Annotated in this window: 50 protein-coding genes and 2 rRNA genes (2 of these 52 running past the window's edge); 5 read left to right on the top strand and 47 right to left on the bottom strand. The window is 62.1% G+C overall.

Translation table 11 applies throughout. The features are described 5' to 3' along the window. The 40 genes from ptsP to LPW11_RS11960 form a co-directional block, all read right to left on the bottom strand. Positions 1-1,667: the 5' portion of a phosphoenolpyruvate--protein phosphotransferase gene (gene ptsP / locus LPW11_RS12155; RefSeq protein ID WP_230994153.1), read on the bottom strand. 94 nt of this gene lie to the left of the window's left edge; 1,667 of the gene's 1,761 nt are visible here — the first part of the coding sequence; the start codon lies at positions 1,665-1,667; its stop codon lies beyond the left edge, outside the window. Beyond that, complete coding sequence (locus LPW11_RS12150; protein WP_230998284.1) at positions 1,648-1,914, bottom strand: HPr family phosphocarrier protein; 267 nt, start codon at positions 1,912-1,914, stop codon at positions 1,648-1,650. Before LPW11_RS12150 ends, ptsP begins: the two co-directional genes overlap by 20 nt. A gap of 37 nt (positions 1,915-1,951) precedes the next feature. Then, positions 1,952-2,347 carry a PTS sugar transporter subunit IIA gene (locus LPW11_RS12145; RefSeq protein ID WP_230994152.1) on the bottom strand — a complete coding sequence of 132 codons (396 nt, stop codon included), beginning with the start codon at positions 2,345-2,347 and terminating at the stop codon, positions 1,952-1,954. Next, entirely contained in the window at positions 2,344-3,207 is an 864-nt protein-coding gene (gene rapZ / locus LPW11_RS12140) for an RNase adapter RapZ (protein ID WP_230994151.1), read from the bottom strand. The genes LPW11_RS12145 and rapZ overlap by 4 nt, the downstream gene beginning before the upstream one ends. Then, positions 3,207-4,166, bottom strand: coding sequence for an HPr(Ser) kinase/phosphatase (gene hprK / locus LPW11_RS12135; RefSeq protein WP_230994150.1), 960 nt, complete (start codon positions 4,164-4,166; stop codon positions 3,207-3,209). The genes rapZ and hprK overlap by 1 nt, the downstream gene beginning before the upstream one ends. A gap of 76 nt (positions 4,167-4,242) precedes the next feature. Then, a complete protein-coding gene (gene hpf, locus LPW11_RS12130; protein ID WP_230994149.1) occupies positions 4,243-4,788 on the bottom strand; it encodes a ribosome hibernation-promoting factor, HPF/YfiA family in 546 nt (181 codons plus the stop codon). Positions 4,789-4,848: 60 nt separating this feature from the next. After that, the gene (gene rpoN, locus LPW11_RS12125) at positions 4,849-6,285 is read right to left on the bottom strand and encodes an RNA polymerase factor sigma-54 (protein ID WP_230994148.1); all 1,437 of its coding nucleotides are present in this window, start codon (positions 6,283-6,285) and stop codon (positions 4,849-4,851) included. Positions 6,286-6,401: 116 nt separating this feature from the next. Continuing rightward, a complete protein-coding gene (gene lptB, locus LPW11_RS12120) occupies positions 6,402-7,139 on the bottom strand; it encodes an LPS export ABC transporter ATP-binding protein (RefSeq protein WP_230994147.1) in 738 nt (245 codons plus the stop codon). Next, on the bottom strand, positions 7,120-7,611 hold the full coding sequence (gene lptA, locus LPW11_RS12115; RefSeq protein ID WP_230994146.1) for a lipopolysaccharide transport periplasmic protein LptA: 492 nt from the start codon (positions 7,609-7,611) through the stop codon (positions 7,120-7,122). Before lptA ends, lptB begins: the two co-directional genes overlap by 20 nt. After that, on the bottom strand, positions 7,608-8,141 hold the full coding sequence (gene lptC, locus LPW11_RS12110) for an LPS export ABC transporter periplasmic protein LptC (protein WP_230994145.1): 534 nt from the start codon (positions 8,139-8,141) through the stop codon (positions 7,608-7,610). Before lptC ends, lptA begins: the two co-directional genes overlap by 4 nt. A gap of 131 nt (positions 8,142-8,272) precedes the next feature. Next, entirely contained in the window at positions 8,273-9,202 is a 930-nt protein-coding gene (gene fcl / locus LPW11_RS12105) for a GDP-L-fucose synthase (RefSeq protein ID WP_230994144.1), read from the bottom strand. Next, positions 9,195-10,244 carry a GDP-mannose 4,6-dehydratase gene (gene gmd / locus LPW11_RS12100; RefSeq protein WP_230994143.1) on the bottom strand — a complete coding sequence of 350 codons (1,050 nt, stop codon included), beginning with the start codon at positions 10,242-10,244 and terminating at the stop codon, positions 9,195-9,197. The genes fcl and gmd overlap by 8 nt, the downstream gene beginning before the upstream one ends. Positions 10,245-10,381: 137 nt before the next feature. Continuing rightward, complete coding sequence (gene hldE / locus LPW11_RS12095; RefSeq protein ID WP_230994142.1) at positions 10,382-11,848, bottom strand: bifunctional D-glycero-beta-D-manno-heptose-7-phosphate kinase/D-glycero-beta-D-manno-heptose 1-phosphate adenylyltransferase HldE; 1,467 nt, start codon at positions 11,846-11,848, stop codon at positions 10,382-10,384. A gap of 70 nt (positions 11,849-11,918) precedes the next feature. After that, positions 11,919-12,290 carry a GxxExxY protein gene (locus LPW11_RS12090; RefSeq protein WP_230994141.1) on the bottom strand — a complete coding sequence of 124 codons (372 nt, stop codon included), beginning with the start codon at positions 12,288-12,290 and terminating at the stop codon, positions 11,919-11,921. Between the two features lie 91 nt (positions 12,291-12,381). Next, entirely contained in the window at positions 12,382-13,326 is a 945-nt protein-coding gene (locus LPW11_RS12085; protein WP_230994140.1) for a hypothetical protein, read from the bottom strand. A gap of 160 nt (positions 13,327-13,486) precedes the next feature. After that, on the bottom strand, positions 13,487-14,497 hold the full coding sequence (locus LPW11_RS12080) for an NAD-dependent epimerase (RefSeq protein WP_230994139.1): 1,011 nt from the start codon (positions 14,495-14,497) through the stop codon (positions 13,487-13,489). Between the two features lie 66 nt (positions 14,498-14,563). Continuing rightward, the gene (gene waaC, locus LPW11_RS12075; protein WP_230994138.1) at positions 14,564-15,562 is read right to left on the bottom strand and encodes a lipopolysaccharide heptosyltransferase I; all 999 of its coding nucleotides are present in this window, start codon (positions 15,560-15,562) and stop codon (positions 14,564-14,566) included. 58 nt (positions 15,563-15,620) lie between these two features. Continuing rightward, entirely contained in the window at positions 15,621-16,910 is a 1,290-nt protein-coding gene (locus LPW11_RS12070) for a nucleotide sugar dehydrogenase (protein WP_230994137.1), read from the bottom strand. Positions 16,911-16,939: 29 nt separating this feature from the next. Beyond that, the gene (locus tag LPW11_RS12065) at positions 16,940-18,094 is read right to left on the bottom strand and encodes a glycosyltransferase family 4 protein (protein WP_230994136.1); all 1,155 of its coding nucleotides are present in this window, start codon (positions 18,092-18,094) and stop codon (positions 16,940-16,942) included. 17 nt (positions 18,095-18,111) lie between these two features. Then, the gene (locus LPW11_RS12060) at positions 18,112-19,233 is read right to left on the bottom strand and encodes a glycosyltransferase (RefSeq protein ID WP_230994135.1); all 1,122 of its coding nucleotides are present in this window, start codon (positions 19,231-19,233) and stop codon (positions 18,112-18,114) included. Beyond that, entirely contained in the window at positions 19,230-20,351 is a 1,122-nt protein-coding gene (locus LPW11_RS12055; RefSeq protein ID WP_230994134.1) for a glycosyltransferase WbsX family protein, read from the bottom strand. Before LPW11_RS12055 ends, LPW11_RS12060 begins: the two co-directional genes overlap by 4 nt. A gap of 40 nt (positions 20,352-20,391) precedes the next feature. Next, the gene (locus tag LPW11_RS12050; RefSeq protein ID WP_230994133.1) at positions 20,392-21,378 is read right to left on the bottom strand and encodes a glycosyltransferase family 4 protein; all 987 of its coding nucleotides are present in this window, start codon (positions 21,376-21,378) and stop codon (positions 20,392-20,394) included. Then, positions 21,375-22,493, bottom strand: coding sequence for a putative lipopolysaccharide heptosyltransferase III (gene rfaQ, locus LPW11_RS12045; RefSeq protein ID WP_230994132.1), 1,119 nt, complete (start codon positions 22,491-22,493; stop codon positions 21,375-21,377). The genes LPW11_RS12050 and rfaQ overlap by 4 nt, the downstream gene beginning before the upstream one ends. Continuing rightward, positions 22,486-23,241 (bottom strand): glycosyltransferase family 2 protein, encoded by a 756-nt coding sequence (locus tag LPW11_RS12040; protein ID WP_230994131.1) that lies wholly within the window; start codon positions 23,239-23,241, stop codon positions 22,486-22,488. The genes rfaQ and LPW11_RS12040 overlap by 8 nt, the downstream gene beginning before the upstream one ends. A 130-nt stretch (positions 23,242-23,371) precedes the next feature. Next, positions 23,372-24,418 (bottom strand): lipopolysaccharide heptosyltransferase I, encoded by a 1,047-nt coding sequence (gene waaC, locus LPW11_RS12035; protein WP_230994130.1) that lies wholly within the window; start codon positions 24,416-24,418, stop codon positions 23,372-23,374. A gap of 184 nt (positions 24,419-24,602) precedes the next feature. Continuing rightward, entirely contained in the window at positions 24,603-25,649 is a 1,047-nt protein-coding gene (gene waaF / locus LPW11_RS12030) for a lipopolysaccharide heptosyltransferase II (protein WP_230994129.1), read from the bottom strand. A gap of 792 nt (positions 25,650-26,441) precedes the next feature. Then, positions 26,442-27,512, bottom strand: a complete 1,071-nt coding sequence (lpxK, locus tag LPW11_RS12025) for a tetraacyldisaccharide 4'-kinase (RefSeq protein WP_230994128.1) — start codon at positions 27,510-27,512, stop codon at positions 26,442-26,444. Between the two features lie 58 nt (positions 27,513-27,570). Beyond that, positions 27,571-28,863 (bottom strand): 3-deoxy-D-manno-octulosonic acid transferase, encoded by a 1,293-nt coding sequence (locus LPW11_RS12020; RefSeq protein WP_230994127.1) that lies wholly within the window; start codon positions 28,861-28,863, stop codon positions 27,571-27,573. A 40-nt stretch (positions 28,864-28,903) separates the two neighbouring features. Then, positions 28,904-29,794: a lysophospholipid acyltransferase family protein gene (locus LPW11_RS12015; RefSeq protein WP_230994126.1), complete on the bottom strand. Its 891-nt coding sequence runs from the start codon at positions 29,792-29,794 to the stop codon at positions 28,904-28,906. Between the two features lie 15 nt (positions 29,795-29,809). After that, the gene (msbA, locus tag LPW11_RS12010; RefSeq protein ID WP_230994125.1) at positions 29,810-31,555 is read right to left on the bottom strand and encodes a lipid A export permease/ATP-binding protein MsbA; all 1,746 of its coding nucleotides are present in this window, start codon (positions 31,553-31,555) and stop codon (positions 29,810-29,812) included. Then, on the bottom strand, positions 31,556-32,701 hold the full coding sequence (gene lpxB, locus LPW11_RS12005) for a lipid-A-disaccharide synthase (protein ID WP_442899823.1): 1,146 nt from the start codon (positions 32,699-32,701) through the stop codon (positions 31,556-31,558). It abuts the gene before it with no gap. Between the two features lie 205 nt (positions 32,702-32,906). Beyond that, positions 32,907-33,683 carry an acyl-ACP--UDP-N-acetylglucosamine O-acyltransferase gene (lpxA, locus tag LPW11_RS12000; protein WP_230994124.1) on the bottom strand — a complete coding sequence of 259 codons (777 nt, stop codon included), beginning with the start codon at positions 33,681-33,683 and terminating at the stop codon, positions 32,907-32,909. A 111-nt stretch (positions 33,684-33,794) separates the two neighbouring features. Further along, the gene (gene fabZ / locus LPW11_RS11995) at positions 33,795-34,229 is read right to left on the bottom strand and encodes a 3-hydroxyacyl-ACP dehydratase FabZ (RefSeq protein WP_230994123.1); all 435 of its coding nucleotides are present in this window, start codon (positions 34,227-34,229) and stop codon (positions 33,795-33,797) included. A gap of 72 nt (positions 34,230-34,301) precedes the next feature. Next, the gene (gene lpxD, locus LPW11_RS11990) at positions 34,302-35,339 is read right to left on the bottom strand and encodes a UDP-3-O-(3-hydroxymyristoyl)glucosamine N-acyltransferase (RefSeq protein WP_230994122.1); all 1,038 of its coding nucleotides are present in this window, start codon (positions 35,337-35,339) and stop codon (positions 34,302-34,304) included. A gap of 64 nt (positions 35,340-35,403) precedes the next feature. Continuing rightward, on the bottom strand, positions 35,404-35,919 hold the full coding sequence (locus LPW11_RS11985; RefSeq protein WP_230994121.1) for an OmpH family outer membrane protein: 516 nt from the start codon (positions 35,917-35,919) through the stop codon (positions 35,404-35,406). A 24-nt stretch (positions 35,920-35,943) separates the two neighbouring features. After that, positions 35,944-38,220: an outer membrane protein assembly factor BamA gene (gene bamA / locus LPW11_RS11980; RefSeq protein ID WP_230994120.1), complete on the bottom strand. Its 2,277-nt coding sequence runs from the start codon at positions 38,218-38,220 to the stop codon at positions 35,944-35,946. An 80-nt stretch (positions 38,221-38,300) separates the two neighbouring features. After that, positions 38,301-38,990 carry an ABC transporter ATP-binding protein gene (locus tag LPW11_RS11975; RefSeq protein WP_230994119.1) on the bottom strand — a complete coding sequence of 230 codons (690 nt, stop codon included), beginning with the start codon at positions 38,988-38,990 and terminating at the stop codon, positions 38,301-38,303. After that, positions 38,983-40,233: a lipoprotein-releasing ABC transporter permease subunit gene (locus LPW11_RS11970; RefSeq protein ID WP_230994118.1), complete on the bottom strand. Its 1,251-nt coding sequence runs from the start codon at positions 40,231-40,233 to the stop codon at positions 38,983-38,985. Before LPW11_RS11970 ends, LPW11_RS11975 begins: the two co-directional genes overlap by 8 nt. Continuing rightward, positions 40,234-41,712, bottom strand: coding sequence for a lysine--tRNA ligase (gene lysS, locus LPW11_RS11965; protein ID WP_230994117.1), 1,479 nt, complete (start codon positions 41,710-41,712; stop codon positions 40,234-40,236). 226 nt (positions 41,713-41,938) lie between these two features. Further along, positions 41,939-43,237 carry an RCC1 domain-containing protein gene (locus LPW11_RS11960; RefSeq protein ID WP_230994116.1) on the bottom strand — a complete coding sequence of 433 codons (1,299 nt, stop codon included), beginning with the start codon at positions 43,235-43,237 and terminating at the stop codon, positions 41,939-41,941. Positions 43,238-43,479: 242 nt separating this feature from the next. Here LPW11_RS11960 and ettA point away from each other — a divergent pair, with 242 nt between their 5' ends. Next, positions 43,480-45,165: an energy-dependent translational throttle protein EttA gene (gene ettA, locus LPW11_RS11955; protein WP_230994115.1), complete on the top strand. Its 1,686-nt coding sequence runs from the start codon at positions 43,480-43,482 to the stop codon at positions 45,163-45,165. Positions 45,166-45,345: 180 nt separating this feature from the next. Here the strand turns inward: ettA and bioC are convergent, their stop codons facing one another. The 4 genes from bioC to LPW11_RS11935 form a co-directional block, all read right to left on the bottom strand. Beyond that, positions 45,346-46,131: a malonyl-ACP O-methyltransferase BioC gene (bioC, locus tag LPW11_RS11950; protein WP_230994114.1), complete on the bottom strand. Its 786-nt coding sequence runs from the start codon at positions 46,129-46,131 to the stop codon at positions 45,346-45,348. Positions 46,132-46,297: 166 nt separating this feature from the next. Further along, a complete protein-coding gene (locus LPW11_RS11945) occupies positions 46,298-47,107 on the bottom strand; it encodes an alpha/beta fold hydrolase (protein ID WP_230994113.1) in 810 nt (269 codons plus the stop codon). A 2-nt stretch (positions 47,108-47,109) separates the two neighbouring features. Continuing rightward, positions 47,110-48,300 (bottom strand): 8-amino-7-oxononanoate synthase, encoded by a 1,191-nt coding sequence (gene bioF, locus LPW11_RS11940; protein ID WP_230994112.1) that lies wholly within the window; start codon positions 48,298-48,300, stop codon positions 47,110-47,112. Positions 48,301-48,408: 108 nt separating this feature from the next. Continuing rightward, entirely contained in the window at positions 48,409-49,527 is a 1,119-nt protein-coding gene (locus tag LPW11_RS11935; protein ID WP_230994111.1) for a metallophosphoesterase, read from the bottom strand. Positions 49,528-49,785: 258 nt separating this feature from the next. Between LPW11_RS11935 and LPW11_RS11930 the strand changes: the two genes are divergently transcribed. Then, the gene (locus tag LPW11_RS11930) at positions 49,786-50,250 is read left to right on the top strand and encodes an FKBP-type peptidyl-prolyl cis-trans isomerase (protein ID WP_230994110.1); all 465 of its coding nucleotides are present in this window, start codon (positions 49,786-49,788) and stop codon (positions 50,248-50,250) included. Here LPW11_RS11930 and LPW11_RS11925 read toward each other — a convergent pair. Then, positions 50,189-51,511: an NAD(P)/FAD-dependent oxidoreductase gene (locus LPW11_RS11925; protein ID WP_230994109.1), complete on the bottom strand. Its 1,323-nt coding sequence runs from the start codon at positions 51,509-51,511 to the stop codon at positions 50,189-50,191. The genes LPW11_RS11930 and LPW11_RS11925 overlap by 62 nt on opposite strands. A 357-nt stretch (positions 51,512-51,868) precedes the next feature. On the opposite strand from LPW11_RS11925, the gene LPW11_RS11920 reads away from it, so the two are divergent. From LPW11_RS11920 to LPW11_RS11910, 3 genes are all read left to right on the top strand, one after another. Continuing rightward, the gene (locus tag LPW11_RS11920; protein WP_230994108.1) at positions 51,869-52,249 is read left to right on the top strand and encodes a hypothetical protein; all 381 of its coding nucleotides are present in this window, start codon (positions 51,869-51,871) and stop codon (positions 52,247-52,249) included. A gap of 83 nt (positions 52,250-52,332) precedes the next feature. After that, on the top strand, positions 52,333-53,868 hold the full coding sequence (locus LPW11_RS11915; RefSeq protein ID WP_230994107.1) for a radical SAM/SPASM domain-containing protein: 1,536 nt from the start codon (positions 52,333-52,335) through the stop codon (positions 53,866-53,868). An 18-nt stretch (positions 53,869-53,886) separates the two neighbouring features. Continuing rightward, on the top strand, positions 53,887-54,783 hold the full coding sequence (locus tag LPW11_RS11910) for an NAD(P)/FAD-dependent oxidoreductase (RefSeq protein WP_230994106.1): 897 nt from the start codon (positions 53,887-53,889) through the stop codon (positions 54,781-54,783). A 172-nt stretch (positions 54,784-54,955) separates the two neighbouring features. Here the strand turns inward: LPW11_RS11910 and rrf are convergent. Together rrf and LPW11_RS11900 are read right to left on the bottom strand one after the other, a co-directional pair. Then, positions 54,956-55,072 (bottom strand): 5S ribosomal RNA (gene rrf, locus LPW11_RS11905). 126 nt (positions 55,073-55,198) lie between these two features. Next, positions 55,199-57,671: ribosomal RNA gene (locus LPW11_RS11900) — 23S ribosomal RNA — on the bottom strand (it continues 487 nt past the right edge of the window).

Raw genomic sequence — 57,671 nt, 5'->3', positions numbered from 1 at the left:
ACCTCGGCTGCCTCTTCCATGGTGCAACGCCGCAGGATCTTCTTCACCCGCGGGATGCTCACCGCATTCATGGAGAGTTCGTCGAACCCCAGCCCCAGGAGGATCGGGAGGTATTCCGGCTCCCCCGCCATCTCGCCGCAGATGCACACCTCGATGCCGTTTCGGTGTGCGGCGTCGACGACCTGCTTCAGGGAGCGGAGCACCGCCGGGTGCAGCGGCTCGTACAGCGTGGAGAGGTGCTCGTTCGTGCGGTCGATCGCCAGGAGGTACTGGATGAGATCGTTTGTGCCGACGCTGAAAAAATCGACCTCGCGCGCCAGAAGATCTGCGATGAGGACGGCGGAGGGGATCTCGATCATGACCCCCACCTCAAGCTCCTCGTCAAAGGGGTGCTTGCCGCGCAATTCCTCCTTCGCCTCCGCGATGAGGGCCTTCGCCGCCCGCACCTCGGCAACGCCCGAGACCATGGGGAAGAAGACCTTCACCTTTCCAAAGGCGCTCGCCCTCAGGATCGCCCGCAGCTGCGACTTGAAGATGTCGGGATGTCGCAGCGACACCCGTATCGCCCGCACCCCCAGCGCCGGATTCATCTCGTCGGTGAGGCACAGCCCGTTGACGCACTTGTCCCCACCCACGTCGAGCGTCCTGATGGTCACCGGGTGCGGTGCCATCCGCTTCACGATCTCCACGTAGTGGCGAAACTGCTCCTCTTCGTCGGGGAGCGCGGTCCTGTTGAAAAAGAGGGTCTCGGTGCGGTACAGCCCGATCCCCTCCCCGCCGTGCTTGTTGATCGAGGCGACTTCTTCCGGGAACTCCACGTTCCCCTTCAGCCGCATGCGGTGCCCGTCCACCGTCTGAGCCGGCAGATCCTTCAGCTTCAAAAGCCCGAGCTCGACATACTCGTAGCGCTGCTTGCGCTCCAGGTATTGCCGGAACGCTTCGCTGTCCGGATTGACGATGACGACGCCGCTCGCTCCGTCGATGATGACGGTGCTGCCGTCCTCGATCCTGGAGGTGACGTTCTCCAGCCCCACCACCGCCGGAATCTCCAGCGCGCGCGCCAGAATGGCGGAGTGGGAGGTTTTCCCCCCGAGATCGGTGAGAAAGCCGATGACCTTCGACTTGTCGATCTGGAGAATGTCGGCCGGGGAGAGATCGTGGGCGGCCACGATGACCTTCCCCTCGGAGAAGGTGATCGGCTCCTGCTTCTGCCCGAGTAGGGTCGCCAGCACCCGCTCCACCACCAGCTCGACGTCGCCGCACCGCTCCCGCAGGTACTCGTCCTCGATCTCGTCAAACGCCGCCTTCACCTTCTGGAGCGTCTTTTTGAGCGCCGCCTCGGCGTTTCTCCCTTCCGCCTCGATCTGCCTGATCGTCTCGGTGAGGAGCATGGTATCCTCGAGGAGGAGCAGGTGGGCGTCGATGACGCACAGGTGCTCGGCGCCGTGGCTCTCCGAGAGCTGGTGGCGCAAGGTGGAGAACTCCCCCTTCACCCGCTCCAGCGCCTGCCGGAAGCGCTGCACCTCGGCAGGGATCTGCCGCGCAGGGATCTCGTACTCCGGCACGCTCACCCGGCGCCGGTCCGTGATGCGGACCCGCCCTATGGCGATCCCGGCGGAGGCGCCGATCCCCTGCAGCGAGAACCTTTCACTCTTCTCCGAAACCATTCCTGATGAGCTCCCCGAGCGCCGCGAAGGCCTCCACCTCGTCCTCTCCGGACACCTTCAGAGTGATGCAGCTCCCCTTCGCCGCCGCGAGCATCATGATCCCCATGATGCTCTTGCCGTTCACCTCTACCCCTTCACGCTCGATCTTTATCTCCGAGACGAAGCGGCTCGCGGTCTTCACCAGGAGCGCGCTCGCCCTGGCGTGCAGCCCAAGCTTGTTGGGGATTATGAAGTCCTGTTCTATCATATGCATGTCACTTCCGGGCCCGGGGCCCGACTCCCCCCTACTTCCTCAGATACTCGCCGGCGACAGAAATCCCCTCGATTCCGCCGTCCTTCAGGCGCTGGGCCAACTCCGCCACCCCGAACTTCTCGCGCTCCGCCACGAAGCGGATCAGCATCGGAAGGTTGACGCCGGTCAGGACCTCGACGTGCCCTTCCTGCAGAAAGGAGAGGCTCATGTTGGAGGGTGTGCCGCCGAACATGTCGGTCATGATAATGGCGCCGTCCGCGGAGACCCGCGCAGCCGCCTCCTTTATGGCGGACATCACCGCATCCGCGGAGCACTCCGGGGTAATCCCCACCGTCTCCACCAGCTCCAGTTTCCCGACGATCATCTCGGCGGCCTTCAAAAGCTCGGCGGCCACTCCGGCGTGAGCCACCAATAGTAGTCCTATCATCCCTGCCCCTTCTCTATGTCGCGATGATTGATCTTGATGTTGATCCCTTTCTGCCTGAAATACTGGTACAGCGACTCGGCTATCGCCACGGAGCGGTGCCGCCCGCCGGTGCAGCCGATTGAAACCGAAAGGTACGATTTCCCCTCGCGACGGTAACTCGGGAGGAGGAACTCCAGCAGCGAGCGGTACCGCTCCAGGAACTCCTGCGTCTCGTTCTGCCCGAGGACGAAGTCGCGCACCTTCTCGTTGAGCCCGGAAAAGGGCTTCAGCGTCGGAACGAAGTAGGGGTTCGGGAGGAAGCGCACGTCCATCACCAGGTCGCTCTCCAGCGGGAGCCCGTAGCGGAAGCCGAAGGACTGCAGGTTCACCTGCATCTCCAGGGCACCCTCCTGCCCCTTCACGCTGGCGATCACCACCTCCTTCAGCTGGTGCACGTTCATCTCGCTCGTGTCGATGACGCGCGTGGCGATGCGGCGCAGCCCAGCCAGGTGGTCCCGCTCGAAGCGGATCCCCTCCGGCACCGACGCGCTCTCCAGTGCGGGGTGGCGACGCCTCGTCTCCGAGAAGCGCCTGATCAGCACCTCGTCGGTAGCGTCGAAGAAGAGGATGCTGACGGTGTGCCCCGCGGCGGTGATCGCCTGGAACGCCTCGTTGTACCCCTTCATGAAGTCGCGGCTGCGGATGTCCATCACCAGTGCCACGTCGTGCACGTCCTCGCGCGACTGCTGTACGAGCTCGATGAAGGTGCCGACAAGGGAGACCGGGAGGTTGTCGAGGCAGAAGAACCCCTCGTCCTCGAGCGCGCGCACAGCGGTGGACTTGCCGGAGCCGGAGAGGCCGGTGATGATGACTATGCGCACTATTCCACCTCTTCCCCGAGAGAGCGCACTTCCATGCGGGCCAGCAGCTTCTCGTGAAACTCGCGCGCCGAATGGTACCCCATCCCCTTCAGGAGGAAGTTCCTGGCGGCGACCTCGATGATGGAGGTCAGGTTGCGCCCGGGGCGCACCGGGATCTTCAGGTGCGGCAGGTCGACTCCGAGGATCGTCTGGAAACGCTCGTCTATCCCCAGGCGGTCGTATTCCTGGTCGGCGTCCCACTCCTGGAGCTCGAGGACCAGGTCGATGATCTTCTTCTCCCTGATGGAGGATACCCCGAAGAGGTCCTTTACGTTGATGATCCCCAGCCCGCGGATCTCCATGTGGTGCTGGATGGTGTCACCCGCCTGCCCCACGAGAGAGCCAGGCATCTTCTTCTTGATGTGGATGACATCGTCCGCGACGAGCCGGTGCCCGCGGATCACCAGGTCGAGGGCGCACTCGCTCTTCCCGATGCCGCTTTTTCCCAAAAGGAGCACGCCGACGCCGAGAACGTCCACCAGAACGCCGTGGATGTGGGTCGTGGGAAGGAGGCTCTCCTCCAGAAACTTGGTGATGAGGGAGATGAAAGTGGAGGACTGGTGTGCCGTGAGGAGAAGCGGGATCCCTGCCCGCTCCGCGGCTTCCCTCAGGAAATCGGGGGGATCGAGCCCTTTGGTGACGATGAAGCAGGCCATGGGGTAGGAGCACAGAAGCTCCGTATGCTTCCTCCCCAGTTCCTCGGGGAGCTGCCTCAGGTAGGAAATCTCCGTGTTGCCGAGGACCTGGACACGGTCCGCGTGGAGGTGCTCCATGTACCCGGTAAGGGCCAGCCCCGGCTTCTGGATCCGGGAGCTGTACAGGCGGTTCATCAGCCCCGCCTCTCCGGCGATGAGGCGAAGGTCGAGGCCGTACGCCTTGTCATTGAGGAGGTCTTTGATAGTAAGACTTATGCTTTTCAATGCGTACTACCTTTCCGCCGCAGAAATCTCTCTCGGGGAAAAAAGGGCGCCGGCTTTCAGCCGGCGCCCCTCTCCCTTATACCCTCTCGGGTGCAATCAGGCCGTAGTTCCCGTCCTTGCGGCGGTACACCACGTTGATGTTCTCCGTCTCCGCCTCGGTGTACACGAGGAAGTCCTTGTGCAGGAGCTCCATCTGCATCACCGCCTCCTCCACGCTCATCGGCTTCATGGAGAAGCTCTTCGTCTTGATGACGACCGGTCCGGTCTCCTCGTCGAGGCTCGCCGCCTCCACGATCATCTTCTGCACCTGGCGCTCGCGGGCGTCGGCGGTCGGCTTGTGCGCCTTGATCCGCTCCTTGAAACGCCTGAGCTGACGCTCGATCTTGTCCACGACCGCGTCGACGGAAGCGTACATGTCGTTCGATTCCTCGGCGGCCTTGATGGTGATACCCTTGGCTGCGATGGTGACCTCGGCGCTGTGCCGAATCTTCTCAACGGTCAGAAACAGCTGGACGACAACCGGCTCGTCTATGTATTTCTTCACCCGCTCGAGTTTCTCCTCTGCGTAGCTTTTGAGGGCTTCGCTGGGCTCCATGTGCCTGAACGTTGTCGTGATCTGCATGACTCTACCTCCTTTATTGTATGCACGTCAAAAGGCCCCCGGTGGGGCACCTCAAGCCGCTTAGAAATGCTTCTTCCTCTCGCTGGAACTGCCGATACGCATCATCTCCCGGTACTTCGTGACGGTCCTGCGGGCGATGACGATGGAGTGGGTGGAGAGAAGCTCCGCCAGGCGCTGGTCGCTGTACGGGCGCTTGGGGTCCTCCGCGTCCACGAGCTCCTTGATCTTGCTCTTTACACTCTCCGAGGCGATGAAGTCACCCTCGCCCGTGGAGATGCCGCTGTTGAAGAAGTACTTCAGCTCAAAAAGACCCTGCGGAGTCTGCATGTACTTGTTGGTGGTGACCCGGCTGATGGTCGACTCGTGCATGCCGATGTCCTCGGCGATGTCGCGCAGGACCAGGGGACGCAGGTGCTCGATGCCGCGGTCCAGGAAGTCGCGCTGGAACTTCACGAGGCTTTTGGCGACCTTGTAGATGGTGCGCTGCCGCTGCTGGATGCTCTTTATGAGCCACATCGCCGAGCGGGTCTTCTCCCCTATGTACTCCTCCGCCTTCTTGTCCACCCCCTTCGTCTCCGTGGCGTAGACCGGGTTGATGCGCAGGTTCGGCATACCCTCGTCGTTCAGGAGCACGACGTAGTCGTCCCCCACCTTGTGCACGAAGATGTCCGCGGAGATGTAGTGCACGTCCTCCTGGCCAAAAAGACGCCCCGGCTTCGGGTCGAGTTCCGCGATGATCCTCGCGGCCTCCAGGACCTCGTTCACGTCGATGCCGAGGACCTTCGCCGCCTGCTTGTAGCGGCGCCCTTCCAGGTCTTTCAGGTGCTCCTTCAGGAGCGCCTCCACAATGCTCCCCCCCATGCCGAGCCCGGCCACCTGCAAAAGGAGACATTCCCTCAGATCGCGCGCCCCCACCCCGATCGGGTCGAACTCCTGCACCCTCTTCAGGACCGCCGCGCACAGCTCCTCGTCCACCCCGCAGGCGCCAGCGATGTCGGCAAGGGTCGCCCTCAGGTAGCCGTCCTCGTCGATGTTGCCGAGGATCTCGGCGCCGACCATCATTTCCTGGTCCGTCAGGCGGGTAAGGGAGAGCTGCCACATGAGGTGGTCGTTGAGGGTCGATTTCTTGGTGAGGAGGTTTTCAAAGGAGGGGCGGTCTTCGTCGTCGTAGTACTGTTCGCCGGAGGAGTAGTTGTAGCCGTCGAGGTAGGAGTCCCAGTCCGTGTCGCGGGTCTCTTCACCGGCGCGCACCTCCTGGAAGTCGGTCGTGGTGGTCTGCGGCTCCGGCTCCTTCTCCACAAGCTCGAGCTGACCCGGTTCGCGCACCTCCTCCACCTCGGTCACCTCGTCGAGGACCGGATTTTCCTCCAACTCCTGACGTACCACGTCCTGCAGCTCGAGCCTGGACAGTTGCAGGAGCTTAATGGCCTGTTGCAACTGGGGTGTCATCACCAGCTGCTGGCTCATCTTCATCTGTTGACGCATTTCAATAGCCATAAAACCTCTCGTCGTCGTTGAACGAGTGCCCCCTACTCCTTTCCGCTGTGGGGGTGGTGTCGCCCTGTGCTATTTCTTCGTATCCCGCCCCTGCGCTCGAGCCGCCGGGACGGGGGTCACAGCCTGAATTTCTCCCCGAGGTAGATCTCCCGGGCCTTCTTGCTCTGCGAAATCTGTATCGGGTCGCCGTACTCCAGCACTTCCCCCGCGCTCATTATGTAGGCCGTGTCGCATACACCGAGCGTCTCCCGGACGTTGTGGTCCGAGATCAGGACACCGAGCCCCTTTTCCTTCAGGGCGGTGATGATGTTCTGGATGTCGATGACCGCTATCGGGTCGATCCCCGCGAACGGCTCGTCCAGGAGGATGAAGGACGGATCGGTGGCGAGCGCCCGGGCGATCTCCACGCGGCGCCTTTCCCCCCCCGAGAGGGCGTAGCCGCGGCTCGACGCTATGTGCTCGATCCGGAACTCCCCCAGGAGCTCCTCCACCCGCTCCCGGCGCCGCTGCCCCGAGATGGGGAGGGTCTCCAGGACCGCCAGGAGGTTCTCCCGCACGGTAAGTTTCCGGAAGACGGAGGGCTCCTGCGGCAGGTAGCTGATCCCGCGCCGCGCCCGCTGGTACATGGGGAGCTTCGTGATCGCCTCGCCGTCCAGGAAGACCGAGCCGCCGTCGGGGCGGGTCAGCCCCACCACCATGTAGAAGGTCGTCGTCTTCCCGGCGCCGTTGGGCCCGAGAAGCCCCACGACCTCCCCGGAGGAGACCTTCAGGTCGACCCCCTTCACCACCTTGCGCTGGTTGAATTCCTTTGCCAGCCCCTCTGTATAAAGGGTACTACGGTTTTGCGCCTGCATCTTTCTCCCCGGGGTAGATCGTCGCCTCAACCCGCCCGCCGGTCACCACGGAACGCTGCTCGTCGACGTAGTAGGTGATCTCCTTCCCGGTAATGAGGTTCTTCCCCTGCATGACCCGCGGGGAGCCGTCCAGCACGATGCGCCCCCCCTTGTTGTCGTAGACCGCATGGGCACCGACCGCCTCGCGGTCACCCTGCACGATGCGCACGTGCCCGAACGCCTCCACCTTGGAGAGGTCCTTCCCGCTCTCGCCGTAGCTGATGACCAGCTTGTCGGTGTACAGCGTGAGGTCCCCCTGACGGGCGACGACGCTCCCCTCGAAGGTCGCCGTCTTCTTCTCGTTATCGGCGTGCAGCTCGTTCGACTTGATCTTCAAAGGCTCCTTCCCGTGGGTCGGCGCCGCGGCAAGACCGGACTGCGCCAGGAGGGTGAGGAGAGCCGTGACCGCCGCCATCCTTTTCATCGCCTTCATCGCCGCGCTCCCTCCGGCTGCACTTCGGCCTCCACCTTCGAGAGCTTCAGCTTGTGCGACTTCGTATGCCACTCCATCCCTACCCCTTCCATCGTCAGCCCCTCCCCCCTGAAGTTCACCTTTTCGGGGCTCTCCAGGGTCGACCGCGCCGCCACGTACCTGACTTGCGGGGCGGTGAAGTGCAGCCCCGAAGCGCTCTTCCCCTGGACGTTCCCGGAGAGGGAGACGTTCTTCGAGGCATGGTCATAGTCGGCACGGTCAGCGGTGACCCTGATCTCACCCGCAGAGCTGTTCAGGATGGTCAGGTTCACCCGCGCAAGCGAGGTGCGTCCTTTGTTCTTGTCGTATTCTGCCCGGTCCGCCGTCAGGTCCCACTGCTTGACCCCGTGGCGGCTCTCGGTAAAGCGGATTGCCTGGAGGGAGACGTCGATCTGCACCGGCAGCTTCTGGATCGCCAGTCGTGGCGACTTCGTGCGCTGCATCCGTATCAGGATGGTGGCAGTGACGAGAATAGCCCCGGCAACTGCCATGAAAGCTACGAATCGCCTGATATTGTTACGTTTAAGCATAATTTCGTAGCGGAGTATACCATCTTGGAAAATGGGTGTAAAGCTCGTTCTGGCAAAATGGGCGCTTTTGGCACAAAGATTGAAAAGGAGTATTACGCCCTATTGGCCAGGTACCATTGGTACACGTTCTTGAGCCCCTCGTTAAGGGGGATCCGGTGCCTCCAGCCGAGCCCGTGAATGCGGTTCACGTCGGAGAGCTTGCGCGGCGTGCCGTCGGGCTTGGAGCTGTCGAAGACGAGCTCCCCGTCAAACCCTACCGTCTCCTTAATGAGCCGTGCCAGATCCCCTATGGTCAGCTCCTCCCCCGACCCCACATTCACCGGGTCCCACCCCTCGTAGCGCTCCATGAGGTAGAGGGAGGCGTCCGCGACGTCGTCCACGTGGACGAACTCCCGGAACGGGGTGCCGCTCCCCCAGATGCTCACCGTCGGCGAGGCGGAGACCTTCGCCTCGTGGAACTTCCGGATCAAGGCGGGAAGGACGTGGGAGGTGGTGAGGTCGAAGTTGTCGTTCGGGCCGTACAGGTTCGTAGGCATGGCGCTTATGTAGCGGGTGCCGTGCTGCCGGTTGTACGCCTGGCACATCTTGATCCCGGCGATCTTCGCGATGGCGTACGCCTCGTTTGTCGGCTCCAGCGGCCCGGTGAGAAGCGCGTCCTCCCGGATCGGCTGGGGCGCCATGCGCGGGTAGATGCAGGTGCTGCCGAGGAAGAGGAGCTTTTTCACGCCGGTAAGAAAGGAGCTGTGAATGGTGTTGCTCTGGATCATCAGGTTGTCGTAGATGAAATCGGCCGGCTTCGTGTTGTTCGCCACGATCCCCCCGACCCGCGCCGCGGCGAGGAAGACGTAATCCGGGCGCTCCGCGGTGAAAAAGGAGAGGGTCTTTTCCTGGTCGCGCAGGTCGAGCTCCTGGCTCGTGCGCAGTAGGAGGTTCGTGAAACCCTCCTCCTCGAGGCGGCGTACGATCGCGGAGCCCACCAGTCCCCGGTGCCCCGCCACAAAGATCTTGGAAGATTTATCCATTGGCTTTCCGCTCCCTTTCCGCCAACTCCAGGTCGGCGTCGGTCATCATCTCCACCAATGCCTTGAAGCTTGTCTTCGGCTCCCACCCCAGCTCGCGGCGCGCCTTTGCGGCGTCACCGAGCAGGAGGTCGACCTCCGCGGGGCGGAAGTAGCGCGGGTCGATCTCCAGCGCCACCTTCCCGGTGGAGGCGATGATCCCCTTTTCGTGCACCCCTTCCCCCTGCCACACGAGCGGCATGTCGAGGCGCGCGAAGACGAGCTCGGCGAACTCGCGCACGCTGTGCGTTTCGCCGGTCGCCACCACGTAGTCGGAGGGCTCCGGTGCCTGCAGCATGCGCCACATCGCCTCCACGTAGTCCCCCGCAAAGCCCCAGTCCCTCTTCGCCTCCAGATTCCCGAGATAGAGGCGGTCCTGCAGGCCGAGCTTGATGCGCGCGGCCGCACGGGTGATCTTCCTCGTCACGAAGGTCTCGCCGCGGCGCGGGGACTCGTGGTTGAAGAGGATGCCGTTGCAGGCGAACATCCCGTAGCTTTCGCGGTAGTTCAGCGTTATGTAGAAGGAATACGCCTTCGCGCAGGCGTAGGGGGAACGGGGGTAAAAAGGGGTCGTCTCCTTCTGCGGGGTCTCCAGGACCTTCCCGTACAGTTCCGAGGAGGATGCCTGGTAGAAACGGGTATTGATCTCCGTCTCCCGGATCCCCTCGAGGATGCGGGTCGTGCCGAGGGCGTCGACCTCGCCGGTGTACTCCGGGATGTCGAAGGAGACGCGGACGTGGCTCTGGGCACCGAGATTGTAGATCTCGTCCGGGCGGATCTCCCGCAGGAGGCGGTTTATGGAGCTTGCGTCGTTCAGGTCGCCGTAGTGCAGAAGGAGGCGGTTCTCCGACTCGTGGGGGTCACGGTAGACATGGTCGATGCGGCCGGTATTGAAGGACGAGGAGCGGCGGATCATGCCGTGCACCTGGTACCCTTTTTTGAGGAGCAGCTCCGCCAGATACGAGCCGTCCTGCCCTGTTATGCCAGTTATAAGAGCCTTCTTCACGGGTCCTCCACGAAAATTGCAGCATGCAGAAGGGGACAAAATACATGAGGGCTTGCGCCTGTGCAAGATTTAATCCGAATCTTTAAAGGGGGCAGGCACCTTTCAACAAAGGAGCCACTCCCCGGAACACCGCTTCGTTAGCTGTAATTCTTCATGATTTTTTCGATGATGCGGGTGGTGGAGCGACCGGCAACGAACTGCACGAGCTCGATGCGCCCGCCGTACCCCTCGACGATCTCGTGTCCCACCACCCCTTCGCGGGTGTAGTCCCCCCCCTTCACCAGCACCATCGGTCGTATCGTCTCGATGAGCCGGATCGGGGTGTCTTCGTCGAAGATTACCACGAAGTCGACGCAGTCCAATGCTGCCAGTATGTGCGCGCGCTCCGCCTGGTCGATGAGGGGGCGGCTCTCCCCCTTAAGGCGACGCACGGAGTCGTCGCTGTTCAGTCCGACGATAAGCATATCTCCGAACTCGCGCGCTTTCTGCAGGTATTTTACATGACCCACGTGCAGGAGGTCGAAACAGCCGTTGGTGAAGACGATTCTCTTGCCGCGCGTTCTCTCCTGCGCCGCGATGCGGGCGACGACGTCGAGGTTCTTGATCTTCGAGTCGCTGTCCTTCTGGCCGTGGCCGACCTCCGCCACGATCTCGTCCGGGGAGACGGTGGAGGTGCCGAGTTTTCCGACGGCGATTCCCGCCGCCACGTTCGCCACCCAGGCCGCCTTCGCCAGCGGGAGACCGCAGGCGAGCCCGAGGGAGAGGACCGAAAGGACCGTATCGCCGGCGCCGGTGACGTCGAAGACCTCGCGGGCAACGGTCGGAATGTGGGTGGCGGCGCCGTCGTTGAAGAAGAGGGACATCCCCTGTTCGCTGCGGGTAATGAGGAGCGCGTCGAGCTCGAGCTCGGAGAGGAGGGTATCCGCCGCCGCCTCCAGCGAGGGGAGGTCGGTGATGGCGGTCCCGGAGGCAGCCTCCGCCTCCTTCCGGTTCGGCGTGAGGATGGTGGCGCCGCGGTACTTGCCGTAGTCCTTCCCCTTCGGGTCGACCACCACCGGGATGGAGAGCTCGCGGCCGGTCTGGCAGAGCGCGGCGAGGAGCGCGGGGGTGAGGACCCCCTTCAGGTAGTCGGAAACGAGGATCACGTTGAAGTGCTCAGCGTTTTCGGAGAGGTACTGGAGGAGGGCCGATTCGCAGGATGAAGAGATCGGCGCAGTCGTCTCGCGGTCGATGCGCACGATCTGCTGGTTGGCGGCGATGACGCGCGTCTTCTTGCTGGTGCGGCGCCCCGGCTCCTCCACGACGCCGGAGAGGTCGGCACCGATCTTTTCGAAGGCGCGGCGCAGGAGCGCGCCGTTGTCGTCGTCGCCGATGACGCTGCACACGGTGACGGAGCACCCGAGTGCCACAAGGTTGTTGACCACGTTACCCGCGCCGCCGAGACGCAGGTCTTCGCGGGAGACCTCCACGACCTGGACCGGGGCCTCCGGGGAGATGCGCTCCGTGCGCCCCCAGAGGTACTCGTCCAGCATGAGGTCGCCGATAACGAGCGCACGGACACCGGTAGCCTTCGCGAAAAACGATTCGACTTCTCTTCTTTCCAACAAAAACCTCCAAAGCGTTTTTTGTCCGCAGATTACGCAGATTTACGCAGATTTAAAACCGAAACCGAAACTACAAATCCAGAACAAAGCGGTCATGTTCCAGGCTTCTTGCTCCAAAGTTGAGAAGGAGGGCGCGTTTTGACCTCGTTGCCTTCAGGTAGTTGATCACCTGCCCGTGATCTTTGCCTGTCAACATTTCCAGCGCCTTAAGTTCCACGATGATGCTCTCATAGCAGATAAAGTCTGCTTTGTACGAAGTGCCGAGGCGAATGTCCTTGTAGAAGACCGGAAGCTCCACCTCGCGACAGAAGGGAATTCCCCTCGACGTCAGCTCATGTGCCAGAGCCTCCTGATACACCGCCTCCAGAAAGCCATGACCGAGAACTCTGTGCACCTCCATGGCAGCGCCGATAATAGCGTACGTCTCCTGATCCCGATTCATGCAGCCCCCCTATCAAAAAAACATGTCTGGAATGCCTTTGATTCAGGTTTTAAATCTGCGTAAATCTGCGTAATCTGCGGAGAAAAAGCCTCTAGATTTTACTCAGGATCCCCGCAGCCAGCAGGGGGATCATGATCTCGTGGTGCCCGGTCAGGGTGTACCCGTGGCTCTTCCCGGAGGTCGGGCGCTTCACCACGTTTTGCAGCGGACGGTAGTGCTGCTGCATGTCGAAGTTTGCGGTGGTGAAGTGGTCGACATGGTGCCCGAGGTTCTGCGCGATGGAGAGCGCCTTCAGGAATACCTCCGGCAGCAGTACCGCGCTCCCCACGTTGAGGTACACCCCCCCGTCCCCAAGCTGCGAGACGACGGAGGTGAAGGTCCTGAAGTCGGTATAGCTTGCGGCACCGATGACGGCGCCATCTGCGGTGGGGTGCTGATGGGTGATGTCGGTCCCTACCGCCACATGCACGGTGATGGGGATCCCCTTCGCCACGCACGTCGCAAGAAGGCTGTGCTCCCGGTACGGTAGCTCGTTGTCGAGGATGGCACGCCCGATCGACTCGCCGTGCCCGCGCCCTTCGGCTACACCTTTTTTCAGCGCGGCGTTGATGTGCGCGCCGGTCTCCTCAGCCATCCCGAAGGTGCCGGCGTGCAGCACCGCACCGACGTCTTCACTGGTGGCGCCGATGAGCGCGATTTCGTAGTCGTGGATCGAGCCGGAGCCGTTCAGCGCGACGGCGGTGATGATGTCCGCTTCGATGAGGGATTTCAGCACCGGCTGCAGCCCGCACTTGATCACGTGCCCCCCCATGGCGACCACGACCGGCTTCCCTTTCTGCCGGGCGACCACCACCGCGTCGATCACCGCGTTCAGAGACTGCGCTCCGAGTTGCGCCGGCATCGCCGCGAGGAGCTGCGACACGCTCATTCCGGGGGTAACCGGTGCAGCGAGATCCTTCTCCACGGTCATCTTGTTCTTGCGCTCTTTGATCGGATAGGTCTGTACCCCGGAAAAATCGAGTGGTGCGTGCTTCATCGGCTACTCCTGTCTGTTTGAATATATCTTGTACATCTGCCGGAAACGTTACATCTGCCGGAAACGCTGCGCTTATTCCGGCCTACATTGAGCCGTTCGCACCGCGTCCCCTCCCTTTCAAGGGGAGGGACAGGGTGGGGATGGGGTCCGGCGGCGGCCGCTACACCCCGTAATACTCCCGGTACCAGCCCACGAAGCGGCCGATCCCTTCCTCGATGGAGGTGGCGGGCTTGAAGCCGACGTCCGCCATCAGGTCGTCCACGTTCGCGTACGTCGCGGGGACGTCCCCCGCCTGGATCGGCAGGAGGTTCTTCTGGGCGGTCTTTCCGAGCGCCTTTTCCAGCACCTCGATGAAGTGCATGAGCTCGACCGGGTTGTGGTTACCGATGTTGTAGATCCGGTACGGAGCGTAACTCGTCCCGGGGTCCGGGTTGTCGCCGCTCCAGGCCGCATTCGGCTCCGGGATCTTCGCGGTCACCCGCAGCACCCCTTCCACGATGTCGTCGATGAAGGTGAAGTCCCGGCGCATCTTCCCGAAGTTGAAGACGTCGATCGGCTTCCCCTCAAGAATCGCTTTCGTGAAGAGAAAGAGCGCCATGTCCGGCCTCCCCCACGGTCCGTACACGGTGAAGAAGCGAAGCCCCGTGGTGGGGAGGTTGTACAGGCTCGAATAGGTGTGCGCCATGAGCTCGTTCGCCTTCTTCGTCGCGGCGTACAGGGAGACCGGGTGGTCGACGTTGTCGTGCACCGAGAAGGGCATCGCGGTGTTCGCGCCGTAGACGGAGCTGGAGGAAGCGTAGACGAGGTGCTTCACCCCGTTGTGGCGGCACCCCTCGAGAATGTTGATGAACCCCTGGATATTGCTGTCGATGTAGGCGTACGGATTGACGAGGGAGTAGCGCACCCCGGCCTGTGCGGCGAGGTTCACCACCCGCTCGAACTGCTCCGCCTCGAAGAGGCGGGCGATCCCCTCACGGTCGGCGAGATCCATCGTCACGAGGCGGAACCCGGGCCGCCCCTCCAGCTGCTTCAGTCGCGCCTGCTTCAGCGTCACATCGTAGTAGTCGTTCATGTTGTCGAGGCCAACCACCTCGACGCCGCTGTCGAGCAGCCTCTTGCTCAGGTGAAAACCGATAAAGCCGGCCGCGCCGGTCACCAGGATTTTTGCCACGGGTTGCCTCCTCTATTGGTAAATGGGGGAATGGAATGACACGCGCAGTGACCTCTCCCTTCTCCCTCAGCCTTCTCGCTGCGTCCGAGTCTGCTGCTGGAGCAATTCTTCGGCGTGCCTCACGATCGTCTCTTCCTCGATCTCCTGCATGGGGCGCCCGATCCCTCGCGGCGGCACGACGATCCTGCTGATCTCCGACGGGTAGGTGCACACCGGTGTCGGACCAAAGAGGGCGATGACCGGCACGTTATTGGCCCACGCGATGTGGGTCGGTCCCGTGTCGCCGCCGATGACGAGATCGGCGCGGCTTACCGCCGCCTTCAGCTGGTTCAGGTTCAGCCGGGGGAGTATCCGGGCCGAGGGGCAGCGCTTCTCGATGTAGCGCGCCGTTTCCAGCTCCTGATCCCCTCCGTGACAGATGAGGATGTTCGCCTGCAGCCGGTTGCAGATCGAGGCGAACCTGTCGGCCGGGTAATTCTTCAGCCCGAGGCTCGTCCCCGGAACGAGGAGCACGTTCTTCCCCTCCCCCTGGAAAAATCCCGCGGACGCCTCGGCGTCCCCCGCGCCATGGAAGAGGTAGGGAGACTTCTTCAGAAGCTCCTCCTCCGCAAAGGGAATCCCCAGCGACTGCGCCGCGAGAGTCGTATAGCGGGCGACCGGAGTTATCGACATCGGCGGCGCGAAGGTCCTGTCGTACAAGAAGGTCGCCAGCGGCTCCTTTGCCACGGTGCGGTGGAAGCCGCAACGGACCTCCCCCGCCTTCCTGGCGATGACCGCCGATTTTAGCATGCCGTGCAGATCGATGGCGACATCGAACTTTCCCGCTTCGACGACGCGACGGTACTCCCCCCTCACCTTTTCGAGGGAAAGATTCTTCTTCAGCCCCTTGAGCTTCACCTTCACCACCGCGTCGAGGTCGGGGTTGTGATCGAGGATGTCGGCGAACTTCGCATCGGCAAACCAGGTGATGGAGCTCTCCGGGAGGTGGCGCTTGATGAACTGCAAGGCGGCCATGCAGAAAATTATGTCACCGAGGGAGGTGAGCCTGACTATGGCGATCCTCAAGAGCAAGCCTCCTCACCCGGACGGTTATTCACAGTACGCATTCCGTCAAATCCTTTCACTACAGCCGCCACACCGCCAGCCCTGCATCGGCAAGGAGAGAAGGGTCGAAAATACCTTTGACGTCCGCCAGAACAGCACCCTCCTCCGCCAGCGCGCACAGGTCGGACGGAGCGAGGGCCCGGTACTCCTTGTGGGCAACGCCGACGATGAGCGCTGCGGCAGGTTCGAGACGGTCCAGTGGAGTGAGCTCCACGCCGTACTCGTGGAGCGCTTCTGCACGGTCGGCGAGCGGGTCGTGAACCTGCACCCGCAGGCCGTAGTCATTCAGCTCGGCGATGATATCCACCACCTTGGAGTTGCGGATGTCCGGGCAGTCCTCCTTGAAGGTGAGCCCGAGGACCGTCACAGTGGCGCCGACGACGCTGCGCCCCCCACGGATCATCTCCTTGATGGTGCGCTGGGCGATGAAGCGCCCCATTCCGTCGTTGATCCGCCTCCCCGCCAGGATGACCTGCGGGTGGTATCCCAGCTTCTCCGCCTTGTGGGTCAGGTAGTACGGGTCCACTCCGATGCAGTGCCCCCCGACCAGTCCGGGGGTGAATCTCAGGAAGTTCCACTTCGTCCCGGCGGCCTCGAGCACCTCTGCCGTGTCGATACCCATCCGGTCGAAGATGAGGGAAAGCTCGTTCATGAAGGCGATGTTTATATCTCGCTGGGTATTTTCGATGACCTTGGCCGCCTCGGCGACCTTTATGCTGGAGGCGCGGTGCACCCCCGCGGTCACGACCGACTCGTACACCGACGCGACGATCTCGAGGGTGGCGGCATCCTGCCCCGCGACGACCTTCTTGATCTTCGTGAAGGTGTGCTCCTTGTCCCCCGGGTTGATGCGCTCGGGGCTGTAGCCGACGGTGAAGTCCCTGCCGCACAGAAGCCCCGACTCCTGCTCCAGGATCGGCACGCACTCCTCTTCGGTGACACCGGGGTAGACGGTGGACTCGTACACCACAATCGCCCCCGGCTTCAGCGCCTTCCCGACCGTGCGCGACGCGCGCAGCACCGGGGTCAGATCCGGCTGGTTCGCACTGTCCACCGGAGTAGGGACAGCGACGATGTGGAAATCCGCGGCGCGCAGGTCCTCGACACTGTCGGTGAAGAGGATATCCGCCGCGGCGAGGTCGTCCGCCGTCACCTCCGCGGTGCGATCCTTGCCGGCTTTCAGCTCCGCGATGCGTGCGGCGTTGATGTCGAAGCCGACGGTCCTGCGCACCTTGCCGAACGCCACCGCCACAGGAAGTCCCACGTACCCCAACCCCACCACCGATACGATACGCTCTCTTGCACTCATAACATCTTCTGACCTTTCCTCAAACTGCATCACTTTCTTCCTGCACCCCCGGCCGTGCAATGCGGCATGACCTTCTCGATCACCGCCAGAGTCTGCCGGGTGTTCTCCTGCATGGTCAGCGCGGCAGCAGTGCGCGCGGCGGCAGCGGACATGCGCCTGCGGGTCTCACGGTCGGCGAGGCGGCGGATCGCCGAGGCAAGTTCCTCCGCATCGAGCGGATCCCGGACCACGACTCCCTCCTCACCGTCGCGGATGAGCTCGGAGACGCCGTTGTGAGGCGTCGTTACCACAGGAAGACCGCACACCATCGCCTCCAGCGTCGCGTTGCTGAAGGGGTCGTAGCGGGTCGGAAAGACGAAGAGGTCGCATCCGAGGTAAAAACGCTCGGGATCGCGCACCGGACCGGTGAAAACCACCCGCTCGGCAATCCCCAGGCTCTGGGCGCGCCGCTTAAGCTTTGCAGTGTGCCCCTTCCCCACCACGAAGATCTTGAAGGGGAAGTCCAGCTTCGCCGCAGCCTCCACGAGAGCTGGGACCCCTTTGCGGCTGAATCCGGAGCCGACGTAGAGGATGCGCACCTCGTCGCGCAGCCCGTATTCCTCCGCAAGCCGCTGCCGCAAAGTTTCCCGCTCCGAAAGGGGGAAGGCGGCTCCATCTATCCCGTTGTAGACCACGTGGATCTTCTCCGGGGGGACGCCGTAGAGGGAGACGATCTCCTCCTTGCCGATATGCGAATTGGCGATGATGGCGCGCAGCCGGGGATCGGTGAAGAGCTTGCGCTCCAGGCGCAGGTAGGTGAGCTGGAACGGGTTCAGATAGGTGCCAAGCCACCCCCACACGCCGCGGTCGAGGTTTTTCTGGCGCAGCCACATCCGGTGACACCCGTCCCCCGCACGGTACACATCCTGGCGCAGGGTGCGCTCCAGGCTGAACACCACGTCGAAGCGCTCGCGATCGATGATCCTGCGGCACCCGAGGGAAAAGGTGAGCGCCTTCAGCCATCCCGGAAACTTCACCACGGGGACCCGATGCACCGTCACCGCCGCCGAGCCCCCCGCCTCCCACTTCGCGGCGAGGACGTGCACCTCGTGCCCCGCGGCGCACAGACCATCCACGAGGCGCGCCATGTACCGCTCGGCGCCGCCGAAGGGGGTATATTTCTGCCTGATCAGGGCAATTTTCACCTACATCTCCACATGCTTCAGCGCTTCCCCTTCCGCTCCAGGAGATACTCGTAAAACTCCACCGTTTTCTGCGCCATGATGTCGTCGGTGTAGCCGCTCATGATATGCGCCTGCGCGGCCTTCCCCATCTTCCGGCGCAGCTCGTCATCGCGAAGGAGCGCCCCGATGCCACTGGCAAAGGATGCGGCATTGCCGGTCTCCGCCATGATCCCGGTGACGCCGTCCACCACGAGCTCCGGTATGCTCCCCACCGGCGCTGCCACGACAGGGCGCCCCATCGCCATCGCCTGGCTTATCGACTGCGGCACCCCCTCGAACTTATCGGAAGTGAGGACCGCTATGTCGGAGATAGAGAGGAGTTCCGGGACGTCGCTGCGATACCCTGTGAGGATGAAGAGATCCTCCACCCCCGCCTCCCGAATCAGCCCCTCTACCCAGCCGCGCCCCGGCCCCTCCCCTACGACGAGGAAGCGCAGGTCGGGAAAGGAGGGGCGCAGCAGCCGAGCCGCCTCCACCAGCAGGTCGTGCCGCTTCATGCCACGCAGCACCGCCACCATCGTCACCACCCGGCACCGCGCCGGAATACCGAGTTGTTCCTTCCCCCCCACCCCCTGGAGCCCCGCCGCCGAGAAGCGGTCAAGAGATACTCCGGTGGCGATGGAGATGATGCGCCCCGGGTCGATCCCGTTGTCGGCGATCATGGTGTTCCTGATCGCCTCGCCCGTGGTGACGATCCCGTCCGCCATGCGGTACACGAAGTTGAAGGGGTTGTTGGAAACCGGCATGGAGAGGTGCCGCGTGCGCACCAGGAGGTCAACTCCGCACACTTTTGCGGCAAACCCAGCGGACCAGCTGTCCTTGCCGCTGTGGGTGCTCACCACGTTGATGCGGTGCTTCCTTATTACCCGCGCCAGAGAGAGCACCGCGAGGGGATCGATGCTCCCGCGCATCACCACCTCTTCCACCGGGAGCTCCAACTCCCGCGCCTTCTTCAGGATTCCGCTGCCGGGCTGGCAGGCGATCACCACCTGGTGCCCAAGCTCCCGCATCTTGAGACATTCGAGGATGATGCGCTGCTCCTGCCCTCCCCACCCGTCGGACCATTCGGTGTGCAGGATGTTGTAGCGGGCGCGGGTCATGCCGTGGACACCTCGCTGACCGCCTCCCGCGTCGCCTCCAGAAACTTCCGGCCGTTGCGGGCATCCGGCTCGAGCTTGCACCCTTCGGCCCACTCGTTCCAGGCGTTTATGAAGACGAGCTGCTCCTCCGGGTGGAAGCGCTTCGTGCTGGCCAGCGCCTCCTTCAGCCACTCACCATAGAGAGCGGCGTCGTCGTTTTGCAGGATGCGGGCGCCGTCCCTTCTCCTGGCGCTGTTGTCCCACCCCGGGATGACAGTCGGGAAGACCTTCCCCTCCCGAGCGAGCCCGCGCACCGCCTTCGCCACGTACTTCCGGTAGTCGTACACGTCGCTCACGTAGAGGGGCTGCCGGAGGGGGTTCCCGGAAAGTCGCCCTACCAGGGCGTTCGTCTTCCGCTTCACCTTGTTCACGATCTTCTGCACCGGGCTGCGGTGCGGGAAGTACGCGCCGTTTGGTTGAAACTCCACGACGCCGTCGAAGCCGAGGTCGGTGAGGTCGCGGAAGGAGTTCTTCACGAAGTTGTTCTTCACCGCCACCAGGTAGAGGTCGGGGAATCCATGCTTCTTCGCGCCGCGGCGCCACATCTCGATCATCCTGGCTACGTGCGGTATCAGGTCGACACGGTAGATCAGGAGGAGGGGCTTTTTGTGCACCGTGATGTAGCGCTTGTCCTTGAAGACCTGCAACAGCCACTCGAGGTGGGCGAGGTCGTCCTCCTCGCTGTGGGTCTGCTCCAGGAGGACGTGCTTGTTCAGCCCTGTCCAATTGCGGGTCCACGATTCGTTCGCCCAGCAAAGGCAAAAGGGGAATTCGGGCCTGCCGCTGGAGAGCACCTCGTCGAAGGGACGCTGCAAGACGCGCTTTCCATTGAACCAGTAGTGGTAGTAGCAAAAGCCGGAGATGCCGTAGCTCTTGGCGAGCTCAGCCTGTGCAAGCCGGGTCTCCTCCAGGCGCAGGTCGTAGAAGCCGAGGTCGGCCGGAAGCTGCGGCTGGTGGTGCCCCTTGAACCGCGGCTTCGCCTTCGTGACGTTGGTCCACTCGGTAAAGCCCTTCCCCCACCACTCGTCGTTTTCCGACGTCGGGTGGAACTGCGGCAGATAGAAACAGATCGTCTTCATGCTAAGTCCTTTGCTCTTTTCTTTCCCACGCACGCGGGGGCTACAGTATCTCTCGTAGCGCAGCCGCGAGCTTCTCTCCCACCGCCTGGAGGGAAAATTCCCGCTCCACAAGGAGGCGGCCGCGGCCGCCGATTCCTGTGCAGAGCGCGGCGTCCTGCAAGAGGCGCCTAAGGGGCCCGGCGAACGCTTCACCATTTGCTGCGAGGAAGCCGTTGCTCCCGTGCGCAATGACGCTGCGGTTGAAACCCCAGTCGGTCGCCACCGCCGGGACCCCCGCCGCCATGTACTGCAGGAGCTTGTAGCTGCACTTCCCCTCGGTCCAGCGGTTCATCGGCATCGGCATGACCCCGATGTCGAACTTGGCAATCTCCGCTTCCTGCGTCTCCAGGCTCCACGGCACGTTTCGCACGGTGACCCCCTCAATCGCGAACTCCCTGTTGGACAGGACCCGCAGTTCGAGGTCGAACTCGCTGGCGACCTCCTGCAGCGCGGGGGATATCATGGCGAGGTGGTGCAGGTTCCCTCCTCCTCCGACCCACCCGATAACGCGCGGGTGCCCCGTCCCCCCCCACTCCTTCACCGGGACTCCGGCAACGGGGACCGCGGAAGGGACCACCGCAACGCGCCGGCCGAAATGGGAGGCGACGGCCGCAAGGGTTGGGTTCCCCGCCACCACCAGATCCGCGTGGCGCACGGTCCGGTTGAAGCGGCGCTCCCGAGTCCTGCTGATCGGGTCGGCATGGCTGTCGTCCCGCATATAGATCGCGTCGTCGAAGTCGAAGACGAGCTTGCGGGAGAGGTGGCGCAGGAGGGCGAACTCCCAAGACCTCAAAAGCTTCTTCTGGAGGAATACGACGTCGTACTGGGGCAGGGTGGTGAAGAGCCGCGCCCTCTCCTTCGCGGTGCGGGGGTACGCAGCGTTTTCCACCTGAAACCCGTGGGAGGCGAGTTCTGCCGCGAGGTTCAGGACCCGGACCCTGCTGGAAGGGAGTCGAGGGTCCTGGTACAGCATAAGGAGCTTCGTCATGCAGGCACCGTCGAGAGGAAGGACCGCGCCGTCTCGCGCAGCTCGGCGTCGCTGAAGTTCAGGCAGTCGCTCACCTTGCTCCCGTTGCAGCCGTCCCTGCGGCACGGCACGCACGCGCGCTCCGCCTGCAGGACGGTATGGCGGCTGGCGCGCTGCACCCCGTTCGGCGCGTGGTACGGGTTCCTCCCCATGGAGTTGTCCCAAGGCCCCCACTCCGGCACGGAAGTCGGGCCGAAGATCCCGAGCACCGGGACATCGAGGGCGGCCGCCATGTGCATCGGGGCGGAATCAACGCCGACGAAGAAGCGGGCGGCGGCGCTCAGGGCACCAAGCTCCTTCAGGCTGAGGGCGCCGCTGAGGTCGTGGTGCGGGGTGGAGAGAAGGGGAAGGAGCCCCGCCAGGTACGAGAGCTCCTTCACTTCCGGCGCGCAGGTAAGGACCGAGGGGAGACCGGAGAGACGGGATATCTCATCGATGAGGAAGGCGACCTTTGAAGGGGGGAGAGCCTTGAACATCCAGCGCGAGGTGACATGGGCGTGAAAAAATCCCTTCTCGGGGAGGGAGACGGCGGCGAGGCGGCGGGCCACGTTCTCACCATCGGCGGGGGAAAAGTAAAAGGAGACGGCGCGCTTCTCCGCGGTGAGGCCGAGGGCCGAGAGAGCCTGCAGGTTCTTCTCGACCGCGTGGTACTCAGCGCCAGGGCGCGGCACGAGCTCTGTGTAGATCAACCTTTTTCCCACCATCCCCTGGCTCATCGGGTCGACCCCAGCACGGACGCGGGCGCCGCTCACCAGCGACACGATCGCCCCGCGGTCCCCCTCGGTGAGGTTCAGCACCATGTCGAAGCGCTCGGCGCGCAGGCGGCGGTAGAAAGCAGCCTCTTCCCGAAGGCGCTTAAGGAAGGAGTTCTTCTTGATGTTGCGGTTGTAGACGATTACCTGGTGCACCGCCGGGTGCCCCTCCAGCATGGCCTCGGTCCCCGCGTTTACCAGCGCGCTGATTTTTGCTCCCGGAAAGGCGGCCTTGAGGTTGTCGAAAAGGGGGGCGCAGAGCAGCACATCCCCAATGTTGCGCAACTTGATCACCAGGATCCTGGATATGCCGGCCTTATCCACACACTTTCTCCGATTTGTTCAGTTCGATGGCCTTGCCGTACTTGTAAAAGGTGTAGTGGGAATAGAGCATGGAGAGGAGAAAGCCTGTGTACCCTTCCAGAAAGCCGAGTTTGAGGAGGTACATCTTCAAGAAGGTGAAGAGGGGCTTTCCCACAAGGTGCAGTACCCCCGGCTTCTTCCCTGCTTTTACCAGCTCGTTTGCCGCGAGGGTCGAATACTTGTCCATGCGCAGCAGGTAGTCGGATATGCCGGAATAGGTCATGTGCACCAGGTTCCCGGAGAGGATTTCTACCGGTCCTTCCGTCACCAGCGACTCGTGGACGCTGCGCTCGCTGAAGGAAGAGCGGCGTCTGTCGTAGAGGCGCATGTTGTAGTCGGGGTACCAGCCGCAGCGCCTGATCCAGCGTTCGCCGAAGTAGTTTTCCCGCGCCACCTTGTAGCAGGGGACGTCGCCGAGCGTTGCCGAGAGGATCGACTCCTTCAGCCTCGGGGAGACCCGCTCATCGGCGTCGATGTTGAAGATCCAGTCGTGGGAAGCGAGGGTGGCGGCGACGTTCTTCTGCCTGCCGTACCCCTCCCAGGAGTGGCGCACGAAGCGGACGCGCGGGTGAGCGCGGCAGATCTCCTCGGTGCGGTCGGTGCTGCCGGAGTCGACCACGACGATTTCGTCGGCGAAATCGAGGCTCGCGAGGCAAGAGCCGATGTTGGCCTCCTCGTTGAGAGCAATTATGGTCGCAGTAATCTTCAAAAACACCTCAAAGCGTTTCGTCCGCAGATTACGCAGATTAGCGCAGATTAAAACCCAAAAAGCTTTTCTGTTTTTGCTTTTGAAAATCTGCGTGAATCTGCGTAATCTGCGGACAGAAGCCTTTAAGCCGTTACCCCTGCCGCAGCAGTTTCACGATCCCCGCCAGCACAGCCTCTACCTTTATGGTGTCGCGGCAGTGGGCATCCTTGTCGCAGCGGGTACGGAAGCACTTGGTGCAATGAATCGGGGACTGGATCACCACGTGATTCTCTCCGCGCGGCCCGCTCGCCTTGCCGTCACTCGCACGGTAGAACGATACGGTAGGCGTGCCGACGGCGGCTGCCAGATGAATCGGTCCGGTGTCCCCGCCGACTACCAGGTCGACCTTCTTCATGAGCGCCGTCAGCCCCTTCAGGGAGTAGCGCTCCAGCACCCGCGCTCCGCGGCCGATCCCGGTGGCGATCCTCGTCACCGCTTCCCGCTCCATCTCGTTTCCCCAGGAAAAGAGGATGGAGGACTGCGGGAACTCCCCCAGCACTTCCTTCCCGAGCTTTATCCAGCTCGCCTCGCTCCAGAACTTCGTCTGCCAGGTCGTGCCGTAGTGAAAGAGGAAGACGAGGCCGTCGGACATGGTCGCCAGAAGCGCCTCGGCGTTGCTGTCCTCCTCCGGCGAGGTCGCGATGGAGGAGGAGAGGGTCATCTCCCGGAAGTCCTTCGCAAAGGGGACGCTCACCACCCGCAGGTACTTTTCCGTGACGTGGTAGTCCTGGCGCCGGAGAGGGACCTGGCGCGTGGTGAAGAGGAGGTTGATCCTCTCCTGCAGGTCTTCCTTTGCAAAGCCGATACGGTCCACCTCGCCGGCGAGCCAGCAGATCAGCCCGCTCTTCAGGTTCCCCTGGATGTCGAAGACGAGGTCGTACTTGCGCTCCCGGAGCGTCTCCTTCAGGGCGGCGATCTCGGCGCGGGTCTCAGCGGCAAAGGGACGCTTGCGCCAGACCTTCGTGCGCACCGTATGCAGTTGGCTCAAGAGCGGGTTCCCCTCCAGGATCTGGCGGAAAGGCTCCTCGACCACCCAGTCGATCTCTATCCCGGCGCACGCCTGCTTCAGGAAATCGAGAACCGGGAGGGAGTTGATGATATCGCCCAGGGCGGAAGCTTTAACTATGAGAACGCGCATAAAAATCTCGAAAGACATCTGGTCCGCAGATTACGCAAAAAACATTTTCGTCCGCAGATTACGCAGATTCACGCAGATTTTAAAAACTAAAGACGAAAACTCTGCCTAAAGAACTCGGGGTAAAAACAAAACGAAAGTTTTGGGTTCTTTAATCTGCGTAAATCTGCGTAATCTGCGGATAAAGCTACTTGTTTCTAAGCTTCTCCGCCGCTGCGACGACATCGTCGGCGGTTACTGCGGTCATGCAGCGGTGATCGGTCGGGCACTCGCGCAGCAGGCACGGGGCACACTCGGTGTCTTTCCGCACCACGACGCTGTTGTCTGAAAAAGGATAGGTGGTGCGATGGTCGGTGGAGCCGAAGATCGCCACCAGCGGTGTGCCGAAGGCGGCGGCTATGTGCATCGGACCGGAGTCATTGGTGATGAAGAAGTTGCACCGCTTGATGAGGGGCAAAAGCTCCCGCACCTTCGTCTTTCCCGCCACGTTCAGACACGCTCCGCCGAGAGCTTTCTCGATGTCGGCGGCTATAGCCACCTCGCCGGGCCCGCCCAGGACTATCAGCTTTGCCTGCCACCTCTGCGCCAGTATCCCCGCTACCTCCGCAAAGCGCTCCGGATACCACCGCTTCGCAGAGCCGTAGGCGGCTCCGGGATTGATCCCGATAACGAAGTCGTCCGGCCCGATCCCCGCGCCCTTCAACAACTGGTCGGCCCGTCCCTTTTCCTCTTCGCTCACGCAAAGAAGCTGGCGTCTCTCCGTCCCCGTGATCCCGAATGCGCCGAGCATGGTGAGATAGTTGTCCACGTGGTGCAGGCTCTCCCCCAGCGGCCGGTGGTCAAAGCCGTGGGTCAGCAGAAAGCCGCGGCCGTCGCTCGTGTTCCCCATGCGGCGCGGGATCCCCGCAAGCCAGGCGACCAGCGCGGCGTCGAAGGCGTTCTGCAGCAGTATCGCCAGATCGAAGCGCTGCGCCCGCAGCTCCCGCGCGAGTTTCAGCTTCCCACCAAAACCGGCGTGGCGCCCCTTCTTGTCGTAGACGATGACTTCGTCCACCCAGTCGTGAGGAGAGAAAAGCTCGGCTATCAGGGGGTTGGCGAGAACGGCTATATGAGCATTTGGGAAGGTGTGGCGGATCGCTGCCAGAGCCGGAGTGTTCATGACCGCGTCCCCGATCCAGTTGGTGACGCGTACAACGATGCGGTTTATCTTCCCCTTGTCCAGGGTCTTGCCCATTCGTGAAACCTTCCTTCTTAGTTCGCGCCGCTGCCCCAACCCTGCTCTTGTCGATAGGCTCATCCCGGGAATTCCGGAGAAGCCGTAGTACGTTTCAACGAAGCGCCACACGACGCCTCGCGTTCCCCCCTTTGCGAAGGGGGGACAGGGGGGATTTGGCTATGGGCCGCCCGCGCAAAGTGCGCGAGCAGATGACAGGCGGTTAGCGGTAAAGCAATTTTCTGTATTACAGTTTGAACCCTGTGTCGTTGATCTTTAGACTGCCGCAGCACTGCGGTTCGACGGCCCAGATGTACTGTTAAACGGGCTGTGGTTCTGGAGGAGACTTGAAGATCAAATCCCCCCTGCCACCCCTTCGCAAAGGCTCATCCGAGAATTCCGGGGAAGCCGTAGTATGTTCCAATGAAGGGCCGCCCGAGGCCTTGCGTCCCCCCCTTTGCGAAGGGGGGACAGGGGGGATTTGGCTTGGCCAGTACCCTCCTGCAAAGTGCGCAACTGCTGTGGTCTCAAGCAATTTCTTTAACTCCAGTTTGCATGCAACTGGTGCGGTTCTATGTCGTTGATCTTTAGACTGCCGCAGCACTGCGGTTCGACGACCGAAATGTACTGTTAAACGAGCTGTAGTTCTGGAGGAGACTTGAAGATCAAATCCCCCCTGCCACTCCTTCGCAAAGGGGGGAACGTTAGGCCTTCTGCAGTGCTTCGTGGCAATGTACCGACGCTCCCCCCGGAATCCCGATGAACGGAGGGGAGGCGGCAAGACGTCGTATTCTGCCACAGAGCAACGCTGTATTAAAGCATTTTTTCCAATGTGTCCCGAAAATGGGCATCGTCGATGCATTCGATCTCGAGCTGCGCCGCGTAGCACGGCGCCAGTTCCTCCCGATAGGGAGCGAGCTTCACCGCATCCTTCTCGGTGGTTACGAGAATCGAGGCGCCGCTCTCCTCCTTCATCTTCCGGATAGCGGCAACCTCCCCTTCCCCGTACCGGGCATGATCGGGAAAGGCGAGGGTCGCGGCGGGGGTGATGCCGCTTCCCTGCAGGAGCTCGAAAAAGGCGTCGGGGTTGGCGATTCCGGAGAAGGCGGCCACTTTTTTCCCCCGTGCGGGCTCAAAGCCTTCCGCGACTTTTCCACCGAGCGGGACCATGCCACCGAGAGCATGGCGCGCCCAAAAGCTCGGCTTCCCGGGGAAGAGGTGCGGAGCCCCTCGCTGCGCCGCCCTGGTGTAGAGGACGAGATCCGCCCGCTGCGCAGCTCCCGCCGGCTCCCTCAGGAACCCTCCCGGCACGGTACAGCCGTTGGAGAAGGGGCGCGCGGCATCGAGAAGAAGAATGTTGAGGTCGCGTTTCAGCCGCAGGTGCTGAAAGCCGTCGTCCAGGATGAAGAGGTCGGGATTGAGCTTTTCCATGGCGAAGAGCCCCGCGCGGTAGCGGTCCCCCCCGATCACCACCATCAGCCCGGGAACCTTGCTCGCAAGGAGGTACGGCTCGTCCCCCGCCTCTGACGCGCCGAGAAAAATGCGGGAGCCGTCGGAGACAAGGGAGATCTTCCCCTTCGACGAGCCGCCGTACCCTCGGGAAAGGACGCAGACGCGCCGTCCCCGCTCCAGGAAGTGCCGCGCCACCTGCATCGTCACCGGCGTCTTCCCCGTTCCTCCGAGGACGATATTGCCGACGGAGATCACCGGCACCGGCAGCCGGTGGGAACGCAGGAGTCCGTGCTGGTAGGCTGCGGCGCGCAGGCGCAAAACCGCGGCGTACGGAAAGGAGGCTCCCTTCAGAAAGGCCAGAAGCGCCCGGGCCGCCAGCCCCGTCTCCTTTCCGCTCACCATATCCTGAAAAAATCTCTCCAGCTCAGCCATGCTTCCCCTGGTTTAAACGTGCACCGCTGCTGCGGGCGCCACACCGCCCTCTCATCGTTCAGCGACGAATGAAGCTTTCCACCACATCGAGGTGGCGCTCGGTGGCGCCCGCGTTGTCGATCAGCACCCTTCCCCCCGCCTCACCCATCTCCCTTCGCGTCCCGGGATCGTCGAGCAACTCCTCCAGCGCTTCCTTCAGCGCCGCGACATCCGGCACCTGCCTTGCCGCCTGGTACTTCAGGAAAAGGGCGGCGATCTCGCGGAAGTTCTCCATGTGCGGACCAAAGAGCACCGAAACGGAGCAGGAAGCGGGCTCCAGCGGGTTGTGCCCCCCGGTCGGCACGAGGCTCCCCCCCACGAAGACGAGATCGGATGCCTCATAGAGGGAAGCGAGTTCGCCGACCGTATCGAGCAGAAGCACCCCTCCCTCTCCCGGGAGCGCCGCGCCCTCCCCCAGCGCGCTGCGCAGCACGAAGGGGAGCCCGGCGCCGGAAAGAAGCTGCGCCACACCGGCCGCACGTTCCGGGTGGCGGGGAGCGAGGATCATGAAGCACTTCCTCCCCGTCTTCAGCGCACCCTGGTACGCCTCCACGACCTGCGCCTCTTCCCCCTCATGGGTGCTCGCGGCGGTGAAGACGATGCAGTCGGCAGGGATACCGTATTTCTCCTTCAGGGAGTTAACGCGCTCAGGATCTCTCGGATGCAGCGGCCTGTCGTACTTCAGATTCCCCGCGGCGCGTACCGCTTGGTTATTCGCGCCTATGGCAACGATGCGGGAGGCGTCGTCGGAGCTCTGCATGCACAGGGCGGAGAGCTGCTGCAGTACCGGGCGGAAGAACCAGGAAAACTTGAGGTAGCGGGAGAGGGAGCGGTCCGAGATGCGGCCGTTGGCGAGGACGACGGGGATCCCCATGGAGCGGGCGGCGCCGATGAAGTTCGGCCAGATCTCCGTCTCCATGATGATCACAACCGAGGGGTTCAGCGCTCCGAGGACGGAACGGACGGCAAAGGGGTAATCAAAGGGAAAGTAGATGCACAGATCGGCGAGCCCGCTTTTCAGCGCAACGCTGCGCCCGGTCTCGGTGACGTTGGAGAGGACGATTTTCTTCCCCGGAAAGCGCCGGCGCAGACCCTTGAGGAGGGGGATCGCCGCATTCGTCTCGCCGACGGAGACGGCGTGAACGAGGATGCACCCGCTCCCCTGCAGCGTTGCGAGGTCGGCGGGAGAAATCCTGCCGAAGCGCTCCAGCAGGGCACTGCGGCGCCCCCTGCTGAGGGAGCGGTAGCAGTGATAGGCCACCACCAGCGGCAGGGAGATAAAGAGCAAGAGGTTGTAGACAATAGAAATCATGGCTGCACCGCCGTCGCAAGGTAAGATCCACCGTTTCCCGCTACGTCCTCTTCCACCTCTTGTGGATCCAGTACCACTCCGCCGGATGCTCCACCACGTACCGCTCGATACAGGCGGTAAGGCGGGCGGTGTCGATGGAGCCGTCCGGGTCGTCGGTGGAGGGAACGATCTCCGGGTACGCCGTCACGACGTGGCGTCCCCCCTCCCGATGGATGAAGATCGGTATCATCGGCACCTTCGTCTTGCGCGCCAGAAGGGGGAGGAGGTTCGTGGTCCAGGCGGGCCGGCCGAGAAAGTCCACAAGCACGCCGTCGTTCGGGTGCACCGCCTGGTCGATGAGGAGCCCCACTATCCCGTTTTTCCTGAAGCTCGCGTACATGGCGCGCAGCGCCCCTTCCCGGTAGATGAGGGCGTTGCCGTACCCGTGACGGATCCTCTCCAGCACCGCGTTGAGATAGGGGTTGTCCTGCTCTCGCGCCACAACAGACAGGCTCTCGTAGCGCGCCCCGAAGGAGAGGGCCATGAGCTCCCAGTTGCCGCAGTGCCCCGTGACGAAGGCAATCCCCTTGCCGCGGGCCTTTGCCTGCTCGAAATGCTCGATGCCGCGGAATTCCACTGCGTCGATGAGAGACTTGCCGCGGCCGTGGTAAATCTTGCAGTCTTCGACGACGGAGCGACCGAGGTTCTCGAAAACGGCCCGTGCGATATCGAGGGGGGTGCCCCCACCCCACCCGGGCTGGAGACGCAGATAGGGGAGGGACTCCTCGATGTTGGCGACCGCTATCTCCCTGCGGCGGCGCAGCAGGAGAAAGAAGAGCCGCCCCAGCCGGGTTCCGGCTGCCAGAGCGGCTCTGTCCGGGAGGAGGGCCACTGCAAAGGAGACTGCCAGAAAGCCCCACGTCTCCAGATGCCAGCGCAGCTTTTTGAGCACGTGCCTCTCCTCGTCCTACGCGGCGCCGGCCGCCGCGATCGCCAGATCCCTGAACTGCATGCCGTGCAGCTTGCTGTACACACCACCGGCCCCCAGGAGCGCCGCGTGAGTCCCGCTCTCAACGATCTCCCCCTTCTCCAGGACGACGATGCGGTCGGCATGGGTGATGGTGGAGAGGCGGTGGGCGATGACAAAGGTGGTGCGGTTCTGCATCAGGTTGTTCAGCGCTCGCTGCACCATCTGCTCGCTCTCGGTGTCCAGTGCGCTCGTCGCCTCGTCGAGGATGAGGATCGGCGCGTCTTTCAGGATGGCTCTCGCGATGCAGATCCTCTGGCGCTGGCCGCCGGAGAGGCGCACGCCGCGGTCACCGATCCCCGTCTGGTACCCCTCGGGGAGGTCCTTGATGAAGTCGTGCGCGTAGGCCGCGCGCGCCGCGCGCTCCACCTCGGCATCGGTGGCGTCGGTCTTTCCGTAGCGGATGTTGTTAGCGATGGTGTCGTTGAAGAGGATCGTTTCCTGGTCCACCAGCGCGATCTGGTTCATGAGGCTCTTCAGAGTCACCGTGCGGATATCCTTGCCGTCGATGAGGACCGCACCCTCGGTCGGGTCGTAGAAGCGGCTGATGAGCGATACCAGGGTCGTCTTCCCGCCGCCGGACGGTCCCACCAGAGCCACGACCTCACCTTTGTGCGCGGAGAGGTTCACATTGCGCAGCACGTAGTCGTCCTCGTAGCGGAAGGTGACGTCTTTGAGCTCCACCTCTCCCGATACCCGCGGCAGCTCCACAGCCCCCGGCATGTCTACGATCTCCGGCTGCTCGTCGATGATCTCGAAGACCCGCTCCGCCGCGCCGACGGAGCGCTGCAGGATGTTGTAGGAGTTGATGAGCCTCTTTATCGGGGTGTACACCAGCACCATCGCGGCGATGAAGGAGAATAGCTCCGACGGGGACATGTGCCCTTTCATGACGCTCATCCCGCCGACCCAGATGACGGCGGCGATGCCAAGCGAGGTGATGAGCTCCATGATCGGTGTGGAGATCCCGTCGTACTTGATGCTCTTGCGGATGTAGAAGTAGAACTCGCGATTGGTCCGGAAGAACTTTTCCACCTCCCGGTCCTCCAGCCCGAAGGCCTTGATGACCTTGATCCCCGAGAAGCTCTCCTGCAGGATCGAGGTGATGTCCCCCATCTTCCCCTGCCCCATCTTGGAGAGGCTCTTGATCTTCTTGCCGATCCTCTGCGCCGGGTACACGGTCAGGGGGATCACCACGAAGGTGATGAAGGCGAGCTTCCAGTTGCGGTAGAAGATGACGCTCAAAAGGGAGACCGCCGAGAAGCCGTCACGGAAGAGCCCGGTGATGATGTTCGCCACCCCTTCCTGCATGATGGTGACGTCGTTGGTGATGCGGGACATGAGGACGCCGGTGGTGCTGCGGCCGAAGAAACCGAGCCCGAGCCGCATGTTGCGCTGGTAGATATCGTTTCTGACGTCCTGCACCGCGAGCTGCCCGGCGGTGCGGATAAAGTAGTCGTTGGTGAAGCGGCATATCCCCTTCACCAGGAAGAGCCCGATGATCCCCAGCGGCAAAAGGGTGAAGATCAGCATGTCCTTTCCGGAAAAGATCTTCTTGAGGACCGGTTCCACGAGGTAGGCGAAGGCGCCGTCCATGGAGCCGACCGCTATCGACGCGAACGCCGCGATCATGATCCGCCACCAGTAGGGGCGGCTGTATTTGAGCAAACGCTTGAATTCGTTCATCTAGTCTTTCATCTCCAGGGCGAGTTCCGCCAGGCGTGAGAGCGCGCCGCCGCTCCCCAGCTTCTCCCGCACGGTGGCAAGCCCCGCGCGGATCTTCTCTGCATAAGCCTCATCTTTGATGATCTTCTCTATCTCCGCGCTGATCGCCGCAGGCTCCGCGTCGTGCTGGATCAGCTCCTTCACGACCCGCTCCCCCGCCACGATGTTGCAGATGCCGATGTGGTCCACCTTGATCACCCTCTTCCCGATTTCATAGGTCAGAGGGGAGACCTTGTAGATGATTACCATCGGCGTGCCGATGAGGGCAAGTTCCATCGTCACAGTTCCGGAAACAGAGATCACCGCGTCGCAGGCGGACATGACGTCGTGGTTGCGCCCGGGGACGACCTTTATCTCCAGCGGGAAGGGGTCGAGGTACGGCGCCAGGTGCTCGGGGCGAAGCGAAGAGGCGAGAGGCAGGACGAACTGCACCTCGGGGATCTTCTCCCTGATGAGACGCGCCGACTCGAGGATCGCGGGAAGAAGCATCTCGATCTCGCTCCTGCGGCTGCCGGGGAAAAGCCCCACCGTCGGCTTCCCCCTCTCGAGCCCGAGAGAGGCGACCGCGTCCTCGCGGGAGAGGGTGCGGTGCACCATGTCCACCAGCGGGTGCCCGACGAAGCTCACCGGGATCGATTCCCTCTCGTAGTAGGGGACCTCGAAAGGAAAAAGGACCGCCATCCGGTCCACGACCTTGCCGATCCCTTTGACGCGCCCGCTTCTCCAGGCCCACACCTGGGGGCTCACGAAGTAGAGGACCTTCACCCCCGCCCTTTTCGCCACCTTCGCGAGGCGCAGGTTGAAGTCGGGGTAGTCGATGAGGACGAGAAGCCGGGGCGGATCCTTCTCGAGCCTGCGCTGCAGGAGCTTGAAGCCGCGGTAGATGACCGGGAAGTGCGCCAGCACCTCCACGAGCCCCATGACCGCCATGGTGTTGGCGTCGACGAGGGTCTCCACGCCGGCCTCGCGCATCCGGTCCCCCCCCATCCCGCAGATGGCGGTGCCGGGAGCGGCGTCGAGGATGCGGGTGGCGAGTTCCGCGCCGTACATGTCCCCGGAGGCCTCTCCGGCGACGATCATCACTGATGCTGACTTCCTTTGCAACAGGCCTCCGAAATGGCCGCCACAGCCTGCGCCGGCACTCCCCTTCCCGCGCGCTCCCCGGAAGGGAAGTCGGGGGACCGGGGAGGGGGGGACGGGGTTGCGGACGGCTTCACCCACCCGCCGCGCCTCCCCTCGAAGGGGGGGCAGGGCGAGCCTCAACTCCTCGCAAGGGAGAGGCAGGGTGGGATGGGGTGGAGGAGGGGTCCGCCTAGCGGCAGATCCCCCTCTTGGAGCTTTCGATGAAGGAGATGAAGTGGACGACCTCGGGGGATTGGGGGACTTCGGTCTTGATGCGCTCCACCGCTTCGGCGAGCTTCAGCCCGGAGAGCGACAGGATCTTGTACGCCTTCTTCAACTCGGAAATGGTCTCGTCGCTGAAGCCGCGCCGCTTCAGCCCGACCAGGTTGAGGCCGCGCAGGCGCGCTTCCCTGCGGTCGCCGGTGACGATGGTGTACGGCGGTACGTCGAGGGTGATGGAGGTGGCGCCGCCGATCATGACGTGCGCGCCGATCCTCGTGAACTGGAGGATCGCGCAGAGCCCGCCGAGGATGGCGTGATCCTCCACGGTGACGTGTCCGGCAAGGGTGGCTGCATTGGCCATCACCACGCCGTTTCCGATGTGGCAGTCGTGAGCGACATGGGAGTAGGCCATGAAGAGGTTGCCGTCGCCGACGGTCGTCTCGCCGTCGCCGGTGACCGTGCCGAGATGCAGGCTGGCAAACTCCCTGATGGTGTTGCCGTTGCCGATCTTCAGGTAGGTCTCCTCCCCCTGGTACTTCAGGTCCTGCGGGACGGCTCCCACGGAAGCCATATGGAAGATGGTATTGTTCTCCCCGATCTCGGTCCAGCCGTCGATGACCGCATGGGGACCGATCTTCGTCCCCCTGCCGATCTTCACGTGCGGGCCTATGACCGCATACGGGCCGATCTCGACTCCGTCCGCGACCTGGGCACCGGGGTTGATGATTGCGGTGCTGTGAATCATATTTTCTCCAGAAGCAGCCTCACGGCGAAGGTTTCTTCCCTTCCCGGCAAAGGCTGATCTTTTTGTGCAGGTGGTGCGGCGACGGAGGTTATTCTCCCGCCTCCGGCCCCCCTACTTGTCCGCCAACGTCGCCTTCAGCTCGGCTTCGGTGACGAGGGTCTCTCCGACGTACGTCTTTCCTGCGACACTCCAGATGCCGCGCTTGTGGAAGATCGTCTCCACCACGATGCGCAGCTGGTCACCCGGCTTCACCGGCTTGCGGAAGCGGGCGTTCTCGATGGCCATGAAGTAGCTCACCTTGTTGTTCGCCTCTTCCCCGGAGGCGAGGTACGCCATGATCGCCGCTACCTGGGCCATCGCCTCAATGATCAGGACCCCCGGCATGACCGGGTGCCCGGGGAAGTGCCCCTGAAAAAAGGGCTCGTTTATGGTCACATTCTTCAGCGCGACAATCCTCTTGCCGTCCTCCACCTCGAGAACCCTGTCCACCAGCAGGAAGGGATAGCGGTGAGGGAGTATGCGCGCGATTTCGGTTACGTCCAGCATGCAGGCCTCCTGTATAAAAATACAATCAAATCTTCAATGGCGATGTGGCGCCGGGGCCGTGGAGCTGCGCCCCTACCCCTTCTCCGCGAGCTTCGCCTCGAGCTCCTGCACCCTCTTCTCCAGCGCCCCGAGGGTCTTGCGGTACTCCGGCAGCTTCGGGAAGATCCCGGAGGCCTTCAGCCACTCGCGGTGCGGGATGGCGGGGCTGCCGCTCACCACCTGGTTCGCCGGGACATTCCCCGGGACGCCGGACTGCGCGCCGACCATGGTGTTGTCGCCGACCTGGATGTGGCCGGCAAGGCCGACCTGGCCGCCGAGGACGACGTGGTTGCCGAGCTTCGTGCTCCCGGAGATCCCGACCTGGGAGACGATCATGCAGTTCTCACCGGTGATGACGTTGTGGGCGATCTGCACGAGGTTGTCGAGCTTCGTGCCGCGGCCGATGCGGGTCACCTCCAGGGCGGCGCGGTCGATGGTGCAGTTTGCGCCGATCTCCACGTCGTCCTCCACCACGACGATCCCGATCTGGGGAATCTTGTACCAGGAGGGGCCGTCCGGCGCGTAGCCGAAGCCGTCGCTGCCGATGACCGTGCCGTTGTGGATGGTGACCCGGTTGCCGATGCGGCACCCTTCCCTGACGCTGACGTTGGAGTGCAGCGTGACGTCGTCGCCGATCCGCACACCGGGGTAGAGTGCCACCCCCGGGTAGAGCGTCACCCGCGCGCCGAGGACGACTCCGGCTGCCACGCTGGCCCCGGGATAGACGGTGACCCCTTCGCCGCAGGTGACCCCTTCGGCCACGAAGGCCCCGGGCATCACGCCGCGCGGCTCGGCGGGGCGGACGTAAAAGAGGGTGAGGAGTTTCGCGAAGGCGAGGTACGGGTTTGCCACAGTCACGGCGTTGCGGCCGCAGTTATCCGCTCCGGGGGGGAGGATGACCGCGGAGGCGCGGGTCGTCGCCACCTTGCTGGCGTACTTCGGGTTCGCGAGGAAGGTGACCTGCCCTTCCCCTGCGTCGTCGAGGGTCGCGAGCCCTGCAATGAGGGTTTCGGGGTCACCGGTGACGGTCCCCCCCAGGTACTCCGCTATCTCTTTCAACGTCTTTTGCATCATGCCTCACCTCACAGCGTGGTTGAAAATGCCCTCACTACCTCTTCGGGCGGATCCGACGGTCTTACTTCTTGCGCGCCGCGTTGAAAGCCTTCAGCACCTCGTCGGTGACGTCCGCCTTCTCGTCGAGGTACACCATCATCTCGTTCTTCACGAAGATGGCGGTGTAGCCGTTCCTGCGGCCGTACTCCTGGGTGATCTTCACGATCTCTTCCACCAGCTTCCCGGTGAACTCGTCGTTTTTCGCCTGCAGCTCTTCCTGCGCGTCCTTCAGGAAACGCTGGTACTCTTTCAGGCGCTGCTGGTAATCCCTTTCCTTGTTGGCGCGGGCGCTCTCGGAAAGGACGCTCCCCTGCTTCTCCAGCTCGGCCTTCAGCTTCTTGAGCTCCTCTTCCTTGGCACCCTTGTCCGCCTCCAGCTTCCCGGCGCGGGCGCTCAGCTGGTCCTTTGCTTCCTTCCCGGCGTCGGAGGAAAGGAGTACCTTCTGCACGTCCACGGACCCGAACTTCGAGCCGTCAGCCGCAACTGCAGCGAACGGGAGAGAGAGTAGGAGGAATGCCGCGATGATGAATCTTTTCATGATCTGCTCCTTTAACCTGCCTTATTAGAAGAAGTTTCCGATGGAGAATTCCAGCCGCCCGGAGGTCTTGTCGATCCCGGGGCGCGGGTTGATGGGAATGCCGTACTCGAGGCGCAGCGGACCGACCGGGGAGAACCAGCGGATGCCGAAGCCGTAGCTCATGAGGAACTTGGAGAACACAGCGTTGATGGTGTTGTCCGCGTTGCCGGCGTCCATGAAGACGACCCCCTTCAGGTTCGCCTCCTTCAGAAGAGGGAACTGCCACTCCAGGTTCACCACCGCCTCGGCATTGGCGCCGAGGTACACCTTCGTGTCGCTGACCCTGTTCCTCGCGTCAACGTCCTCGCCAGGGACGCCGCCGGGGCGGACAGGACAGACCGTTCTCGACTCGTAGCCGCGCAGGGTGCTGATGCCGCCGAGGTAGAAGCGCTCGTCGATCGGCACGTCCTTCCCGATCCCCTGGATGTAGCCGAGGCTCGTCTTGATAGAGCCAACGGTGCCAAAACCGACGGGGAAGAAGAGGGTGTTGTCGGTCACATAGCGCGCAAAGCGGCTGGAGCCGCCAAGCCCCGCGACCTCGATGTTCAGGCTGTTCACCCACCCGCGCGAGGGATCGACATGGTAGTCGGTCGTGTTGCTGGTGAGACTCGCCGTGATGGAGCTCGTGCTGCCGGAGGTCTCGAACTGCTCGATGACGCCACGGGTGATGTTGTCCTGAAGCGGCTGCGAGAGGTCGAAGATGTCCTTCTTCTCGTACTTGTACATCCAGAAGGTGCTCAGGGTATCGCTCAGCGGGTACCCCGCCTTGATGTCGGCACCGGTGGCACGCCGGGTGTAGTCGAGGTAGTCGCGCTCGGTGCGGTAGATGTCGCCGCCGAGGGTCCACTTCGTATCGAGGAAGTACGGGTCGGTAAGCCCCACGTTGTACGTCTGGGACTTCGAGCCGATGGAGCCGGCGAGTGTAGCCTTCAGCCCGAGGCCGAGGAAGTTCGCCTGGGAGACGGAGCCCTGGCCGATGAGGCCGTCGAGCGAGCTGTACCCCGCGCCGATGCTGAAGGTGCCGGTGGCCTTCTCCTTCACGTCCACGTTCAGGTCGAGCTTGTTGTCCGCGCTGCCGCGGGCGTTGGCGATGTTCGCCTCCTCGAAGAATCCGAGGTTCATGAGGCTCTGCTTGCTGCGCTTCAGGGCGCTGGAGCTGTACAGGTCCCCTTCGGCAAGCTTCATCTCGCGACGGACTACCTTGTCGCGGGTCTTGCTGTTGCCGGTGACGTTGATCCGGTCGATGTACACTTTCTCACCCTTCTCCATCTCGAAGGTGATGTCGATGGTGTGCTTCTCCGGGTTCAGCTTCGTCGCGGGGGAGACGTTGGCGAAGGCGAACCCCTTGTCGGCATAGACGTCGGTAAGGGCGAAGATGTCGGTGCGGAGGTTGGCGCGGCTGAAGACTTGCCCGGGCTTTTCGGTGACGACTTTTTCCAGTTCTTTCCGGTCGGTGACGTCGCCGCCGAAATCGATGGCACCGATCCGGTACCGCTCACCCTCGGTGATGCCGATGGTGACCTTGAGCCCGCTCTTGTCCGGGAGGAGTTCCACCTTCGGCTCCCCGACCTTCACGTTCACGAAGCCGTTGTTGAGGTACAGGTCGGAGATCAGCGCGGCGTCGTTTTTCAGCTGCTCCTCTTTGTAGGTGCCGGCGCTGGTGAGCCAGGAGAGGAACCACTTCTCCGAGGTCTCCATCGTCTTTTTGAGCTTCTTTGCCGGAAAGGCCTTGTTACCCTCGAATTCGATCTTCGTGATGAGGATCTTCTGCCCTTCCGTGATCTTGAAGACGAGGTCGAGCTCCGTTTCGGAGCGCTTCTCCTGCACGGCGTTTATCTCGGCGAGGTAGTACCCCTCGTCCATGTACAGCTTCTTCACCTTCTGGATGCTCTTGGTGAGATCCTTCTGGCTGAAGATGGTGTTGGCCTTTATCTCCAGGGCGTCGCGCACCTTCTCGGTGCTGAGCTCCTTCGCCCCCTCGATGCGGATGCCGCGCACGACCGGTTTTTCCTGCACGACGTAGTTCAGCGTCACCCCTGCGTCGCTGCGGTCGACCTCCGCCTTCACGTCTCGGAAGTGCCCGAGGCGATAGATGGCGCGGATGTCGGCGTCAACCGTCTCCACGTCGAGCTGGTCACCCGCCTTCTCGCGCACCACCTGCAGGATTGCCGCAGCCTCGATACGCCTGTTGCCGGTCACCTTCACCGCCGTGATCTTTTCGTTTTCGGCCATGGCGCGCGAGGAGAGGCCGACGAGCTGCATGAACACCACTGCTGATAAAATTTTGCGCCGCAAGATTCCCCCGAAAAATGTCACATGTTAATGCAGAAAAACGGTCCCTTCTACTGCGTGTAGATCTTCGGCTCGATCTTGCCGTCGACGATCTGGACGATCCGTCCCATCCCGGCGGCGAGCTTGTCGTTGTGCGTCACGATCACCAGCGCGACGCCGGTGCGCTTCTGGATACCGTCCAGAAGGTCGTGGATCTCCTCGCTCGTCCTCATGTCCAGGTTTCCAGTCGGCTCGTCCGCGAGAAGAATCCGCGGCCCGTGCACCAGGGCGCGCGCGATCGCCACGCGCTGCTGCTCCCCGCCGGAGAGCTCCCCCGGGCGGTGCGTGACGCGGTGGGCGAGACCGACGTCGGCGAGAATCTCCCTCGCCTGCCCCTCGATCGCCCCCCTCTTTTGCCCCGCGATCAAAAGGGGCATCATCACGTTCTCCAGCGCCGAGAACTCCGGCAGGAGATGGTGAAACTGGAAAACAAAGCCGATCGACTTGTTGCGGAAGGTGGCAAGGGGCTGGTCCCCGAGCGCGAAGATGTCTTCGCCGTCGAAGAGGACCTCGCCGGTGGTCGGCCTGTCGATCGTCCCCATGACGTGGAGAAGGGTGCTCTTCCCTGCGCCGGAGGGGCCGACGAGGGCGATGGTCTCCCCTGCATCCACAGTCAGGTCGATCCCCTTCAGGACCTCCACCTTGGCGACCCCGTTGCCGTAGCTCTTGAAAAGCCCCTTTACCTCCAGAAGCCTACTCATAGCGCAGCGCCTCCGCGGGGAGCATGCGCGAGGCGGCCCAGGCAGGGTACAGCGTCGCGGCAAAGGAGATAAGGACCGCCGTCACGCTGATCAAAAGCACGTCGGAGGGGACCACGAGGGAGGGGAAGCGGTCCAGGTAGTAGATGTCCTTGCTGAAGAGCTCGAACCCGGTCACCAGTTTCACGAAGTCGACGATCGGCTCCAGGTTGAGGGCCACCACGAGCCCGCCGAGCACGCCGATGACGGTCCCTACCACCCCGATGATGACCCCCTCGAAGACGAAGATGCGCATGATGGAGCGGTTGGTGGCCCCCATCGACTTCAGGATGGCGATATCCCGCGTCTTCTCCATGACCACCATGAAGAGGGTGGAGGCGATCCCGAAGGCGGCGACCAGCACGATGAGGGTGAGGATGATGAACATGACGCTCTTCTCCGTCTTCAGGGCGAAGAGGATGTTCTTGTTCATCTGCATCCAGTCGCGGGCGTGGTACGGCAGCCCGAGCGTCTCGTTCACCTTCTCAGCAAGTTCCCCCGTGTGATAGATGTTCCGCACCTTCAGCTGGATCCCGGTGACCTCGTCGTCTATCCCCAGGAACTCCTGTGCCTCCTTCAGGGAGACGTAGGCGAGCGTGGAATCGTACTCGAACATCCCGGTGTTGAAGACCCCGACGATCTGGAAGCGGCGCAGCTTCGGCATCATGCCGAGCGGGGTGATATTCCCCAGCGGGGAAATGACGTCCACCTTGTCCCCGAGGTAGAGCCCGAGGTTCTTCGCGAGCTCCTTCCCGATAACGAGCCCCGGTTGCTCCGGGGTCGCCTTCTCCAGCGCGGAGAGACTCCCTTCCCGCATCGACTTGTGCAGGTTCGTGACCTGCTCGTCGCTCTTCACGTCGATCCCGCGCAGGACGACGCCGGAGACGTTCTTCCCGGAAGAGATCATGACCTGGTTGTAGATGAAGGGGGTGACGGCGACGACGCCGTCGATCTTTTGCACCTTCTCCATGACCGTGCGGTAGTCGCGCATCGGCCCCGCGGCGTTCAGGACGACGATGTGTGCGTTCGTCCCCAGGATCTTTTCCTTCAGGTCCTCCTCAAAGCCGGTCATCACCGCGAGGACGATGATGAGCGCCATAACCCCCAATGCTACGCCGGCCACCGATATGAGGGTGATCAGCGAGATAAAGGTCGACTTGCGCTTTGCCTTCAGGTAGCGCAGTCCTATGAGGAGCTCGAAGGGCATCTACTTCGCCTCTTTTCTCAGCTGGGGGAAGAGGATGACGTCGCGGATCGAGGGGGAGTCGGTCAGGAGCATGACCAGCCGGTCGATGCCGATACCTTCGCCTGCGGTCGGGGGGAGCCCGTACTCCAGGGCGCGGATGTAGTCCTCGTCCATGTAGTGCGCCTCCTCGTCACCCTTTGCCTTCGCGGCGACCTGGGCGAGGAAGCGCTCCTTCTGGTCGCGGGGGTCGTTGAGCTCGGAGAACGCGTTCGCCATCTCGCGACCGGCGCAGAAGAACTCGAAGCGGTCGACATAGTCGGGATCGTGGTCGTTCTTGCGCGAGAGGGGGGAGACCTCGGTGGGGTACTCGGTGATGAAGGTCGGCTGGATCAGCTTCGTCTCGGCGACTTCCTCGAAAATCTCGGTGATGAGGCGGCCGTAGCCGACGTCGTCGGAGAGCTCGAGGCCGAGCCGGTGCGCGTATGCCAGCGCCAGGTCGCGGTCGTCGAGGCTCTTCGCGTCGATCTCGCCGTACTTGAGGATCGCCTCCTTCACGGTGAGACGCTGCCAGGGGCGCTGGAAGGAGATCGCCTCACCCTGATAGGTGAAGTCGAGCGTCCCCAGTACCTCCTGGGCCACGTGGCACAGCAGCTCCTCGGTGAAGTCCATCAGGTCCTCGAATGTCGCGTACGCCTGGTAGAACTCCATCATGGTGAACTCGGGGTTGTGGCGCACCGAGATCCCTTCGTTTCTGAAGTTCCTGTTGATCTCGAAGACGCGGTCCAGCCCGCCTACCACCAGGCGCTTCAGATAGAGCTCCGGTGCTATGCGCAGGAAGAGGTCCATGTCCAGCGCGTTGTGGTGGGTGATGAACGGCTTTGCCGTGGCGCCGCCGGGGATCGGCTGCATCATCGGGGTCTCCACCTCGAGGAAGTCCTTCGAGGTCATGAACTCGCGGATGAGGGAGACGATGCGGGAGCGCTTGAAAAAGGTCTCGCGCACCTCGGGGCTCACGATCAGGTCGACGTAGCGCTGGCGGTAGCGGGTCTCCACGTCGGTAAGCCCGTGGAACTTCTCCGGAAGCGGCAGGAGCGACTTCGTGAGGAGGCGCACCTCGGTCACGTTCAGGGAGAGCTCGCCGGTCTTCGTGCGGAAGGGGTGCCCGACGGCGCCGATGATGTCGCCGATGTCGTAGTCCTCAAAGGCTGCGAAGAGCTCCTCCCCCAGCACGTCCTTTTTCATGTACAGCTGCAGGCGCCCCTTGCGGTCCTGCAACTGGACGAAGGCGGCCTTGCCGAAAGAACGACGCGCCAGGATGCGCCCTGCCACCACAAAGCTCTGCGGGTTCTCCTCGATCGTCTCCACGTCGCCGTAGGCGGCGCGCACGTCGGCGGAGGTGTGCTGGGGGCGGAAATCGTTGGGGTACGGGTTGATCCCCGCCTCCCACAGTGCATCCACCTTGCGTCTTCTCTGCAGCAATAGCTCGCTTAACTCTTCCATCCTGTGCTCATCCTTTCTGTCCCTGCCGGGCTTTTCAACAATCCGTCAAATTAGCCCAACTGCTTGCGCCAAGTCAAGGAAAAAGGGGGGCTCGCGCCCCCCTGTAAACCGCCGCCAAACCCGCATCCAGACAGGGGATACGGGTCGGCGTCTCTTTGTTTTCGACCCCGGCTGCGGCGCCCTTTGCGCCGGCAGTCAAAGCTTCCTTATTCACCCAGAGGGCCGGTCAGAACCCCGGGACCGGGGCCGGGTTTTCCTGCATCCCGCTCTTTGACGGATCGGAGAAGCCGAGCTGCCCGTAGAGGTTGGAGCCCCAGGCTACCAGCTTCCCGTTGGCAACTGCGAAGGAGGAGTGGCCGTAGGCGTAGACCTCAGTGACGCCGGTAAGGAACACGGAAGAGGTCGGCTGCCCCGCGGTCCCCCCTGTCGCCCTCACCTGGAGCGGGTTGCTGCTGTAGTAAAGGATGTTCAGCCCGTCCTCGTGGGAGGTGGCGTTCCTGTCGTTGTTGCCGAGCTGGCCGTAATAGTTGAGCCCCCAGGCGTACACCGTCCCCTGCGGGGTCAGCACGAGCACGTGATCGGAGCCCGCCGCGAGGACGCGCTGGTTGGCCACATCTGCGGGAAGCGCCGCGGCCTTGAGGTCCGTACGGCTCCCGTTCGATCCGAGGATGGTGATCTGGTGCGGAGTGAGGACGTACTCCTTCGTGTTACCCTTGGAGTCCTTACCCAGCGTCGCCGCGTCCGTCGGGTCGATCCCTATCTGCCCCCAGCCGTCATACCCCCAGGCCCAGACGGTGTCGTCATCCTTCTTGATTACCACCGCGTAGCTGCCGCGGGCGGAGATCGCCTTCACGGGGAAGGGAAGGGAGAGAAGGTGCGCCTTGTTGGCGTAGTTAATCGGTGCCTCGTCCGGCTTGTTTATCAGGAGCTGGCCGTCGACGTTGTTCCCCCACCCCCAAACCTGGCCGTTGCTGTTCATGGCGTACGAACACGTTCCCCCTGCCGCGACGAGTACGATGTCGGAAAGGGGCGCATTGGTGCTCTCATCAATTACCTGGACGGCGCGGGTCTTCTGGCTGAAGCCGTTGTCACCGTTGCCGAGCTGCCCGGCGCCGTTATCCCCCCAGGCCCAGACATTGCCGCCGGAGATCGCCAGGGAATGGTACCCGCCGGCAGCGACGCCGGTTACGCCGGTGAGGATCGAGCCGTCGTTCTCTTTCAGGACGTTCACCGGAGTCTTCGAGGAGGCGCTGCTTCCGGTTGTGACATCCCCTCCGAGCTGGCCGTACTGGTTCGAGCCCCATGCCTGGACCGTGCTGTAACGCTGGAAGGCGAGGGTGTGGGCGCCGCCCGCCGCGAAGCCGTCGACCCGATTCAGGGAAAGGCCCGACACCTTGTTGAAGGATGACTGGTTCTTGAGGTCACCGGTGCCGAGCTGGCCGAAGGCGTTGTACCCCGAAAGCACCGTCGTGTTGTTCTTGAACACTGCGGTGTGGGCATAGAAGGTGCTGACCGTCTGAGGCACAGTGTCGTTGCTGGAAGATCCGCCGCATCCTGCAAGAAAAGCAACGGAAAGCGCGCAAAGCCATAGCCTGGAGGATTGCAACAGATTCATAAGAGAAAGTCCCTCGCTTCAATAAATTTAAGACAGCGGATTTAACTATACATGCGTAAGAAAGTCAAGGACGACTCCGCAGTTGACACAGCGCTCTCCTTGCATGTAAAAATGAGAAATTACTACACCTATTGCGGAGGCAGCGACAAGAAATGGCGATTGAACCGAACAAGGTTATCTACTCCATGATCGGAGTGAGCAAGTTTTACGACAAGAAGCCTGTCCTCAAAGACATCTACCTCTCCTACTTCTACGGCGCGAAGATCGGCGTGCTCGGTCTGAACGGCTCCGGGAAGAGTTCGCTCCTGCGCATCCTCGCCGGAGTGGACAAGGAGTACAACGGCAAGACCGTCCTCTCCCCCGGCCACACCGTCGGCTTTCTCGAGCAGGAGCCGCAGCTTGACCCCTCGAAGACGGTGCGCCAGTGCGTCGAGGAGGGTGTGCAGGAAGTTGTCGACCTCGTGAACGAGTTCAACGAGATCAACATGCGCTTTGGCGAGGAAATGTCCGACGCCGAGATGGAAAAGCTGTGCGACCGCCAAGCCGCGGTGCAGGAGAAACTGGACCACCTCGACGCCTGGGATCTGGACAGCCGCCTCGAGCTGGCGATGGACGCGCTGCGCTGCCCCCCGCCCGAAACGAACGTCGCCAACCTCTCCGGTGGTGAAAAGAGGCGCGTGGCGCTTTGCCGACTCCTTTTGCAGAAGCCGGACATCCTCCTTCTGGACGAGCCGACAAACCACCTTGACGCAGAGTCCGTCGCCTGGCTGGAGCAGCACCTGCAGCGCTACGCCGGGACCGTCATCGCCGTGACCCACGACCGCTACTTCCTCGACAACGTTGCCGGCTGGATCCTGGAGCTCGACCGCGGCCAGGGGATCCCGTGGCAGGGGAACTACTCCTCCTGGCTGGAGCAGAAGGAGAAGCGCCTGGCGCAGGAGGAGAAGACCGAGAGCGAGCGGCAAAAGACCCTGAAGCGCGAACTGGAGTGGATCAACATGTCTCCGAAGGGGCGCCACGCGAAGGGGAAGGCGCGCATCACCTCCTACGAGGATATGCTCAACACCGAAAGCGAAAGAAGGGCGCGCGACCTGGAGATCTACATCCCACCCGGGCCGCGTCTCGGCGGGGTCGTTGTGGAAGCCAGCGGCGTCAACAAGGCGTACGGCGACAAGCTCCTCATAGAGGGGATGGAATTCCGCCTGCCGCCGGGTGGCATCGTCGGGGTCATCGGTCCGAACGGCGCAGGGAAGACGACCCTTTTCCGCATGATTACCGGCGAGGAGAAGCCCGATGCCGGCAGCTTCAAGATCGGCGACACCGTGAAACTCGCCTATGTGGACCAGAGCAGGGACGCACTCGACCCGGAGCAGACGATCTGGGAGGTGATTACCGGCGGGCAGGAGCAGCTGCAGCTCGGGAAGCAGCTGGTGAACTCCCGTGCCTACGTGGCGAGGTTCAACTTCTCCGGGAGCGACCAGCAAAAGAAGGTCGGCATGCTTTCCGGCGGCGAGAGGAACCGCGTGCACCTCGCGAAGATGCTGAAGGACGGCGGGAACGTCATCCTGCTGGATGAGCCGACCAACGATCTCGACGTCAACACCATGCGCGCACTGGAAGAAGCGCTGGAGAACTTCGCCGGCTGCGCCGTAGTGATCTCCCACGACCGCTGGTTCCTGGACCGCATCGCCACGCACATCCTCGCCTTCGAGGGTGACAGCAAGGTGTTCTGGTTCGAGGGGAACTACTCCGAGTACGAAGAGGACCGCCACGCCCGTCTCGGCACCGCAGCGGACCAGCCGCACCGCATCAGGTACCGCCAGCTCACCAGGGCCTAAAAAGAAAAAGGCGCCTCCGCACAGGGGGCGCCTTTTTTGATGTCTTTCAGGTTCTCAGGAAATTTCTGCAACGCAGCGATCTTCCAGGAACCACCGCACGCGACCTCACGTCCCCCCCTTTGCGAAGGGGGGACAGGGGGGATTTTGCCTTTTGCTGAACATGCCACCCACGCAGGCTACCTACCTCTTCCACCCCAGCCCATAGAGCACCTCATACGTCGCCGGAATCCCCTTCGGCCCACCATGCTCCCTGCGGTATATCTCCATCATCTCCAGCATCACTCGCCGCTCCGATAGCCCCTTGCGCACGACAGGCGCGACCGTCTTCGCCCCGATCTCCTTCAGCGAGCGCAGAAGCTCCGGCACATCAGCGTGATACTCCCTCTCCAGCTCGGACTCCACCTGGCACTCCTCAAATCCGGTCCTGTCGAGGGCCGCGAGCACCTCAAGGCATGAGAAGAAAGCGAGGCTCCTCTTGCTGCCGCCGTCCGCCCGGTCGTAGGACTCGCGCAGCTCGAAAAGGGTGTCCTCGCCGAAGAGCGCAAAGCAGAAGAGCCCGCCGGGCTGCAGGACGCGGTACGCCTCAGCGAAAGCGTTATCCAGTGTCGTGAGCCACTGGAAGGTGGAGGTGGAAAGAACCAGATCAAAGGAGTCTGCCGGAAAAGGCAGATGCTCGGCATCCGCATTTAGCACCTCTATTCCGGTGCCGCGCAGCGACGCCGCTGCGCTCTCGCACATCCCCGGCGCGAGGTCGACTCCGCTTGCGGCGGCCTCAGGGTACGCAAGATGAAGCGCCGCGAGGAGCCGTCCGGTCCCTGCCCCCACATCGAGAAGCCGCCGGGGGCGCACCCCTGTCCTCTCCAGACGCTCCAACAGCTGATCCACAACCGCGCGCTGCACTACTGCATGTCTATCGTATTGGTGCGCCTGCCTGTGAAAAGCATTCCGCACCTTCTCCCTATCCAAATGGTCTCTCCTCAAATCACGTCCCCCCTCCCTTGACGGGAGGGGGACAGGGGGTGGGTGAAGCTGCCATCAGCTCATTGGCGGCACCATCCCCCCACCCTGGCCCTCCCCCGCAAGGGGGGAGGGGATGGTTCTAGCCTGAGGCTGCACTCGCAAATACAGGCACTCACCGCCCCAGCCCCTCCAGAAACTCCGCGAGAATCTCGTTGAACTCCTCCGGTCTCGTCATGAACGGCGCGTGGCCGCAGCCGTGCATGAGGCGAAGGTCGCCATGCGGAAGTCGGTGTGCCGCATATTGCGCCGCCGAAGCGGGGCAGATAGTGTCGCTGTCGCCATGGACCAGGAGGACCGGACATCCAATCTCCGGCAGCAGTTCCCGCAGATCCGCCGTGTCGAGGATCTGCAGCGACTTCAGTACCGCCTCGCGGTCGGGGGAATGCCCTCCCATGATGATCTGGTGCACGATGCGTTGATACTGCTCGGGAGGCATCTCATCAGGCACGAACATCCCCTTGAAAAAGTCCCCCATCGCCCGCTGGTAATCCCTGCGCAGCCGCAGCCCCAGCCCCTTCACCTCTGCCTGCGGCTTCCCGTGCTCGTAGTCAGGTGCGATGGTAAAGCGCGGTGTCACCCCCACCAGGACGAGTGCCGCGACGCGGGAGCGGACCCTCGAGTAGCTCTGCAGCGCCACCTGCGTCCCCATCGACCACCCCACGACGATCGCGTCATGCACGTCCAGACGCTGGAGTAACTTCTCAAGATCCGCGGAGTACGCCTCCAAGGTGTACTCATCTGCCGTCGCAGACTGCCCGTGTCCCCGAAAGTCGGGGAAGATAAGCCGGTTCTTCTCGGCGAAGTCGCGCTGGAAATGCCAGACGCGCCCGGACATACCCCAGCCGTGGAGGAAGACGATCGGCCTGCCGCTCCCCGTCTCCTCGAAATGCAACCTCACCCCATCCAGATCAACAAAAGGCATCGTTACCCCATTTCCCCAGATTTGCGCCGCTCCATCCGCCTGCCGCAGACGCGTGCAATCTTCTCCGCGGCATCAATGAGCTCCGCCTCGGCATGTGTCGCCATGACGGTACAGCGCAGCCTGCAGCTGCCGGCAGGCACCGTCGGTGGGCGGATTCCCTGCACAAAGAGACCTTCCTCCAAAAGCTCCCGGCTGATCTGCATCGTCTCCTCCGCACCTCCCACAAATACCGGCACGATCTGCGTCTCGCTCCCCATGGTGTCGAGCCCCGCCTCGGCCAGGCGGGCCTTGAAAAGAGAGACGTTTGCCGCCAGCCTTTCCCTCAAGCGCGCCCCTTCCGGCGAGTCGACGAGCTCGACCGCTGCCAGCGAGGCGGCCAGCACCGCGGGAGGAAGCGAGGTCGAGAAAATGAAGGAGCGCGCCCGGTTGACGAGGTATTCGCACATCTCTGCCGACGCAGCCACGTACGCGCCGTAGCTCCCGAAACCTTTCCCCAGAGTCCCCATCTGGAGATGTACCCTCTCCAGAACGCCGCAGATCTCCGCGGAACCTCGCCCGCTCTCGCCGATCACCCCGCAGCCATGGGCATCGTCCACCATCACCAGCGCACCGTGCTCCTCCGCGAGGTTCACGATCTCTTTCAGCGGCGCGATGTCGCCGTCCATGCTGAAGACGCCGTCGGTCACGATAAGGCAGCGACCGTTGCCGCGCTTCTCCCTCAGGAGCCTCCCGAGCGCCTCCATGTCCCGGTGCGGGTACCTGAAAAAATTCGCCCGGGAGAGAAGGGCGCCGTCGACTATGCTCGCGTGGTTCAGCCGGTCGGAAAGGATGACGTCGCCGCGGCCGACTACCGCCGAGATGATGCCGGTATTGGCGGCGTACCCGCTGTTGAAGAGAAGCGCCCGCTCTGTCCCCTTGAAAGCCGCCAGCCGCGCCTCCAGCTTTTCATGGAGCTCCATCGTCCCCGACACCAGCCGGGAAGCTCCGCTCCCGGTGCCGAGGGCAGCAGCCTCCGAAGCAGCCTCTTTCAGTGCGGGGTGATCGGCCAGTCCCAGGTAGTTGTTGGAGCACAAAAGGAGCGCGCGTTTCCCTTCAACCTCCACCCAGCTCCGCTGCCCGCCTCCGACCGTCCGCAGGGTGCGGTACAGCCCCTCGGCACGCAGCTCATCAAGCTCCTCTGCAAATGAACGCACATCTCCTCCAAGCAAAATGTCTCCACACCGGGCCAAACGGTGAACTGCCAGTTTGTAGCACACCGGGGCGAGCCTCGTCAACCAAGGAGGTACGGGTAGGGTTGACAACTACCCCTCTTGCGGGACGATATCGACGATGGTGATTTCGGGGGGAGCGAGGACCCGCATGGGGGGCCCCCATGTCCCGGTTCCCCTGCTCACATAGAGGTGCGAGCCGGGGCCTGCGCTGGAGAGACCCATCGGGGCGGGGTAAAAGAGGTGAGTGAGGAGGTTGAAGGGAAAGATCTGCCCCTTGTGGACATGCCCGGAGAGTTGCAGGTCAAAGAGCCCTCTCGAGTCGGGGTGGACGGCGGGGCGGTGTTTGAGGAGCAGGATGAACTTTTCCCGCGGGAGCGCCTTCAGTAGCGCCGGCTCCGAGATCGGCGACGAGCTGTGGATGAAGGGGTCGTCCACACCGGTAACGGTGAGGGCGCCTGCCATATGCGCCGCGTCACCACGCAAGAGGGTAAATCCGCTGCGCCTGATGAACCCGACTGAGGGGGCGATCCCGGCGATCGCCTCGTGATTGCCGGTGACCGCAAACTTGCCGAGCGGCGGTTTTACCTGCTGCAGGACTTCGTCCAGCCCCTGCAGACCGTCGACCTGCCCGTCGATGAGGTCCCCGGTGCAAACGAGGAGGTCCGGCTGCGCGGCGATTACTTCCTGCAGGATCTGGAGGAGGCGTTCCCGCCCCACCACTAGCCCCAGGTGCACGTCGGAAAGCTGGACGACCCGCACCCGCTTCGGCAGCTTTTGCGTCTTCACCGTGACGTGCTCCACGCGCAGCTTTCGGGCATCGAAGAATCCGTATGTGGCGGCCGCGACCGCGAGCACCAGGGATACTGACAGTGCCGCTGCTGAGGGGATCTGGAAGATTTCGCGGCCGAGCAACTTGGCGCCCGTCCAGAGGACGCCGCGCAGAAGGTCGATGGCGACGGAGGCGCTGAAGAAAAGGAAAATGCACCCCATCCAGGTATAGCCGACATAAGCGACGGCACGCGCAGCGCCCTCAGCATCGTGACGCTGCAGCAGCCGCACAATGATCGGTGCGGCGACCATGAAAGCGCAGAGCACCCCGAGAAGCGGGGACCACGGAGGGTGCAGATCGAAGGCGCGCACGGTCCTGAACCAGAGGTAGAGATGGATGCCGCCGTAAATGGTCAGGTAGGCTGCGAGGAAGAGGGACATGGTGGCCTTTCCGTGGGAACGGGGAAGATGCCGGGGGGTCGAATTTGGACGTGTCACCCGCCGCGACACATCTTCATGAGCTTATCATCCGCTGCGAAGGCTCGTCAACGTTCACCGGTTTGGTTTGTGCAAGTACTGCGGAATCCTCGTCGCGGAAGGTCCAGAGAACCGTGAAACGGCAGGATACGGATGAGCATTACCGCCACCCGTCACAACGCTGCACTCTTTTTCAGCACAACTCAGGAAGGAGCGGAGAAAATGGATGCACCAGCAGGAAGCAGAATAACGGTTCACTACATCGGCACCCTCGATAACGGCCGCATCTTTGCCAGCACTACGGAGGAGGAACCGTTGGTCTTTACTGCCGGTGAGGGGGAGCTTTTCCCGAGGCTAGAGGAGGAGATCGCCGGCATGGAAGTCGGCGAGGTCAGAAACATCCTCATCCCCTGTGCCGACGCCTTCGGCCCCCGACTGCAGAAAAATATCATCAAGGTGCACCGCTCGACCTTCCCGCACGGAAAGGTCATCGCCCCGGGAGACAAAGTTGCTGTGGAGTTCGGCGGCAAGGGTGAGCGTGTAATGGTGGTCGCTGCCGTCGACGCTGACGGCATCACTCTGGACGGGAATCATCCGCTGGCGGGACAGGACCTCACGTTCGCCCTCAAGGTTGTGGCGGTGAGCCGGGAGCTGGCGGAGCAGCACGCTCCCCCTCTCTCTTCCTGAACATGCGCCAGTCCCTGCCAAGGATCAGCCTCGCCCCTCGCTTGAAGGTCGTATAGGACCACGCCCACTGCAGCACGACGGCGAAGCGGTTGGCGAATCCGGTGAGGTAGTAGATGTGCACGAAGAGCCAGACGAGCCAGGCAATCCCCCCCCTGAACTTTATGCGCCGGAACTGCCCCACCGCCTCGTTTCTGCCGATGGTGGCGAGCATCCCCTTGTCGATGTAGCGAAAGGGGGTGCGCTCCTTCCCCTTCACATCGCGCACGATATTTCTCGCGGCCTTTCGACCCTGTTGCAGCGCGACCGGCGCAAGCCCCGGCAGCGGATTGCCGTCGGCACCGTCAAAGTGGGCGAGATCTCCAGCCACGAAGAGATAGGGGAACTCCTTGATGCTCAGATCGGGCTGCACGATGACCCGCCCCTGACGGTCGAGAGGCACCCCCATTCCCTGTGCCAGATCAGACGACTTCACACCCGCCGCCCACAGGATAGTAGCGGACGGAATGAACTCGTCCCCAGCAGTGACCCCATGATGGTCAACCGATTCCACCCTCACGCCCGTGCGCACCTGCACGTGGAACTTCTTCAGTATCTCCGTGGCGAAGTCGGAAAGCTCCTGGGGAAATGCCGCGAGTATGCGAGGCCCGGCCTCGATGAGGATCACCCTGCTGCGCCGGGAGTCGATCTTTCTGAAGTCCCTGACCAGGGTAAAGTGGCACATCTCGGAGATTGCGCCGGCAAGCTCGACCCCGGTCGGCCCGCCTCCGATAACGACAAAGGTGAGGAGCTTGTCCTGGGTGGCGCGGTCCGAGGTCATTTCCGCCTCTTCAAACGCCGTCAGGATGCGGCGCCGGATCTCCGTGGCCTGCTCCACGGTTTTCAATCCCGGGGCATGGAGCTCCCAGTCGTCGTGGCCGAAGTAACTGCTCGTTGCCCCCGACGCGAGGATGAGGTAATCGAAAGAGACCGGCAACTGGCCGGACAGGAAAACCTGGCGCCGGGAAGGATCGATGGACGTCACCTCCGCCATCAGGACGCGGATGTTCTTGTAACGAACCAGCACGTTTCGAATCGGCGCTGCTATGTCCGAGGGATTGAGTCCCGCTGTGGCGACCTGGTACAGAAGAGGCTGGAAAAGATGGTAGTTCCTGGCGTCGATGATGGTAACCGAGATGCCTGGCACATTACCGAGGACCTTCGCGGCATTCAGCCCCGCAAATCCCCCTCCCACGATCGCCACGTGCTTCTCTTGCTGGTTCATACACGTGTCCTCCGGATTCATCGTCCACTTTCAAGTGTACCTTTTTCTCCAGCTATGCGCCGAGCGCCCGGCGGCAGGAACACCTCCCGGAATTGGAGAGGACCCGATGGTGTAATGTTGTAATGTAGGCCGGGATAAGCCGGAGGCGTTCCCGGCATCGCCCCGGGACAAGCTGCACAAGAGCTGCCGGAAACGCTCCGCTTATTCCGGCCTACATTACTATGCCCCCCTCGTCGCCTATACCATTGATTACATCTAACGATATAGTAGACTTCACCCTGAACCCGAAGCCCCGCCTTTTCCGCCAGTAGCGATGCCCCGACCGAAGATAATCAAAAACCCACAGGAGGAAGCGCCATGTCTGACGAATTCAGGGATCGCGAGTTATCTGCCATTGTGGAGATCCAGGTACGAGCAGCGAATCTGAGGGTAGCAAAGGTCAAGGCCGAGAAGGAGTTCATAGAGCTGCAGGGGAAGGAAGTCACCCCGGAGGAGAAGGCGGCGATCGAGAAAAAGCACCGCATGATCCTTTACCAGCTCGAACTGGAGGGCGCGGAGATCGAGCGCGATTTCGTGGAAAAGTACCGCTCCAAGATCGCAGGGCTGTCGGTGAGATACCCCGGCCTCAGCATCGACGGCGTCAGCGGCTGCCCGTTCTGCACCACGTGCATCACGAGCTGCCTCCAATGCGTGACGAACTGCACCGCCTGCGTCGCCTGCTCAAACGACGTCTTCTAGATGCCCCTTAGCCTTTCGGGCGACCGCGGTCTACTTTCACCGCTCCCCCTTCTTTACCTTTCCTGCAGGAGGGAAGAAAGATTATGCGACTGGATTGCACTGTACTCGGCAGGGATCATGAGATCACCGATGCCACGGTACCTGTCATATCACCGTACTGGCGCCTGAAGCGCTCCGGCGAGTGGTCGCTGCTGCAAAAGTACGAGCCGGAGCAGATCGCCTATTCCATCCTATCGCCGCTCATGGCTGCGACCCTCTCACTCATGGACGGCAAGCTCAATTTCCGCCACCTCTCGATGGTCGTTCAATACGCCCACGCGATGGAGTCCCTCGAGAAGTCGCAGCAGTTCCTTACTGAGGTAATCTCCTCTGCCAACAAGGAAAATGACGCAGTGGTGGAAATGAGCGACGAACTCGCCCCATATGTAAAGAAGTACGACCCGTTCGCCTTCCTTGAGGCGCCGGTCGACGGAGCTTCCCAGAAAAGGCCCCCCGCGCCATTGTCGCTCAACCTGATGTTTTCCAACGACTGCGAGACCAGCTGTCTGTACTGTTATGCCCATCGGCGCAGGGTGCCGCAGTCGGAGCACCTTTCCACCGAGCGGTGGCTCGAGATATTTCAGGAGGCACGCGATCTCGGCATGGATATGGTGACCCTTTCGGGGGGGGACCCCCTCTTTCGTAAAGATGCCCTGATCCTCCTCGAAGAGCTCATAAGGCACAGGATGCTCTTTCTTCTTTCCACCAAGTGCCACGTAACCCGTGCAATGGCGGGCGCTTTGGTGGATATCGGCATGGCTGAGCCGGTGAACCAGTATGTCCGGGAGATCCAGCTCAGTATGGACGGTCCCGACGCACAGACCGCAGACACTATGGCAGGGAGTCCCGGCTTCTTCGAAAGGGCAATGGACAGCGTCCGAAACCTCTCAGGCAGAGGACTCAACCTCCGGGTCAAATCTGTGGTCACGCCGCTGAATGCGCCCCGGGTGTACGACTGGATCGAGCTTCTCTACGATATGGGGGTGCAGCAACTGTCGGTTGCTGCCTACAACAGGACGTGGCACAGGCATGACGACGGCCTTTTCCTCACCAGGGAAGACAGGCACAGCATAGCCGAGCAGTGTGCGCGGGCGCGGCAGGATTTCCCGGGACTTGAGTTGAGAATGACCGGACTGGAAGAGGCGCCTGCAGACGGCGAAGAGCCATCTGCCGCAGCCTTCCCCGGCGCCGAGGCATCGTTCGCTCCCGAAGTATTGAAGTCGAAAGCGGAGGCATGGCTGATAAGGTCGCACTGCTCGGGAGGACGCAGCAGCATGACCATTACTCCCGATGGAAAGGTTGTCCTTTGCGATACAATTCCCCAGGAGGGAGTATTTATAGTCGGGGATGTGCGCGACCGCTCGGTGCTGGAGGTATGGAACAGCGAGGAGCTCCTGGAATTTGCCTATCCGGCGCAAGAGAAGTTCAGCGGCTCCGCCTGCCACGACTGCGGAGAGTTCGAGACCTGCCAGGCAGCGGCCGGGTACTGCTTCAGGGACAGCTATTTCAATTATGGCTCAGCTTTCGCGCCTCCCCCGAAGTGCCCGCACGCCCCGGACGACGGCTTGCGGATGGAGTAGGAAAACCCGGAGGAGCGCATGCACGATGTGCTGATAGCTGGTGGTGGCATAGCAGGACTGAGCGCCGCGCTGATCCTCGGACGGTGCCGCAGAGACGTCGTGGTCTACGACTCCGGGAAGCCGAGGAACTTCGTATCGAAGGCGCTGCACGGCTTTATCAGCCGGGACGGGATAAACCCCATCGAACTGAGGGATCTGGCGCGGAAGGAGTTGGCGAACTATCCTTCAGTGCGGTACGTGGAAGGGGAAATAGTCGACGCACAGGAAATAGAAGACGGCTACGAAGTGGAGCTCAGCAACGGCGCCTTTGACCGCGGCAAGTTCCTCCTGATAGCCACCGGCGTAGTTGACGTCCTCCCCGAAGTGCCGGGGCTGGAAAGGTTCTACGGGCACAACGTCTTTCATTGCCCCTATTGCGACGGGTGGGAGATGCGGGACCAGCCACTTGCGGTATATGGGGCAGGGGAAACGGGGTATGAGTACGCGCTTGAGCTCATCGGATGGAGCAAAGACGTCATCTTGTGCACTGACGGCGGAGAACCTCTGAGCGCCGAGCAGACAGCGCACCTCGGAAAGCACGGGATAGCAGTGATAACAGAGAAGATAATGGAAATGAGGGGAGAAGAAGGAAAGGAGATCAGGCTCATGTACCGGGAACGCCCCCCTCTGTCACGAAAGGCGCTTTTCTTCAACCCGGCGCAGTACCAGGCGTCGCCGCTGGCGGAAAAGCTCGGATGTCATGTGACGGGAGGTGGCGTAGTGGAGGCCGGCAAGTTCCAGCAGACCAAGGCGCGCCTCTTCGTGGCCGGCGATGCCGCCCGCTCGGTACAACTCGCCATAGTCGCCGCTTCGGAAGGGGTAGAAGCAGCGTTTGCGCTGAACACCGCTCTGCAAAAAGAAGCGACGGAGAAATAGCGATATCCCCCGGCAGCGCCCGACCCGCCGTGCAGCAGCAAGTGCCGGAAACGCTGTCGCTTATTCCGGCCTACAACGTCCACAACGTCCGTCGATCCGCGCCAGCGCAAGCCATGAAGCACCAGACGCAGAAAAGCCCCACCTCTTTCGGGGTGGGGCTTTTCAATTAAATTCCCTGCGGCGACCTACTCTCCCACACAGCTTCCCGTGCAGTACCATCGGCCCAGAGAGGCTTAACTTCCGTGTTCGGGATGGGAACGGGTGTGACCCTCTCGGCATTGCCACAGAGAAACTTTTCGCTTTCGACCTTTCGGCCTTCAGCACTTCGTTTCTCCAATCGCATAGTCATCTGATCTGTCGGCAGTCGCAGCATATAATCGGGGGGTGGAGGTCCACCCCCCTTCAATAATTTTTTATGGTCAAGCCTCACGGCCGATTAGTACCGGTAAGCTGAGTACATTACTGTACTTACACACCCGGCCTATCAACGTTGTGGTCTACAACGGGCCTTCAGGGGATTGCTCCCGGGGATACCTAATCTTGAAGGAGGCTTCCCGCTTAGATGCTTTCAGCGGTTATCCTTTCCGTACATAGCTACCCAGCGACTGCTCCTGGCGGAACAACTGGCACACCAGAGGTACGTTCAACCCGGTCCTCTCGTACTAAGGTCAACTCTTCTCAAGTATCCTACGCCCACGGTAGATAGGGACCAAACTGTCTCACGACGTTTTAAACCCAGCTCGCGTACCGCTTTAATTGGCGAACAGCCAAACCCTTGGGACCTACTTCAGCCCCAGGATGCGATGAGCCGACATCGAGGTGCCAAACCTCCCCGTCGATGTGAACTCTTGGGGGAGATCAGCCTGTTATCCCCGGCGTACCTTTTATCCGTTGAGCGACGGCCCTTCCATACAGAACCGCCGGATCACTAAGACCTACTTTCGTACCTGCTCGACTTGTGGGTCTCGCAGTCAAGCTCCCTTATGCCTTTACACTCTACGGCTGGTTTCCAATCAGCCTGAGGGAACCTTCGCGCGCCTCCGTTACTCTTTGGGAGGCGACCGCCCCAGTCAAACTACCCATCAGACAGTGTCCCCGATCCGGATGACGGACCTGGGTTAGACACCCAAACCAACCAGGGTGGTATTTCAAGGATGGCTCCACCGAAACTGGCGTCCCGGATTCACAGCCTCCCACCTATCCTACACAAGCTAATTCGAATGTCACTGTCAAACTGTAGTAAAGGTGCACGGGGTCTTTCCGTCTTACCGCGGGTACTCGGCATCTTCACCGAGAATTCAATTTCGCTGAGCCACTGGTTGAGACAGCGCGGAAATCGTTACGCCATTCGTGCAGGTCGGAACTTACCCGACAAGGAATTTCGCTACCTTAGGACCGTTATAGTTACGGCCGCCGTTTACCGGGGCTTCGGTTCAAAGCTTCACCTTGCGGCTAACAAATCCCCTTAACCTTCCGGCACCGGGCAGGCGTCAGACCCTATACGTCGTCTTGCGACTTTGCAGAGTCCTATGTTTTTAGTAAACAGTCGCTACCGCCATTTCTCTGCGACCCTCCTCAGCTAGGCGAGCGAATCGCTTTCACCAAAAAGGGCATACCTTCTCCCGAAGTTACGGTATCATTTTGCCGAGTTCCTTAACCAGTGTTCTCTCAAGCACCTTAGGACATTTATCCTCACCCACCTGAGTCGGTTTACGGTACGGTCACCTGCTGTCTGAAGCTTAGAGGCTTTTCTTGGAAGCATGGGATCGACGACTTTACGGGGATACCCCCTCGTCATCAGCTCTCAGCGTTGAATAGAGAAAGGGATTTGCCTCCTTCTCCCGCCTACAGCCTTAAACCAGGACAACCAGCGCCTGGATCGCCTACCCTTCTCCGTCCCCCCATCGCAACAACAGGTGGTACAGGAATATTAACCTGTTTCCCATCAACTACGCCTTTCGGCCTCGCCTTAGGGACCGACTAACCCTACGCAGATTACCTTTACGTAGGAAACCTTGGGTTTTCGGTGACAAGGTTTCTCACCTTGTTTTTCGCTACTCATGTCAGCATAATCTCTTGTGATACCTCCAGCCGTCCTCGCGGTCGACCTTCACAGGCTTACACAATGCTCCCCTACCACTCGCTCCTTAAGAAGCGAATCCGCAGCTTCGGTACTACGCTTGAGCCCCGTTACATTTTCCGCGCAGACCCACTCGACCAGTGAGCTATTACGCTTTCTTTAAAGGATGGCTGCTTCTAAGCCAACCTCCTGGTTGTCTGGGCATTTCCACATCGTTTTCCACTTAGCGTAGATTTTGGGACCTTAGCTGGCGGTCTGGGCTGTTTCCCTTTCGACCGCGGATCTTATCACCCGCGGTCTGACTCCCACAGTAACAGTTAACGGTATTCGGAGTTTGGTTAGGTTTGGTAATCCGGTAAGACCCCTAGCCCATCCAGTGCTCTACCCCCGTTACTTACTCTGTGAGGCTATACCTAAATATATTTCGGGGAGAACCAGCTATCTCCGAGTTTGATTAGCCTTTCACTCCTATCCACACCTCATCCCCTGGCTTTTCAACGCCAGTGGGTTCGGGCCTCCACGAAGTGTTACCTTCCTTTCACCCTGGACATGGATAGATCACCCGGTTTCGGGTCTACTCCCAGCAACTATGGCGCCCTGTTCAGACTCGCTTTCGCTGCGGCTCCGTTCTATGAACTTAACCTCGCTGCTGAGAGTAACTCGCTGACTCATTATGCAAAAGGCACGCGGTCACACTGGATTGCTCCATAGTGCTCCCACTGCTTGTAGGCATACGGTTTCAGGTTCTATTTCACCCTCCTCATTGGAGTACTTTTCACCTTTCCCTCACGGTACTAGTGCACTATCG

The organism is Geomonas sp. RF6, from assembly GCF_021044625.1.
Classification (GTDB): Bacteria; Desulfobacterota; Desulfuromonadia; order Geobacterales; family Geobacteraceae; genus RF6.
The sequence above is the reverse complement of the archived record's forward strand: the minus strand, read 5'-3'. Positions and strand labels throughout refer to the sequence as shown.

Excerpts from the sequence above, each read along its gene's own strand:
- hpf (WP_230994149.1), bottom strand. The coding sequence starts at position 4,788 with ATGCAGATCACGACAACGTTCAGGCACATGGAGCCCAGCGAAGCCCTC.
- LPW11_RS11930 (WP_230994110.1), top strand. The coding sequence starts at position 49,786 with ATGGATGCACCAGCAGGAAGCAGAATAACGGTTCACTACATCGGCACC.
- lysS (WP_230994117.1), bottom strand. The coding sequence starts at position 41,712 with ATGGAAGAGTTAAGCGAGCTATTGCTGCAGAGAAGACGCAAGGTGGAT.
- LPW11_RS11935 (WP_230994111.1), bottom strand. The coding sequence starts at position 49,527 with ATGTCCCTCTTCCTCGCAGCCTACCTGACCATTTACGGCGGCATCCAT.
- LPW11_RS12060 (WP_230994135.1), bottom strand. The coding sequence starts at position 19,233 with ATGACCCGCGCCCGCTACAACATCCTGCACACCGAATGGTCCGACGGG.
- lpxD (WP_230994122.1), bottom strand. The coding sequence starts at position 35,339 with ATGCAAAAGACGTTGAAAGAGATAGCGGAGTACCTGGGGGGGACCGTC.
- LPW11_RS12055 (WP_230994134.1), bottom strand. The coding sequence starts at position 20,351 with ATGAAGACGATCTGTTTCTATCTGCCGCAGTTCCACCCGACGTCGGAA.
- LPW11_RS11920 (WP_230994108.1), top strand. The coding sequence starts at position 51,869 with ATGTCTGACGAATTCAGGGATCGCGAGTTATCTGCCATTGTGGAGATC.
- bamA (WP_230994120.1), bottom strand. The coding sequence starts at position 38,220 with ATGCAGCTCGTCGGCCTCTCCTCGCGCGCCATGGCCGAAAACGAAAAG.
- rpoN (WP_230994148.1), bottom strand. The coding sequence starts at position 6,285 with ATGGCTATTGAAATGCGTCAACAGATGAAGATGAGCCAGCAGCTGGTG.
- lptB (WP_230994147.1), bottom strand. The coding sequence starts at position 7,139 with ATGCAGGCGCAAAACCGTAGTACCCTTTATACAGAGGGGCTGGCAAAG.
- LPW11_RS11975 (WP_230994119.1), bottom strand. The coding sequence starts at position 38,990 with ATGAGTAGGCTTCTGGAGGTAAAGGGGCTTTTCAAGAGCTACGGCAAC.
- fabZ (WP_230994123.1), bottom strand. The coding sequence starts at position 34,229 with ATGCTGGACGTAACCGAAATCGCGCGCATACTCCCTCACCGCTATCCC.
- LPW11_RS12020 (WP_230994127.1), bottom strand. The coding sequence starts at position 28,863 with ATGATTTCTATTGTCTACAACCTCTTGCTCTTTATCTCCCTGCCGCTG.
- lptA (WP_230994146.1), bottom strand. The coding sequence starts at position 7,611 with ATGAAGGCGATGAAAAGGATGGCGGCGGTCACGGCTCTCCTCACCCTC.
- LPW11_RS11970 (WP_230994118.1), bottom strand. The coding sequence starts at position 40,233 with ATGCCCTTCGAGCTCCTCATAGGACTGCGCTACCTGAAGGCAAAGCGC.
- ettA (WP_230994115.1), top strand. The coding sequence starts at position 43,480 with ATGGCGATTGAACCGAACAAGGTTATCTACTCCATGATCGGAGTGAGC.
- LPW11_RS12145 (WP_230994152.1), bottom strand. The coding sequence starts at position 2,347 with ATGATAGGACTACTATTGGTGGCTCACGCCGGAGTGGCCGCCGAGCTT.
- waaC (WP_230994130.1), bottom strand. The coding sequence starts at position 24,418 with ATGCGCGTTCTCATAGTTAAAGCTTCCGCCCTGGGCGATATCATCAAC.
- LPW11_RS12150 (WP_230998284.1), bottom strand. The coding sequence starts at position 1,914 with ATGATAGAACAGGACTTCATAATCCCCAACAAGCTTGGGCTGCACGCC.
- LPW11_RS11985 (WP_230994121.1), bottom strand. The coding sequence starts at position 35,919 with ATGAAAAGATTCATCATCGCGGCATTCCTCCTACTCTCTCTCCCGTTC.
- LPW11_RS11915 (WP_230994107.1), top strand. The coding sequence starts at position 52,333 with ATGCGACTGGATTGCACTGTACTCGGCAGGGATCATGAGATCACCGAT.
- LPW11_RS11910 (WP_230994106.1), top strand. The coding sequence starts at position 53,887 with ATGCACGATGTGCTGATAGCTGGTGGTGGCATAGCAGGACTGAGCGCC.
- waaF (WP_230994129.1), bottom strand. The coding sequence starts at position 25,649 with ATGGGCAAGACCCTGGACAAGGGGAAGATAAACCGCATCGTTGTACGC.
- lpxA (WP_230994124.1), bottom strand. The coding sequence starts at position 33,683 with ATGATTCACAGCACCGCAATCATCAACCCCGGTGCCCAGGTCGCGGAC.
- fcl (WP_230994144.1), bottom strand. The coding sequence starts at position 9,202 with ATGGATAAATCTTCCAAGATCTTTGTGGCGGGGCACCGGGGACTGGTG.
- LPW11_RS12050 (WP_230994133.1), bottom strand. The coding sequence starts at position 21,378 with ATGACGAAGCTCCTTATGCTGTACCAGGACCCTCGACTCCCTTCCAGC.
- LPW11_RS12085 (WP_230994140.1), bottom strand. The coding sequence starts at position 13,326 with ATGAAGCACGCACCACTCGATTTTTCCGGGGTACAGACCTATCCGATC.
- lptC (WP_230994145.1), bottom strand. The coding sequence starts at position 8,141 with ATGGCAGTTGCCGGGGCTATTCTCGTCACTGCCACCATCCTGATACGG.
- LPW11_RS11925 (WP_230994109.1), bottom strand. The coding sequence starts at position 51,511 with ATGAACCAGCAAGAGAAGCACGTGGCGATCGTGGGAGGGGGATTTGCG.
- lpxK (WP_230994128.1), bottom strand. The coding sequence starts at position 27,512 with ATGGCTGAGCTGGAGAGATTTTTTCAGGATATGGTGAGCGGAAAGGAG.
- LPW11_RS11945 (WP_230994113.1), bottom strand. The coding sequence starts at position 47,107 with ATGCCTTTTGTTGATCTGGATGGGGTGAGGTTGCATTTCGAGGAGACG.
- msbA (WP_230994125.1), bottom strand. The coding sequence starts at position 31,555 with ATGAACGAATTCAAGCGTTTGCTCAAATACAGCCGCCCCTACTGGTGG.
- LPW11_RS12090 (WP_230994141.1), bottom strand. The coding sequence starts at position 12,290 with ATGAATCGGGATCAGGAGACGTACGCTATTATCGGCGCTGCCATGGAG.
- LPW11_RS12070 (WP_230994137.1), bottom strand. The coding sequence starts at position 16,910 with ATGAGTGCAAGAGAGCGTATCGTATCGGTGGTGGGGTTGGGGTACGTG.